The 42,419-nt window shown below is 39.3% G+C and carries 41 protein-coding genes and 1 other RNA gene; 6 read left to right on the top strand and 36 right to left on the bottom strand.

The features are described 5' to 3' along the window. Positions 1-37: 37 nt before the first annotated feature. The 18 genes from ssrA to cdaA all read right to left on the bottom strand — a co-directional run bounded on the left by ssrA (position 38) and on the right by cdaA (position 15,829). Positions 38-408, bottom strand: a transfer-messenger RNA (tmRNA) gene (gene ssrA / locus FC24_RS11395). 55 nt (positions 409-463) lie between these two features. Further along, positions 464-910 carry a nucleoside 2-deoxyribosyltransferase gene (locus FC24_RS10985; protein WP_057874886.1) on the bottom strand — a complete coding sequence of 149 codons (447 nt, stop codon included), beginning with the start codon at positions 908-910 and terminating at the stop codon, positions 464-466. Positions 911-998: 88 nt separating this feature from the next. Further along, complete coding sequence (locus FC24_RS10980) at positions 999-2,351, bottom strand: amino acid permease (protein WP_057874885.1); 1,353 nt, start codon at positions 2,349-2,351, stop codon at positions 999-1,001. Positions 2,352-2,532: 181 nt separating this feature from the next. Then, positions 2,533-3,729: an acetate/propionate family kinase gene (locus FC24_RS10975; protein WP_057874884.1), complete on the bottom strand. Its 1,197-nt coding sequence runs from the start codon at positions 3,727-3,729 to the stop codon at positions 2,533-2,535. 49 nt (positions 3,730-3,778) lie between these two features. Next, positions 3,779-4,789, bottom strand: a complete 1,011-nt coding sequence (locus FC24_RS10970; protein WP_057874883.1) for a class I SAM-dependent methyltransferase — start codon at positions 4,787-4,789, stop codon at positions 3,779-3,781. Positions 4,790-4,887: 98 nt separating this feature from the next. Next, positions 4,888-5,184 (bottom strand): hypothetical protein, encoded by a 297-nt coding sequence (locus FC24_RS10965; RefSeq protein ID WP_057874882.1) that lies wholly within the window; start codon positions 5,182-5,184, stop codon positions 4,888-4,890. Beyond that, positions 5,181-5,633: a competence type IV pilus minor pilin ComGF gene (gene comGF, locus FC24_RS10960; RefSeq protein WP_057874881.1), complete on the bottom strand. Its 453-nt coding sequence runs from the start codon at positions 5,631-5,633 to the stop codon at positions 5,181-5,183. Before comGF ends, FC24_RS10965 begins: the two co-directional genes overlap by 4 nt. Then, positions 5,614-5,901: a type II secretion system protein gene (locus FC24_RS10955; RefSeq protein WP_057874880.1), complete on the bottom strand. Its 288-nt coding sequence runs from the start codon at positions 5,899-5,901 to the stop codon at positions 5,614-5,616. The genes comGF and FC24_RS10955 overlap by 20 nt, the downstream gene beginning before the upstream one ends. Further along, on the bottom strand, positions 5,894-6,307 hold the full coding sequence (gene comGD, locus FC24_RS10950) for a competence type IV pilus minor pilin ComGD (protein WP_057874879.1): 414 nt from the start codon (positions 6,305-6,307) through the stop codon (positions 5,894-5,896). Before comGD ends, FC24_RS10955 begins: the two co-directional genes overlap by 8 nt. Further along, entirely contained in the window at positions 6,304-6,597 is a 294-nt protein-coding gene (gene comGC / locus FC24_RS10945) for a competence type IV pilus major pilin ComGC (RefSeq protein WP_057874878.1), read from the bottom strand. The genes comGD and comGC overlap by 4 nt, the downstream gene beginning before the upstream one ends. Continuing rightward, on the bottom strand, positions 6,597-7,676 hold the full coding sequence (gene comGB / locus FC24_RS10940) for a competence type IV pilus assembly protein ComGB (RefSeq protein WP_235807411.1): 1,080 nt from the start codon (positions 7,674-7,676) through the stop codon (positions 6,597-6,599). Before comGB ends, comGC begins: the two co-directional genes overlap by 1 nt. Next, the gene (gene comGA / locus FC24_RS10935) at positions 7,588-8,544 is read right to left on the bottom strand and encodes a competence type IV pilus ATPase ComGA (RefSeq protein ID WP_057874877.1); all 957 of its coding nucleotides are present in this window, start codon (positions 8,542-8,544) and stop codon (positions 7,588-7,590) included. Before comGA ends, comGB begins: the two co-directional genes overlap by 89 nt. A gap of 200 nt (positions 8,545-8,744) precedes the next feature. Further along, positions 8,745-9,485, bottom strand: a complete 741-nt coding sequence (locus FC24_RS10930; RefSeq protein WP_057874876.1) for a YebC/PmpR family DNA-binding transcriptional regulator — start codon at positions 9,483-9,485, stop codon at positions 8,745-8,747. A 94-nt stretch (positions 9,486-9,579) separates the two neighbouring features. After that, positions 9,580-10,152, bottom strand: coding sequence for a VanZ family protein (locus tag FC24_RS10925; RefSeq protein WP_083485699.1), 573 nt, complete (start codon positions 10,150-10,152; stop codon positions 9,580-9,582). A 77-nt stretch (positions 10,153-10,229) separates the two neighbouring features. Continuing rightward, the gene (gene glmS / locus FC24_RS10920) at positions 10,230-12,044 is read right to left on the bottom strand and encodes a glutamine--fructose-6-phosphate transaminase (isomerizing) (RefSeq protein WP_057874875.1); all 1,815 of its coding nucleotides are present in this window, start codon (positions 12,042-12,044) and stop codon (positions 10,230-10,232) included. A 455-nt stretch (positions 12,045-12,499) separates the two neighbouring features. Next, positions 12,500-13,855, bottom strand: a complete 1,356-nt coding sequence (glmM, locus tag FC24_RS10915; protein WP_057874874.1) for a phosphoglucosamine mutase — start codon at positions 13,853-13,855, stop codon at positions 12,500-12,502. 28 nt (positions 13,856-13,883) lie between these two features. Continuing rightward, positions 13,884-14,993, bottom strand: a complete 1,110-nt coding sequence (locus FC24_RS10910) for a CdaR family protein (protein WP_057874873.1) — start codon at positions 14,991-14,993, stop codon at positions 13,884-13,886. Further along, positions 14,990-15,829: a diadenylate cyclase CdaA gene (cdaA, locus tag FC24_RS10905; protein WP_057874872.1), complete on the bottom strand. Its 840-nt coding sequence runs from the start codon at positions 15,827-15,829 to the stop codon at positions 14,990-14,992. Before cdaA ends, FC24_RS10910 begins: the two co-directional genes overlap by 4 nt. Before the next feature lie 187 nt (positions 15,830-16,016). Here cdaA and FC24_RS10900 point away from each other — a divergent pair, with 187 nt between their 5' ends. Next, positions 16,017-16,700, top strand: coding sequence for a DUF1361 domain-containing protein (locus FC24_RS10900; RefSeq protein ID WP_057874871.1), 684 nt, complete (start codon positions 16,017-16,019; stop codon positions 16,698-16,700). 69 nt (positions 16,701-16,769) lie between these two features. On the opposite strand, the gene FC24_RS10895 is transcribed toward FC24_RS10900, so the two are convergent. From FC24_RS10895 to FC24_RS10865, 7 genes are all read right to left on the bottom strand, one after another. After that, complete coding sequence (locus FC24_RS10895) at positions 16,770-18,647, bottom strand: glycosyltransferase family protein (protein WP_057874870.1); 1,878 nt, start codon at positions 18,645-18,647, stop codon at positions 16,770-16,772. A gap of 44 nt (positions 18,648-18,691) precedes the next feature. After that, positions 18,692-20,668 carry a glycosyltransferase family 2 protein gene (locus FC24_RS10890; RefSeq protein WP_057874869.1) on the bottom strand — a complete coding sequence of 659 codons (1,977 nt, stop codon included), beginning with the start codon at positions 20,666-20,668 and terminating at the stop codon, positions 18,692-18,694. Further along, positions 20,655-21,734, bottom strand: coding sequence for a bifunctional glycosyltransferase family 2/GtrA family protein (locus FC24_RS10885; protein ID WP_057874868.1), 1,080 nt, complete (start codon positions 21,732-21,734; stop codon positions 20,655-20,657). The genes FC24_RS10890 and FC24_RS10885 overlap by 14 nt, the downstream gene beginning before the upstream one ends. A 156-nt stretch (positions 21,735-21,890) precedes the next feature. After that, on the bottom strand, positions 21,891-22,964 hold the full coding sequence (locus FC24_RS10880; RefSeq protein WP_057874867.1) for an ABC transporter substrate-binding protein: 1,074 nt from the start codon (positions 22,962-22,964) through the stop codon (positions 21,891-21,893). After that, positions 22,961-23,788 (bottom strand): ABC transporter permease, encoded by an 828-nt coding sequence (locus tag FC24_RS10875; protein ID WP_057874866.1) that lies wholly within the window; start codon positions 23,786-23,788, stop codon positions 22,961-22,963. Before FC24_RS10875 ends, FC24_RS10880 begins: the two co-directional genes overlap by 4 nt. Continuing rightward, the gene (locus tag FC24_RS10870; protein WP_057874865.1) at positions 23,788-24,597 is read right to left on the bottom strand and encodes an ABC transporter permease; all 810 of its coding nucleotides are present in this window, start codon (positions 24,595-24,597) and stop codon (positions 23,788-23,790) included. The genes FC24_RS10875 and FC24_RS10870 overlap by 1 nt, the downstream gene beginning before the upstream one ends. Beyond that, a complete protein-coding gene (locus FC24_RS10865) occupies positions 24,584-25,687 on the bottom strand; it encodes an ABC transporter ATP-binding protein (protein WP_057874864.1) in 1,104 nt (367 codons plus the stop codon). Before FC24_RS10865 ends, FC24_RS10870 begins: the two co-directional genes overlap by 14 nt. A 166-nt stretch (positions 25,688-25,853) precedes the next feature. On the opposite strand from FC24_RS10865, the gene FC24_RS10860 reads away from it, so the two are divergent. After that, positions 25,854-26,837 carry a YhdH/YhfP family quinone oxidoreductase gene (locus FC24_RS10860; RefSeq protein WP_057874863.1) on the top strand — a complete coding sequence of 328 codons (984 nt, stop codon included), beginning with the start codon at positions 25,854-25,856 and terminating at the stop codon, positions 26,835-26,837. A gap of 180 nt (positions 26,838-27,017) precedes the next feature. Here FC24_RS10860 and FC24_RS10855 read toward each other — a convergent pair whose 3' ends face one another. Then, positions 27,018-29,150, bottom strand: coding sequence for a cation:proton antiporter (locus tag FC24_RS10855; protein ID WP_057874862.1), 2,133 nt, complete (start codon positions 29,148-29,150; stop codon positions 27,018-27,020). 88 nt (positions 29,151-29,238) lie between these two features. Continuing rightward, positions 29,239-30,153, bottom strand: a complete 915-nt coding sequence (murB, locus tag FC24_RS10850; protein WP_057874861.1) for a UDP-N-acetylmuramate dehydrogenase — start codon at positions 30,151-30,153, stop codon at positions 29,239-29,241. A gap of 166 nt (positions 30,154-30,319) precedes the next feature. Between murB and FC24_RS10845 the strand changes: the two genes are divergently transcribed. Together FC24_RS10845 and FC24_RS10840 are read left to right on the top strand one after the other, a co-directional pair. After that, positions 30,320-31,084 (top strand): exodeoxyribonuclease III, encoded by a 765-nt coding sequence (locus tag FC24_RS10845; RefSeq protein ID WP_057874860.1) that lies wholly within the window; start codon positions 30,320-30,322, stop codon positions 31,082-31,084. Between the two features lie 65 nt (positions 31,085-31,149). Further along, positions 31,150-31,686, top strand: coding sequence for a 3'-5' exonuclease (locus FC24_RS10840; protein WP_057874859.1), 537 nt, complete (start codon positions 31,150-31,152; stop codon positions 31,684-31,686). A 277-nt stretch (positions 31,687-31,963) separates the two neighbouring features. Here the strand turns inward: FC24_RS10840 and FC24_RS10835 are convergent, their stop codons facing one another. From FC24_RS10835 to FC24_RS10820, 4 genes are all read right to left on the bottom strand, one after another. Then, positions 31,964-32,482, bottom strand: a complete 519-nt coding sequence (locus FC24_RS10835) for a GNAT family N-acetyltransferase (RefSeq protein ID WP_057874858.1) — start codon at positions 32,480-32,482, stop codon at positions 31,964-31,966. Continuing rightward, positions 32,479-32,946 carry a tRNA (adenosine(37)-N6)-threonylcarbamoyltransferase complex ATPase subunit type 1 TsaE gene (gene tsaE, locus FC24_RS10830; protein WP_057874857.1) on the bottom strand — a complete coding sequence of 156 codons (468 nt, stop codon included), beginning with the start codon at positions 32,944-32,946 and terminating at the stop codon, positions 32,479-32,481. The genes FC24_RS10835 and tsaE overlap by 4 nt, the downstream gene beginning before the upstream one ends. Before the next feature lie 151 nt (positions 32,947-33,097). Next, complete coding sequence (pta, locus tag FC24_RS10825) at positions 33,098-34,069, bottom strand: phosphate acetyltransferase (RefSeq protein ID WP_057874856.1); 972 nt, start codon at positions 34,067-34,069, stop codon at positions 33,098-33,100. A 68-nt stretch (positions 34,070-34,137) separates the two neighbouring features. Continuing rightward, the gene (locus FC24_RS10820; protein ID WP_057874918.1) at positions 34,138-34,836 is read right to left on the bottom strand and encodes a uracil-DNA glycosylase; all 699 of its coding nucleotides are present in this window, start codon (positions 34,834-34,836) and stop codon (positions 34,138-34,140) included. Between the two features lie 154 nt (positions 34,837-34,990). On the opposite strand from FC24_RS10820, the gene FC24_RS10815 reads away from it, so the two are divergent. Further along, positions 34,991-35,863, top strand: a complete 873-nt coding sequence (locus FC24_RS10815; protein ID WP_057874855.1) for a Cof-type HAD-IIB family hydrolase — start codon at positions 34,991-34,993, stop codon at positions 35,861-35,863. A 29-nt stretch (positions 35,864-35,892) separates the two neighbouring features. Continuing rightward, the gene (locus tag FC24_RS10810; protein ID WP_057874854.1) at positions 35,893-36,414 is read left to right on the top strand and encodes an LURP-one-related/scramblase family protein; all 522 of its coding nucleotides are present in this window, start codon (positions 35,893-35,895) and stop codon (positions 36,412-36,414) included. A 93-nt stretch (positions 36,415-36,507) separates the two neighbouring features. Here FC24_RS10810 and FC24_RS10805 read toward each other — a convergent pair whose 3' ends face one another. The 5 genes from FC24_RS10805 to FC24_RS10785 all read right to left on the bottom strand — a co-directional run bounded on the left by FC24_RS10805 (position 36,508) and on the right by FC24_RS10785 (position 42,297). Beyond that, complete coding sequence (locus FC24_RS10805) at positions 36,508-37,458, bottom strand: ABC transporter ATP-binding protein (protein ID WP_057874853.1); 951 nt, start codon at positions 37,456-37,458, stop codon at positions 36,508-36,510. 24 nt (positions 37,459-37,482) lie between these two features. Continuing rightward, positions 37,483-38,556, bottom strand: a complete 1,074-nt coding sequence (locus FC24_RS10800) for an ABC transporter ATP-binding protein (RefSeq protein WP_057874852.1) — start codon at positions 38,554-38,556, stop codon at positions 37,483-37,485. A 5-nt stretch (positions 38,557-38,561) separates the two neighbouring features. Beyond that, on the bottom strand, positions 38,562-39,584 hold the full coding sequence (gene opp3C / locus FC24_RS10795) for an oligopeptide ABC transporter permease (RefSeq protein ID WP_057874851.1): 1,023 nt from the start codon (positions 39,582-39,584) through the stop codon (positions 38,562-38,564). Beyond that, positions 39,584-40,519, bottom strand: a complete 936-nt coding sequence (gene opp3b, locus FC24_RS10790) for an oligopeptide ABC transporter permease (RefSeq protein ID WP_057874850.1) — start codon at positions 40,517-40,519, stop codon at positions 39,584-39,586. Before opp3b ends, opp3C begins: the two co-directional genes overlap by 1 nt. Positions 40,520-40,644: 125 nt before the next feature. Further along, positions 40,645-42,297 (bottom strand): peptide ABC transporter substrate-binding protein, encoded by a 1,653-nt coding sequence (locus tag FC24_RS10785; protein WP_057874849.1) that lies wholly within the window; start codon positions 42,295-42,297, stop codon positions 40,645-40,647. Between the last annotated feature and the right edge of the window lie 122 nt (positions 42,298-42,419).

Genomic DNA, 42,419 nt, shown 5'->3' with positions numbered 1-42,419 from the left:
AGAAGAACCCTTATCAGATAAGGGTTCTTCGGCCATTATATGGAAGCGGCGGGAGTCGAACCCGCGTCCAAGCATATCGCCACTGAAATCTCTACGCTCATAGTCATCCTATTTCAAAATTCGCTTAACACAAACGCCGGATCACATGGCAACCAGCATTAAGCTAACCTGATCATCTCTTTCAATCACTTCAGGTGGGAGTCATTGACGTAGCCCACTTCATTTAAGACCCGGATCTAACACATGGGCGATGCTAGGCGGATCTACGCAGCTACTGTTTAGGCAGCTAAAGCGTAAGAATTGTTATTATTTTTAGCAGTTATATTTAACTGTAACGTTTTAACGTAGACGTCACCTACGAAGCGCAATCTCAGTTCAAACTATACCTGTCGAATCCTGAACGCCCCCAAATTTCTACGCTATAAAGTATAGCATCCTTTTTGATTAACGCCAAGTTATTTGCTTACATAACTTTCCCAACATAACTTTTATGTGGCAACTGAGCAAAATCCAACTGCTGTAGTTGTTGAACATCTGTACAATAATAAGTCAAACTCTCTGCTATCATTAAATTTAAGTTAGGCTGTTGTTGATTATAAACCACAATTGGCATGTGATGTGCTGCAGCATAACCAATTTCAAACATCGTACCAGGATCACTCGCTGATGCACCATAATCATAGATTGCAACCAGCACATCTGCCTGCGTCAATCCCGTTAAATCTTCTTGATAAACCAATTTTCGCCAAGCTGCTGTTCCAAGTTCTAAATTAGCTTGGTTGGTTTCCTTCATTGGCACAAATAGTGATTCAACACTTTTGTTAAGGCGCAAGTTTTCTTCCACAGATTGTAAAATTTGTCGCTGCTCATCATCAAAAAAAGGACCTGCTAAATAAACCGCTGCTGCCATTTTATTAATTCCCCCATTTATAATCACAAAGTAGTTTTAGTATATTTGACTCACAATTAAAATGCAATTAGCTTTTAAGCACAAAGCGCTAACCGCGCCAAACTTGCCAGAAATACAATCCGCCAATGCAAACTAAAGCAATCATTAACGCATAAAAAGTTGCTTGGTTTAAACATAATACTAAAGTTGCAAAGCCCAAAAAAGCTAACACAAAATAATCACCCCAAGGAAAAAGAGGTGTCGCAAAATGTGTTGTTCGGGCCGCTGGCGTTTTTTTATATTTTAAATGCGCTAAAATAATTAATGCCCAAATAAATAAAAAGCAAGTAGTTGCAACGCTAGAAATAAAGGTGAAGACAATATCCGGTAACCACAAATTCAATAATACAGCTGATGCAATTACTAACGTAGAAAATAATAGTGCAAAAACAGGAACATGGTTTTTAGATAACCGGCTTAACCACCGCATATGCGGATGTTCAGCACTAGACATTAAAGAAAACAGCATCCGCCCTGTACTATATAACGCACTATTACAGGCAGAGGCGGCTGCTGTTAGAACAACAAAGTTTACAATACCAGCAGCAGCGCGAATACCAATATTTTCAAAAACTTGAACAAAGGGACTTTGCGCTGTTGATAACTGATGCCAAGGATAAATTGCCATCATGACCGTTAACGCACCAACATAAAATAAAATAATTCGTAAGGGGATATCATTAATTGCTTTAGGCAAAACTCGGTCAGGCTGTTGCGTTTCTGCAGCCGTTAAACCAACCATTTCAATTCCGACAAAACTAAATACCACCATTTGAAAAGATAAAATAAACCCCTTTATTCCTGTAGGAAACAGCCCACCAATCATTAAATTAGTCAACGTCGCATGTCCACTAGAAGTTTTAAAATGAACACTAAGCATAAAAATACCAGTTCCAATTAGCGCTAAAATAGCGATAATCTTAATCAGCGCAAACCAAAACTCAACTTCACCAAATGCCCCCACTGTAAATAAATTTAGGCCTAATAAAAGCACTAAAAATAGCAATCCGGGTAACCACTGCGGTAAGGCAGGAAACCAGAAGCGCATATACACCCCAATCGCCGTGATTTCTGTCATAGCAATCGTAATCCAGCAAAGCCAATAAATCCAACCTGCTACAGTTCCTAAACGTTGGCCTAAATAACGTGTGATAAAATCGACAAAAGATAAAGCCGACAAGTCAGATAACAATAACTCTCCTAACGCTCGCATCAATAAAAAGCACATCACGCCAGTTAATAAATAAGCCCAAATAATTGCCGGCCCTGCTAAGTGAATTGCTTTACCAGCGCCTAAAAATAGGCCAGTACCAATAGTGCCACCTAATGCAATCAATTGAACGTGTCGACTTTTTAAATGTCGTGCCAGTGATGGCGTTTGTTTCACTTTATGATTTGCCATAACAGCCTCCACTTACTTAATTAAATTGAAATAAGTTAATGAAAAATTCATTATAGCACTGAAAATCAATGGTTTGCAGATTTTAAAGCAAAATAGTTTTTAAAATTAGCATGTTATTAAATTAAAAAAGCAACTAAGTTTGCGCTATTCACAAACTTAGTTGCTTTTATTGACCTTACTTTTATTTACGTAAGCGTTCAACATCACGGACAATCATTAATTCCTCATCCGTCGGTACCAGCAAAACTTTCAACTTAGAATCTGGTGTACTAATAATTTGTTCTTTACCATGAACATCATTACGTTGATCATCCATATACGCACCAAAGTAGCTTAAACCATCAATGATCCGTTTGCGCATGATCACATCATTTTCACCAATTCCTGCTGTGAAAATTAGGGCATCAGCACCACCCATTTCAGCAATATAGCTACCAATGTATTTCTGGATTCGGTTTACAAAAATATCAATACCCAGTTGCGAACGCGGATTAGTGTCACGTGTTTTTTCTAATTCTCGCATATCTGGGGAAACACCAGAGATTCCTAAAATACCTGATTTATGATTTAAAATATCGATCATTTTCTCTGGATCTGAGATGTTTAACTTTTGCATTAAGAAAGCAACTAATGATGCATCAATGTCTCCTGAACGTGTTGCCATTGTTACACCTGCTAAAGGCGTAAAACCCATCGAAGTATCAATTGAACGTCCACCATCAATTGCTGTAATGGAAGCACCTGCACCTAAATGTAAGGTGATCAATTTCAAATCTTTTAGCGATTTGCCTAACATTTCAGCAGCACGTGTTGCAACATAACGGTGGCTAGTCCCATGTGCACCATATTTACGTGCGCCATATTTTTGATAATATTCATACGGAATACTATATAAATAATTAACTGCAGGCATAGTTTGGTGGAAAGAAGTGTCAAAAACCGCGACACTTAGCGCATTAGGTAACAATTTACGGAACGCCTTAATTCCTTTTAGTTCAGCCGGATTATGCAACGGTGCATATTCCGCTAAATCATCGATTTGCTGAATCACTTGATCATCAATCACTGTTGATTGTTTAAATGTTTCGCCGCCAGCAACAACCCGATGGCCCACACCAACAATTTCAGCAATATCATCAACGATTTTTAATTCCGTTAATTTTTTTAATAGCATGTCGACAGCCGCAGTTTGGTCGTCAATATCTAACACATCTTTAAAACGTTTTTGCTCATCTTGGCCGTATTTTGCCGTAAACACAGAATCTTTTAATCCTACCCGGTCGACCATTCCTTCAGCAATTACTGATTCAGCAGGCATTTCAAATAATTTCCACTTTAAACTGGAACTACCTGCGTTAATTGCAATTATCTTTGACATGACTTACACTCCCTGACTTCAAATTTCATTAAAAACAAGATTAGATTGCCTAATCTAAATTTTGCTTTTTCCACTGCATCAGTTCTGCTGCAAAGCGCTGAAAACCAGCTTGATCTTTTAGTGATGGAAATTCACCTAGCATTACTTTTTTAGCTTGCTTGGCATTGCCACCTTTATTTTGCAAAATCAAAATTGCTTTTTGCGCATCAGCACTGTGAAATAGCTCACGGGGAAGATTAAGCAGCCCCTGCATATACGTTGCAGATGTCATCCACTTAGTTAATGTTTTTGCCTCTGCCGATTTAAAAATTAGACTTGGGACAACAAAGAAACCAAAACCACCTGCAGCCGTATAACGCATACTTTGTTCAATCAATAAATGGTGAGCGTATGAATGTCCCTTTTCCGCATGAGTTGTGAATTTTTTTGCCCGCTGATCAATCGGATAGTAGCCAATAGGAAGATCCGCAACACTCGCCGTTACCTGTGGCACAACTAAATCACTAATCGCATCTTGATGAAATAATTCGACATTCAGCCCCTGCAAACGTGCGCTAACACTAGCTAAAGCCAACATGGTATCATCATTATCAACGCCATACGCTTTTAGCGCAGGCGCCCCTGCATCCTGCAAACGATTCAAAACTGTATACAATAAATTCCCAGTTCCTACCGTTAAATCAAGGATGGTTGCTTGATCAGGTAAATCAGCTAAGACCTCAAATAAGTAAGCAACTAAAAAACCAATTGAATCTGGTGTCATTTGATGATTAGCTTGCATGAGATCAGTCCGTTCTCCACGCAAAATAGCTAACTGAACAGCCTGCCGAATCTCATCGACAGATAGTGGCGCTAAATCAACTTGTGCATATTGTTGGCGCAATTGTTGCTGCACTTCTGGTCTTGGTAACCCATCTTCAACGTGAATGCGGCCACCATCTAAAATATTTTCACTAGTCTCAATTAAGGCATCCATATAGGACACATCTAAATTTTTCTTTAATAATGCGGCTGTTGTATCAAGTCGCTTATACAATTCACCGACATCTGATTGTCCCATTTTTTCACCTCAAATAAAAATCTTCACTCTATCATTCTAACGAATGCCCACTCCTATTTCAAGCGCTTCCTGTACGAATTGATTAGTGTCTTGCCGGTTTACTCAGGAAGAATTTTTTTAGTAATTTGTTTTTTCAAACCCTTTAATTCTACTGTGGCCGTTTTATCGGTTAAAATCACTCGGCCCAGATTAAATTGATATTCCGTTTGTTTTTCACCATGCTGCCGCCGCCATTGGGCTAAGTCAATTAAACAAGCCACTTGATAATTTTGTTGTGCTAATTGTAGCGTGCGCATTTGCCGCTCATAAACATGTAAATAACCACTTACTAGTAATAACAGTAAACTCAAAAACAAGCAAGCAGCCAAAAGCAGACTAGCCGAACGTTTTTTCATAATCTCGCCTCAGTAACAGGTAAATAAAAATTATTTTGGTAACATTGCCCACTTAAAGCTGTCACTGTTACCTGAATAAACGGCTTATGGTAAGTCACCGTCGCATGCTTAACACCTAATAATAACGGCATGTGACCTTGTTTTGTTCCTGCAAGCCTTATCATATTTTTGTAAGGCTCAATCCGATAGTGCTTTTGTCGATTTGGTTGATAAAAATAAATTTTATTGTTTTGCTGTCGTTCATAAACTGCACCAGCAATAAAATGATCTAACTGATGAACCGCTAAATGCCACCGGATATCTTCCTCAACAAAAGTAGCTTGGACAACCTGTTTAACTTGCTTCAACTCAGTTTGCATCAGATCCACCCCTAAAATAAAAACAAATAGTGCCACCAAAGTTTCTAATAAAGTAAAAGCTTTCTGAGTTTTACCAAGTAATCTCCGCATAATAATCTCCTTGGCCAACGCTTAATTTACCTGAATTTGCTTTAACTCGATAGGTGTGTTGATTAACCTGCAAAGATGTCAGGCTACTATCATGATGTAACTGACGCGCTGCAGTTTGTAAGACTTGCGCTTGATCCGTGGCCTGTCTTTGCCACTTTAACTTCAAAATGAATTGTTGAAACGTCAAATTAAAACTGAGAAAACCAATTGCAATAATCATTAAGGCACACAGACTTTCAGCTAAAATAAAAGCTTGGTGCTTACTCATAAATCCCCCATCCCATCTGCGGTTTAATTGTGGTAATCCGATTAAAATAATGTGAGCGAAAATGAATACTTCTGGGTCCTGTATGTCCGGAAGAATCGATCATGATCCCTTGTACATCAGCCTGCATTTCAGGTGGCAACCATAACTTTCGTTGAGAAACCACCGTTTTTCCAGCAATAATCCGGAAATTAACGTAATCTTTATAGATTCGAATTTGAACTTTTTCTTGTTTTAAAACAGCATGTGCTTGAACATAGCGCCATTCTTGATCAAAGTTATGAAAAAATAATTGCTCAACTTGGAATTGGTTTAACGGGCCAAATTGTGTAATGGGAATTAGCGCAAAGACAACAACCAGCGCTAAAACAATGATGGATTCTAGCAGTGTAAACGCCCGGTGTTTCATGGATTCAAGCTCGCAATTTGTTTTGCCCGTTTATATTGTCTTTGGGTTAAATAGCCCTCAGATTTAAGCTGATTTAATGTTGGCGTCCCTCCGCCATGCGCATTTTGATAAAGCTCCCGCTGTGTCTCTACGGTGCTGACAAACGCTTCATCACCAGTAGATTGTGCTTTCTTACGCTGTGCTCCCACATTTGGTAAAATAATTAAAATCAGTAGTGTAATGATAAACAAAACAACCACCATTTCAATTAAGGTAAAAGCATTTTTTGTTACTAGCTGTTTTTTTAACATTAATATAACCCCTCCATCATGTGGTACATCGGTAACAGCAAACTTAAGTAAACACCAATAATTAGCAATGCAATTAAACCAAACAAAACCGGCTGGATGTAAGTCGCTAGCTTTGCCAAAGCAGCTAACATTTTTTGATAGGTCATCCGGGCTGCCATCAATAATTCATCACTTAAGTGCTCCAAAGAACGGCCTTTACGAATAAAAAGTGTTAACTGTTTTGGCAATAAAGGCTGCTGTTCAATAATTTGTGCTAGTGATACTCCTGCTTCTAATTGCGGCTCAATTTGCCGCCCTAAACAATACAAAAGGCTATTTGGTGCCATTTCGCTAAGCAGACGACAAATTGCTTTCAAATCCAAGCCGCCTTTTAATAAAATTGCCAAATTAAATAAAAGATAATAATGGTAATAGGCGCTGTAAACGCCGCCAACAAAAGGTAGTTGACTACGTGCCTGTGCTTTTTTTAACGGATCACGTTTTAATGAAATTTGGACAAAACGGCTGAGCATCATGATCACTAAAACTAAAATGACAGCAACAAATAACAGCCAATAGACAATTACTTCCCGGTCCAGATTTAATTGCCATTGCCGCAGCTCAGGCCCAATCACATAGCGCAATGTGATTAGTAACCCCAAAATTAATCCCAAAAGTACTAATGGATAACGTAATAACTGTTTTAAACGCTGCTGTTGTGCCATCTTTTCAGCTAATAAGCGTCCAATTTGTGTTAAAGAATCTGTTAGATCACCATGTTCTTGCGTGATTTTAATTTGGTTTACGATATCCTGCTTCACACCTATGCGTTCAAAACCAGTCGCCAAGCTGGCACCAGCTGCTAATGTTTGATTCAATTTAATTAAATGATCGGCGTATTGCGGTAACAACACTTGCATAAATTGAATACTCTGCGAAATTGAAAAACCAGCTAACAATAGATCCGCTAACAAACTAAAAAAATCTGCTTGGAAAGTTAATTGTTGTTGCTTAGCCGTGCCAAAAAGCTTGCCGCGTTGTTGCGTCGATTTGACCCAATTTAGCGGCATCAGCCAAAGATTGTTGCCAGTTTTTTTCATTCGTTTTACCTCCTGCTTCTGGCTCATAAATATCAAGTAATGCCGCTGGACCGTTTGTTGTCGGTAACAGCCGCTGATAAGCAACTGCAGTTAAGCAATGCGTTAGCGTTGCAGTATCGACTCCTAATTCTACTAAACGCGTACTGACTTTACGTGCAGTGCGCGCATGAACCGTACTCAGCACCAGATGGCCACTTAACGCAGCATTAACAGCTGCTTCAGCCGTCTGAGCATCACGAATTTCACCAATAATCATAATATCCGGCCGGTGACGCAACGCGACCTTTAACAATGCTGAATAAGTCATGCCAGCTGCTTCATTTACTTGTAATTGTAAAAATTCTGCTTTAAATATCTCAATTGGATCTTCAATGGCCATCACCATCTTATTTTGGCCTAGTTTTGTTGCTAATTGGTACAATGTTGTGGTTTTTCCTGAACCAGTAGGCCCTGCTAACACCACCAAACCACGACGCTGACAAATTTGTATCAGTTGCGTCAATTGATCGGGCATTAAATACTGGACTGCTGTTGTATTAGGATAAATAAAACGAATGACCAATGATTCTTGATTTTGAAAAGAACCTACTGTCGACAGCCGCAAAAAGATAGTCTGTTTGCCAATAACGATACGCCGCGCCCCTAATTGTGGGCGACGCGTTTCGCTTAATGCCATTTTAGCCGTAAATTTAAGATGGTTGAGCCAAGCTTTTGCACAATCAGCAGTAATTGTCTGAAAAAAAGTCATCCCAGCTGATGTGCGTAAATATAAGCGGTAAGTCTGATAATACGGCAAAAAATATAGATCACTAGCTTGCTGTGCAATGCATTGTTCTAATAGTTGGGTTACAACCTTTGTCACCGACAAATCGCTCGCCTCCTTGTTAGTTCTATTTTTAATATACGTAAAAGTCATAGCAGTGATTTATTTAAAATACACCAGCGAAGTGTTTAGTTTCTGAATAATAAACAAAAAAGACTGAGTAAATCACTAATGTGATTTACTCAGTCTTTTAAAAATCTGCTAACACCCGCTTGATTCAACCGCGCAATGTCATTTTAAAGTCATTAAGCTTCTGTATTTTCTGGTAATTCGCCAGCATAATAAACTTCCGAAACATCATCATCATCTTCAAGGCGATCAATCATCCGCTCAAATTGTTCCACTTTATCTGCTGGAACTGGAACAGTAGTTTCTGGAATCATGGTCAGCTCAGCCGTTGCTAGCTTATAGTCTTTTGCTTCCAATGCATCGCGAACGGCCGCTAATTGTTTAGGGTCAGTGTAAATTTCAAAAGCATCATCACTGGTTTGCATATCGTCTGCACCAGCTTCTAATGCATCTTCTAGCATTTGATCTTCATCAACGTCTAAATCTTTACGTTCGATGACAATGTAGCCACGACGATCAAACATGTAAGAAACCGAACCCGCTGAACCCATTGAACCACCATTACGGGTAAATGCAACCCGAACGCTAGAAGAGGTTCGATTTTTATTGTCGGTTAACGCATGAACTAAGACAGCTACACCGCCAGGTCCATAACCTTCATAAGTGACTTCTTCATAATTTGTTGCATCAGAACCAGAGCCTTTATCCACTGCTCGTTTAACGTTTGTTTTTGGCATGTTTGCGGCACGTGCTTTATCCATGATCAAACGTAGTTGGGGGTTAGATGAAGGATCAGGGCCCCCAGCTTTTACAGCCATGTATAACTCGCGTGAGATCTTTTGGAATATTTTTCCGCGCTTAGCATCTTGGGCGTTTTTGCGGCCTTGGATGTTATGCCATTTTGAATGTCCTGACATGTTATGTCCCTCTTTCCTTTACCATCAAAATAGTGTGCCCAACTAAAAAGACACCTAATTTATATTAGCAGAAGCTGGCGCGTCAATCAAGGCTTTAAGCCGCTTTTTTACCATGATACTGTCGAAGTTGTGTGATTATCCAGGCTAGCAAAATTGCCAACAGCGCACCACTTGCATCCAAAATAACATCTTGGAAAAGAGGTGTACGGCCACCCGTCAAACTTTGGTGAAATTCATCTAAAGCTGCATAGCCAGTCGCTGCTAACCAGACAACAACCATCGTTAATTCAGTTTGTTGAATGCGCTGCTGATAACCCATATAACCGCCTAGCCCAATTAAAAAGTAGCTACCAAAATGTGCTGCTTTACGGATAAAAAATTCAATAAATTTAAAATAGCCACTATGACTAACGCTGATCGGCTGCCCTGCATAAGTAAAATGAATTGTTGCTAGTTGCGTCTTAAAAGGTTGATGTTGTAGCCAGCGTTGTAAAAATGGCACTGCAGTCTGTTGTTGATAAGTTTGGGCTGAACTAATAAATAATAAAAGCATCACACCAGCCGCTAACAGTAACCACCAATTTGCATGCTTCTGTTGCTTGATGTCATCATCTCCTAATAAAAATAGAATAACGCAAAAATAAAGCCTGTACCAGCCTTCAATCATTTTTACCACAAGCAATAAAGGCCGAACAGTCCAAATGAACTGCTCAGCCTTTTCAATTCATGATTCATGTTTACACATTATTCAACCGTTACTGCTTTAGCCAAATTACGCGGTTTATCAACGTCATAGCCCCGATTTAAACTAGTGTAATAAGCTAATAATTGAGCAGGAACAACGCTGAGTAAGGCTGACAACAACGGATTAACATCAGCCAAAACAACTTGATCTGATTGTTGTGCAACTGCGTGCATCGCAATTGTCAACACATGAGCACCCCGGGCCCGTACTTCTTGAACATTACTTCGTGTGTGACTAGCAACTCGTTTATCAGTTATGATTGCAATAACTGGTGTCCCCTTTTCAATTAATGAAATTGTCCCATGTTTTAATTCCGCACCTGCAAAGCCTTCAGCTTGGACGTAAGAAATTTCCTTCAGTTTTAAAGCTGCTTCTAAAGAGACAGGATAATCGTAGCCACGACCAATGTAAAAAGCATTACTAGTCGTTCCTAAATAAGTTTTGGCTAACTGATCAAAACGGTGGTGTTCATCAATCAATGTCTGCATCCCGTTTGCCACTAAACCCAGTTGCTTACGAATATCAAATTTTTGTGCTGTCACAAGTTGTCGTGTCTCACCTAAGGCTTTAGCTAAAATCGCTTGTAGTGCGATTTGAGCAGTATAAGCCTTAGTTGAAGCAACCGCAATTTCTGGCCCTGCTTTTAACAATAAAGTATAAGTCGCTTCTCGCGATAATGTAGAACCAGGCACGTTAGTCATCGTTAAACTAGGATAACCCCACTGCTTAACCTTAACTAATACTTGCCGACTATCTGCAGTTTCGCCACTTTGCGAAAGAAATAAGAAGAAAGGCTTTTTAGCTAACAAAGGCGTATTATAACCAAACTCACTGGCTAAGCTGACTTCTGTTGGTAACTGTGCTAATTTTTCAAACATTGATTTAGCGACTAGTCCAGCATGATAACTTGTTCCTGCGGCCAAAATATAAAGTCGGTCTGCTTGTTTAAGTGCCGCTAAAAGTTCAGGCGCAATTTGTGGTTGACCTTTTTCGTCCAAATAAGTTTGTGCTAGGCGGCGCATTACTGTCGGTTGTTCATTGATTTCTTTTAACATGTAAAAGGGATATGGCCCTTTTTCGGTATCGCTAACTGACATGTCAACGTGATAAGGTGCTCGCTGGACAGCTTTTCCAGCAATAGTTTCAATATTAATTTTATCTTGCGTTATGGTAACCATTTCCCCATCATGCAATTCAATAAAATCCTTGGTTTGATCGAGCATTGCCATTGCATCTGAGCAAACTACGTTAAACCCATCACCAACACCCACTAGCAAAGGACTTTTATTTTTAGCGACAAACAATTTATCTGGTTCTGTCCGGTCAACCAACAAAAAGGCGTACGAGCCATCCAGCAACGTCAAAGTTTTCCGAAAGGCTTCACGACCTGAAAGCTGATCTGTTTTTGCAAAGTACGCAATTAGTTGGACCACGACTTCTGTGTCCGTTTGACTCACTAACTGAACACCTTGTAAGTATTGGTCACGTAATTGTGCATAGTTATTAATGACACCATTGTGAACTAAATAGAAACGGCCATCTGCTGAAACATGCGGGTGTGCGTTAATATCACTGGGCTCCCCATGTGTTGCCCACCGGGTATGACCAATTCCCATCTCACCCTGCACCGCTGGTGTTAATTTTGCTTCAAGGTCAGCAATTCTACCTTGTGTTTTAACTAAACTATCATGACCGTTTTGGTCATTCACATAAATTCCAGCGGAATCATAGCCGCGGTACTCTAATTTTTTTAAACCATTCAATAAAACGTCCCGACTATTATCTTTTCCAATTATGCCAACAATTCCACACATTGTGCATCCTCTTCTCTACTAGTTTAACAGTTCGTTTCCACTGCTTGATCCCTGCTTTGTTGCAAGCTTACACTTGTTTTTAACATGAGATCTGTAGAGTGCAGACCCTAGAGTCACCCGCCGACAATCGATAAACTCTATCCTCGTCAACCAATCAAAATGGTCCTGGCGCTATTCCGATTTAATAATTGGTATAGTCCTCCTTTTTCATTGCTTTTCTGGAAACAGAAACTAATATAGCCCACTAATTAGCGCTTGTCAATTATTAACGAATTATTTTATTCAAATTGGTATTGTAACAATCAGGTTAACTTGTGCTGTCTCACTAACAGTTACAACAAAGTTACTGCGACAAAAAAACAGCGGTACCAAATGCACCACTGCTCAATTGCTTACTGACCCTTAAAATTATATTTTCGTGACTAAATTACATACTAAACTGATCAAAACAGCACTTAGATCCCCACACGCTCACGAACAACTGCGGCAATCCGTTCAACATATTGATCCACTTTTTCTTGAGTTGCAGCTTCTGCCATCACACGTAATAGTGGTTCCGTACCACTAGGGCGAACTAAGACACGGCCCTCACCATTCATTTCTTTTTCAACCGTATCGATCACCGTTTTAATTTCTGGATCAGCTAAAGCTTGTTTTTTATCTGCTACTTTAATGTTCACCAACCGTTGCGGATAAGTCGACACTGGTGCCGCCAATTCAGATAATTTTTTCCCGGTTTTTTTCATTACGTTAAGTAACTGGATCCCGGTTAATAAGCCATCACCAGTAGTATTGTAATCAAATAAAATAATGTGGCCGGACTGCTCGCCGCCTAAATTATAGCCTTGCTCACGCATTTCTTCTACGACGTAACGGTCACCAACTTTAGTCTGTTTTGAATTTAAGTTAGCAGCTGCTAATGCTTTATACAGACCTAGATTACTCATAACGGTAGTCACTACCGTATCCTGCTTCAACCGACCGCGATCTGAGAAGTACTGACCAAGAATAAACATAATTTTATCGCCATCGACGACTTGACCATTTTCATCAACTGCAATACACCGGTCACCATCACCATCAAAAGCTAAACCAACTTGTGCTTGTTTATCAACTACTGTCTGAGCTAATTTCTCAGGATGTGTTGAACCAACGTGATCATTGATATTGATACCGTTTGGCTTAGTGGCAATTGTCGAAAAATCAGTATCCAAATCAGCAAACAAACGCGTCACAATGCTAGAAGTTGCCCCATTTGCCGCATCTACTACCACATTGATGCCAGACAAATCATCAGGTAAAGTTTGTTTTAAAAATTGCGTATACTTCAGCATACCTTCTGGATAATCTGCTAAAGTGCCCAAACCATCCGTTGCTGGACGAGGTAACTTATCCTCATCAGCATCTAATAATTGCTCAATTTCAGCTTCTTGTTGATCCAATAGTTTAAAGCCATCTGGTCCGAAAAACTTAATACCATTGTATTCAGCCGGATTATGTGAAGCTGTGATCTGAACACCAGCAGCTGCACCTTGGATTCGAGTTAGATAAGCCACCGCTGGCGTTGAAATAATTCCTAAATTCAAAACTTCAATTCCCACGGAAAGCAGGCCAGAAATTAATGATTGTTGCAATAATTGTCCCGAAATTCGTGTGTCGCGCGAAACTAAAACCAATGGTTTTTTATCTTTATCTTCTTGGTATTTTGCCAAAACATAACCGCCGGTCCGTCCGACGCGAAAAGCAAGTTCTGGTGTTAATTCCTGATTTGCCACACCGCGAACGCCATCTGTTCCAAAATATTTATTCATGATTAAATTCCTCATTTCATATTAGCAATTAACGCTGACTTGACGAACCCGCTGAACTTTCGTCTGAATTAGTACTACTGGAACTAGCTACACTCGATTCAGAATTCTCAGATTCGCTACTGGAAGTCGCGCTGTTACTTTCACTACTAGATTCTGCCGTTTGCTGCGTACCATTATCTGAATTGTTCACCGTAATGGACACTTTGACAGTATTCGGACTAGCTTGCACGCCGTCCGGTGTTGGGACATCAATTGTCTTAGTGGTGCTATGTTTAATGTCAGATACTGAAACATTTAAAGAAAGTTGCGATACTTTATCTAAATCTGATTGCGAGCCCGTCAACGTTACATTTTTAACGTTGCTTGACAGCTGATAAGATTTGCCAGAAGCACCATTTCCTGTTTGCTTCAAGTTAAGCGGTACTTTCTTCGACGGTCGACTAACCGGAATGGTGACTTTAACCGTTTTCGGATCCAATAATGCGTTGACCGTATTACCACGTTGATCTAGTGGTTGTAATAAAGTTGCCTGACTAATGTCACTGGTAATATTATTTTCTGTGTTTACATTAGCAACAACTTGTTGAATCGCGTTCACTTCTGCTTTAGAACCAGAAACAACCGTCGTTGCTTGGCTTAATCGCGGTTCTCCACTAGTATATCCCTGTGCTAAATTAGCTTTGTTAAACTTCACTTGAATTGGGAAACGTTTCACCGCTTTAACCTGAATATCTACCTTAATCTTACTCGGGATGATCCGATAACCTAGCTCCTTATTCAAACCAGACTGCCGTAAACGTACAACATGTTTGCCAACGCCTAATTTTTCCAAATCAGCAATCACTTTGAAATTTTGCGTGTTCGCCGTTGCTGTTACCAAAGCACTTGGGCCTTCAATGTTGACTTTAACCTTTTCAGGATAGCCGGTGATAAAATATTTATCCGTATCCGCATTGATTTGCAGTGGTATTTTTAACGTTCGACTTTTATTAGCCAACATGGTAGTGCTACTATTAGTCGCTTGACTAGTCGAATTGATCTGGTCAATGTTCACATATGTAAACAACATCCCTGCAAAAATTAGCGCTAAAATACGGTAAACCCAAGGACTATTGAAAAACTTGTTAAAGTTGATCATTTACGGGTCCCTCCTTTAACAATGCCATCAATAAATTCTTGAAAAGCATTACGCTGTGGTTCCTCAGGCTGAACCAACGCTCGGCGTAAGTATTTTAAATAATCTTCTTGGCTAAGTTCCTGCAGCATTTCACTGTTACGGGTAATCATTACACCGCCGGTTTCTTCAGAAACAACAATAGTGAGCGCATCAGTCACCTCACTAATCCCCACTGCAGCCCGGTGCCGGGTGCCATATTCTTTAGGAATTAAATTACTCTCCGAAAGCGGCAAATAAGCAGCAGCGACAGCAATTTTGCCATTTTGAATGATCACAGCCCCGTCATGCAACGGGGTGTTGGGGATGAAGATATTAATCAACAGCTCTCCGGTCACATCCGCATTCAAATCAATTCCCGTTTCGATATAATCTTCTAAACCGGTATTCATTTGGATGGTGATTAACGCGCCAATCCGCCGCTTTGACATGTACTGAATGGCTTTATCCAGTGCAGCTACCATTTGGTTTTCTTGCTCATTTTGATTACGACCACGCATGAATAAAGAACCTCGGCCTAAATGTTCTAAGCCGCGCCGAATTTCGGGTTGAAAAATGATCACAATCGCGATGACACCCCAATTGATCACTTGGTCCATAATGTAAGACACTGTGCGCAAACCGATACCCCAACTGATCAGTTTAACTAATACAATGACCACAATGCCCTTAAGTAATTGGACAGCTTTAGTGCCGCGCACTAACATAATCAGTTTATAGACAAAGTACCAAACTACTAGAATATCTAGTACGTTGATAAAATTGCCCCAGGTTAGCAAGTCACTCCAGTTAAAAGACATGCAGCTACCTCCATTTTTGTAAACTCGCGTATTATTATAGCACGAACAGCAATTATATGCTGTGACATTCTTAAGCTAGCTTTAGGAAAGTTACCAATATCTTAACGATAATTACTGTCAATTTGTTTTATAATGGAAAGCAGACCCACCTTCAATTTAAATTATCCATCGTCAGGAGATGACCATCATGGCACCACGTTACCGCTGGTTAGTACGCGGCGCATTTTTAGGCTTTTTTATTTACTTGCACTTTTTTGCATTGGCGCCGTTTCGCTTTATTCTACTGAATACATTTTTAGGCTACATTCCCATTGAAATTGCCTTTCATTATGATCAAAAGCAGCCGCCGGCAATTATTTTCTGGTTGTTAGTAATTTTATGGCTATTATTTTATCCAAATGCGCCTTATTTATTAACCGATCTATTTCATTTATCCATGTTACATCCTTATGATCCAACCACTGGCCTGATCCGCTTTAACCTGCACATGTGGTTAGCTTATACTAACTTGATCGTCGCAGCATTAAGTTGTACAGTACTGGGTTTTTGGAGTATGGAACATACTATTCAAGCAGTCATTGTCCGCTTGCAATTGTCAGAAACAGCCATTACTAAAAGTATTTTTGTGATCTTGCTAACCTTTTTAACCTCCGTTGGTATTTTTATCGGACGTTTTTTAAGATTACATTCCATTTATTTACTACTCAAACCCACTCAGTTCATCCAACCGTTATTAGCGATGTGGCATCCAAGAATGCTGATTTTTGTTTTTCTGATGACATTAATTCAGTTAGTCATTTATGTTTGCTTGCAATTGTTTAAACAAACGACGCCCAATGCCAAAACGCTGACGAAACACACACAACAGTGAGCTAAAAATCATTCGGATTAAAAATACCTGTCATCCGCTTCTACCAAATTAGGCGCTGACAGGTATTTTTTATTGCTGAACATTAGCATTAAATTGTGTTTCAGTGGGTTTTATTCGCTGCAAACCATGTTTAGTCACTTTAAAAAAGCCAATTCGAACGCCTTTTTGCCGGTAAGCATGTCGCATCATGACTGTAAAAGTATGGTGGTACTCTGGAATTGCAACATACTGATAGCGTTGAATTTGTCTACGAAATTGACGTGGTGACTCATGGAAATTTTCTTGTGCAGTCGCTTTATCACTAAAAAAATAATATTTAGAAACAAAGCCTGCATAATAATCTGCTACATCCCCAATATGGGGATCCACCACTAAAATTTTGGTTTGATTGTAATGTCGCCAAGGTTGGGCAATCCGCTTTAATTGCAACGGAATGGTATTACGGTTATAGTGATTTGAAAAATTAGTTCCATTAATCTCTGAAAGCATCATAATAATTGAAAAGATCAGCAAAATAAACGTTGCAATTTGATAAAACTTTTTAGTGAAAATTGAATGGAATGTACGTAAATCACGTCTAGCAAATTGTTGCTCATATAATGCAAAATCCATGCTACGAACTAACATCATCGCACCGATAAACAGACATAAAATCACAACACTGGACATATAACGTTCATAACCATCCAAAACAATTGCTTCTTTATAAGGCATTGATAAGACATACATGCCGTATAAACTGCCAAAATATAGTAACATCATGACGTCCAATAATAGTAAATGACGCAATAAATGATTTTTAGTGTGGAAACCATGACGAATTAATATTGCAGCAATAATTAAAGTTAAATTGATAAGAATGATTCCCTGCACCGAAAGCGAATTTGGATTGAGCAACTGCAACACCATTTTATGCCCAATTTTAAGTGCTTTGCCGATCCCTTCTGTTGCCAGCCGGTGACTATAAGCCTGTGTACTAATTTCATGTTTTGATACTGTAAAAGTTTGATGAACATGATGCTGCCACCAAATGAATGGTCCGACACTGATCGCTAAAGCACTAGTGAAACGGTAAAGTACGCGCCAACTCCGACGTACCCAATGACCACGGGTGTATTTACACAAAATAAACAAAAAATAAATGGCAATAACAGCTACGAAAAAAGCTGCCGAATTTTTTACCAATAATAATACAGCGCTGAATAGCACCGTATGTAACCAAAGCAATAACGGTTTTTTACGGTACACAAAAATTCCCACTAAAGCAGCAACCGTTAAAATCGGCAACACATAATCAACTAACAAATTATTTAAACGAATCGCAATGTTAAAAACATAAGAAATTGTGATGGTAAAACACAGTACTAAAGACATTAAACCACGTGTACGGTCCCGTAGCACTGCAAAAATACTGTAAGACGCCGCCCAGATTAAAATAAACTGGGCAACTAACATAGTGCCATCACTAAAACCAACTAAACTAACAAATTGATTGATAAATAGCGCTGTTGCAGGCGGGTAAGAAGAAAATGAAATAATCGTATCCGTTGCACCTGGTAAATGCCCAGTAAAGTTTAAAAACTTAACAATTAGCGCCCAATGAGAAAAATTATCATAATGAACTAACGGACTTTGGTACAAGACAATTATCATGGCAAGGCCTAAACCAGCCAACCACACATCAAATAAATGTAAGCCTTCAAACTTCAAACGCGCTTTACCACGAGAAATTAGCATTAAGCGACTGCCATACAGAATCAAACCCAAACCAACAACAAACCAAATACCCCAGCGCAATAAATTTAACATTGCAAATACATACAAGGTTAAAATTTGCAATAAAATTGCTGTAATCCACGCTAAATAGGCATTAATTCCTAAGTAGCGCAAAGTACCACTATAACCAATTAGAGATAAGGCAAAAATCACCAGCCCTACTATCGCCATACCAAAGCCTCCGTCACTTTAATAAACATCACTGTTAAATTGCTTTAATCCCGCGTTAATCGGCTAATTTGCCGTTCAAATTTCTTAACCCGAACCATTAAGTTAGTGTAAAGTTCATCAAATGGTGTAATCCACGCATCTTGATTCAACGGCAGTGTTTTATTAAAGCCATTATAGATTAACTCTAAATAATAATTACGATTAACATCACTGGGTTCTAAAAGTTGTACACTATAAACTTGCTCAGCTTGCCTGCCACTTAAACGCATGATTTTGCCTTTTAAAGTGACAAAACGAAATTTAGTCTGTAATCGTAATTTTACCGTAGTCCCACGTTGCAACTGTTTTGCAATCTTTTTGTCTGCTGGCAAAATCAATGAAAACGATAGTCCACCCTCAGAAATATCATGGGTGCGTAATGGCAGCCAACGGTTTTCAGCCCAAACATCTCCCGCTACTAACCGCAAAAATCGCTCACTTTTACGGTAAACTGGACTCCCCATGGCAATAAATAAGCAAAAGCTTAAATTAACAAAATGCATTAGCAACCAAAATGTAATCACACTACCCACTAAAATTTCGGAACCAAATTTACCATAATTAAAATGAATGATGGCTATCAAAGTCAGTAGCCACAATAAAAGGTAGGGCAAACTGTACAATTTATCCAAAAGGGAGAAATTAACATTCTTTTCAGTTACTTTGAATTTTTTAGCCTTGATTCCTAACGTTTCTAAAATAACTGGCAAAAACAAATACGGCGCAAAAAATGTTTCTTGGATTTCACCCCAGCGTTCACTGCGAATCGAGCCCGAGGAATCTTTTAAAACATAATGCAATAAAAAATAGCCTGGTGCCCAAACAATCATTAAAATCCAAAAATTGGCCATCACGACTTGAATTTTAAACAGTGCATACAAAATGGGCGCAATAATATAAATAATTCGCCGGGAAAAGGACCACCAATATAAATAAGTATTGATTAAAATTAGCCGATTAGACCATGACAGTTGCCGGTTAAAAAAGATGTGTAAATTACGGCAACTTTGAATAACACCCCGTGCCCAACGCACTCGCTGTTTAATGACACCTTTTAAATCAATTGGTGTAATGCCACTTGACTGTGGTTTAGTGGTTGCTAAACTCATATAACCAGCCATATTAATTCTGGTCCCCAATTCAAAATCTTCCGTTAAAGTATCGGTTGGAAAGCCACCAACTTGATCCACAATTTTGCGCAAAAATAAGGCGTTAGAACCAGTGAACAAAGCGGTATTATTACGTCCGTTCAAAACATTAACATCTCGTGAGAAGAAATCTTGTTCGTTGGGAACAATTTTTTCTGAAAATAAATTAAATTGAAAAATATCAGCATTGTAAAAACTTTGCGGCGTCTGCACAAAGCCTAATGGTTGTACTGACTGCTCACCAGCGGCTAATTGTTTGAAATTTTGCATAAAAAGCGGGACAGTATCGTTTAAAAAACCCGAAAAAGGAATCATATCCGTATCAAAAACTGCAAATAATGGCGCATGTAAAAAAGTCAATGTATGGTTAAGGTTACCTGCTTTAGCATTCTGATTATGCGTCATACCAACATATTGAACATGATACTCAGCTGCTAAAGCTTTTACCTCAGCGCGATTGCTGTCATCAGAGATAACAATATTGAGTTTACTTTTATTTGGATAATCGATAAAAGTAGCCGCATTGACGGTTTTGCGCAATAATTCGACATCTTCATTATGGGTCACAATGATAATATCAACTGCGGGTAAAGGTTGACTGAAATCATAATCAGGAATTTTTAATTTAGCTTGATTTTTAACGGCTAGCATCCGAAAAAAGATCAAAATGAAAGCGGTTAAATTTGACATGACTTCACTGCCGACTAATAGCAAAGCAAAAATTAACGTAAATAATGGGGCGTGCCAAGGAATGGTAAATCCTAAGCGCCAAATTAGATAAATAACCGATAAAGCTACGGCTAAAAGATAAATAAACTTTTTAGTTATCGACATGTCGTCCCTCTTTAAAAATAACATCACGTTGAACCCAGTAGCTTAAGATAAATAACGTCAAATCAACTATAATTTTAGCAATTGTCGGCGTTAAACTACCGGCACTATCGGGTAAAATGCCTGTTACAACACTAGTAAAATAACCTGAAGCAAGCATTTGAACGACCAATAAGCACCCATATTTTAACAATGTCCGTTGCCCTGCATGACCAAAAACCAAATGATGGTTAATCAAATAATTAACTACTGCTGACAACGACCGAGCAATGATAGTTGCTACTAAAATATTACGCAACGAATGCACTTCAACTAGCATCATAATTAAACTAAATAAGCCAATGTCAATAAAAAATGAAATTAAACTACTGGCAGAAAATTTTAGGAAGCGCGAATAGATTGCAAGCGAGTCGCGAACCACGCGAAAATGCGAAGCACGGTTGCCATTTAAATAAATTGTTGGAATGGGTGTTTCTGTCACCGTTACACCGGCTGCTTTTGCTTTTAATAACATATCAAATTCAAATTCATAATGGTTCCCGGGAAAGTGAACCAATTGTTGCGCGTAAGCTACAGGAATGACACGCAAGCCAGTCTGTGTATCCGAAATATTTTGGTGCGTAAAAGTGCGCACTAAACCACTGGTTAATAAATTGCCAAAACGGCTGCGAAATGGAATTTTTTGGTTGAATTGGCGGGTACCAATGACTAAATGTTGGGGATTTTTTTGAAACTGCTGCAAACAGCTTTGCAATGCTGTCACTGTATGTTGACCATCACTATCCATAGTGGCAATACCGCGTATTTGCGGAAAATGTTGAAGACAATAATTCAGGCCCGTTTTTAAAGCGGCCCCTTTCCCTTGATTTTGCACGTGATGTAAAATATGTAGTTTAGGCTCATGGAACTGGGCCAATTTGTGAAAAATAGGTTGGTGAGAGTTATCACTGCCATCATCCACCACAACAAAGGCCAACAAATCACTTTGCACTTGCTGTAATTTCCGAATCAACTGAACTAATTGTTGATCCGGATTCAGCGCCGGAATTAACACCGCTACTTGAACCATTACCATAACCCTCCAAAAAACGACAACAGTACTAGACCAATTTATTTTAAAAATAAAACCAAGCAATTACAAGCAATGCGGTGCAAAATAGCAGGCCATTCGCATCGCGGATAGCCTGCTATAGGCATACATGCTTTTTATTACAATAAACTTAGTTTAACGTGGATACATCTTAAATTCCAGAAATTTATCATTGTAAACACCAATCATTTTCTGACCTAAATCAGCATAAACTTGCAGGCGGGCTAGCACTTTATCATTGGGATAAAATTGATGATCATTGCTAATTGACGCTGGTAATAAGTGTTGTGCACCTTGATTAGGTGTGGCATAACCGACGTAAGCCGCATTTTGCGCTGCATTTTCTGGCTTTAACATGAAATTTAAAAACGCATAAATGGCTTGATAATGTTTAGCCGTTTTAGGAATCACAAAATTATCAAACCATAAATTGCTTCCCTCACTAGGCACAACATAGTGTAAATGTTTATTATTGGCCATCATCTCAGCTGCCTCACCAGACCAAGTGACCGCCGCGGCCGCCTCATTTTGTGCCATGTACATTTTGATTTCATCAGCGACAATTGCTTTAACATTGGGCATTAACCGCTGCAACTTTTTCTTTGCCTGTTCTAAATCTGCTTGGTTAGTCGTATTGACTGATTTACCCTGAGTGATTAACGCCATTCCCATGATGTCACGGGCACTATCCACCAGCATCAGTTGATTACGTAATTTAGGCGACCATAAATCCTGCCAATGCTGAATTGCCTGGGAAGCGATCATTTGATCATTATATACAATGCCTAAAGTTCCCCAAAAATAAGGCAATGAATAGTGATTCCCACGATCAAAGCTTTGGTTTAAAAAGCGAGGATTCAATTGTTGCAGACCTTGAAGGCGCTTGTGATCAATTGGTTTTAATAAGTGAGCACGCCGCATTTTTTGAATCATGTAATCAGATGGCACTGCTAAATCATAATTAGTTCCACCTTGCTTAATTTTAGTAAACATAGCTTCATTACTATCAAAAGTTTCAATTTGAACTTGATAGCCAGTTTCTTTTTGAAACTTTTTTAATAATGCGGGGTCAATATAATCGCCCCAGTTGTACAATGTCAATTTGTGGTCAGCTTTCACCCCATTAGCAGCCCGTAATTGGCTACTGCCAAGTACTAATAATGCACAAACTGCTAAAATAGCTAGCGCAAAACTTATCAGTCGTTTCATGGTTTTATTTTCGCCTCCAACTGGTACCGCCTTTGCCTGCGTTTGGTCGTTGTATAGCGCGTCAATAAATAATAGCCAGCAATTAAAATTAAGGCAAAAAGAAACATTAAGGTAGATAACGCATTTACTTCTAAACTAATTCCCTGCCGTGCGCGCGCATAAATCTCTACTGACAACGTTTCGAATCCATTACCAGTTACAAAAAATGTTACGGCAAAATCGTCTAACGAATAGGTAAACGCCATAAAATAGCCAGCTAAAATACCGGGAGAAATAAACGGAAAAACCACTCGGGACAGTACTTGCCAATTTGTTGCTCCTAGATCCATTGCAGCATCCACCAATGATTGCCGCATTTCGTTTAACCGCGGCAAAATCATTAATACAACAATTGGAATTGAAAATGCAATGTGACTGAGTAAAACTGAATTGAACCCTAATTTAAATCCAAAAAAGGTAAAGAAAATTAGGAAACTCGCCCCAATAATGACATCCGGCGATACCATTAAGATATTGTTCAATGATAAAAGTGAATTTTTGAGCCAAATTCGCTTAACTTGATAAATCACGAGTGCTCCCAAAGTGCCAATAATTGTCGCTAATAAAGATGCCAATAATGCAATCAGCAACGTATCTAAAACAATTTGGATCATCCGTGTATCCGCAAATAATTCCGCATAATGTCGCCAAGAAAAACCGATGAAATGGGTCATGGTAGTTCCCTGGTTAAAGGAGTAAAATAACAAATAAAAAATGGGTGCATAAAGTAACGCAAAAACAAAAATTAAATATAAATGCCGCCAATGCCAGCCATGCATTTTCATTACTTATCGCCTCCCCGCTTACGCCGCTCACCGGTAACAAACATAATTAGAACCATTGCTAAAATCAGCACTACACCAATGGTTGACCCCATACCCCAGTTTTGGGTAACTAAAAAATGCTGCTCAATGGCCGTACCTAAAGTAATTACCTTATTTCCTCCAATTAACCGCGTTAGCATGAAAAGTGATAATGAAGGAATAAACACAGTCTGAATCCCCGTCTTAACACCATTTAACGTTAAGGGGAAAATTACTTTACTAAACGTTTGCCAATTAGTCGCCCCTAGATCACGACTAGCATTAATTAGCGATGGATTAAGTTCAGCAATAGCATTAAAAATTGGCAAAATCATAAAAGGGATTTCAATATATGCTGCCACCAACACAAAACTAGTATTAGTAAACAATAACTGTTGTGGACCAATACCAATAAAACGCAAAAAATGGTTGATCGCGCCATTTTGACTAAAGATACCAATAAATGCATAGGCTTTTAAGAGTAAATTAATCCACGTTGGTAAAATGATAAGTAACAGCCATAACTGTTTATGCCGCGTTTGATTTAATATATAAGCAGTGGGATAACTGATCACTAGTGTGAGTAAAGTAATCACAAAGGCGTACCAGATTGAGTTTAACGTCATTCGTAAATAAGTCCCAGAATGAAAATAAGTCTGGTAATTAGCCCAACTCATCTGACCACCGATAGTAAAAAATGACTGGTAAGCAATTAACACTAACGGTGCAATGACAAATAAAATAAGCCATATAATATAAGGCACTCCGTAAAAAGCACTATATTTTTTCATCGGCTTCCCCTTCATATTGCTCTAAGCGCGCATCAAATTCAGCCTCAGATTCGCCATAGCGCATCACGTGAATGTCTTCTGGCTCAAAATAAATACCGACTTGACGGCCTACTGTAGATTGATGAACTGAATGAATTAACCAATGATTACCAGCATGGTCATGACTCATGATCCCATAAATACTACCGCGGAAGACTTGTGTATCCACGGTCACGACTAAATTGCCTTGATCAACGCTGGTTAAATCTAAATCTTCAGGTCGTAAGACCACTTCAACTGGCTCATTGGGACGCATTCCTGCATCAACGCATTCAAAACATTGATGAACAAACTCAACCTGATGATCAGCGACCATTTTGCCTTTAACAATGTTGCTTTCACCAATAAAATTGGCCACAAAATGATTAATTGGTTCATCATAAATCGCTACTGGGCTACCTTGTTGCAAAATTTCACCGTTATTCATAACAAAAATCTCGTCGCTCATAGCTAAAGCCTCACCTTGATCATGCGTGACAAATAAAAAAGTAATTCCCAAGCGCTGTTGTAACTGCCGCAATTCAACCTGCATTGCCGTTCTTAATTTTGCATCCAATGCAGACAGTGGTTCATCCAGCAATAAAACCTCCGGCTCATTGACAATGGCCCGCGCAATCGCGACACGCTGTTGCTGGCCACCAGACAATTCATTAATTTCACGCTCAGCATAACCAGACAAACGTACTAATCGCAAAGCTTCCGACACTTTTTGTTTGATCACCGTTTTGGTTGTTTTTTTTAAAACTAATCCAAAAGCAACATTATCATAAACATTTAAATGAGGAAATAATGCATAATCCTGAAAAACCGTATTAATTTTGCGTTGATTTGCTGGAAGATCATTAATTCTTTTTCCTTTAAATGTGACAGTACCGGCACTCGCGTCAGTAAAGCCTGCTAAAATCCGTAGAATTGTGGTTTTACCGCAACCAGATGGGCCAAGCAGCGTATAAAATTTACCTTGCTCCAATTCAAAATCAATTTTCTTTAGAGAAACGGTATCCCCGTAACGTTTTTCGACCCCGTTAAATTTAATAATCGTATTAGCCACTATACCGTCACACTCCTTTTAATGACACAACTATTTTATTGTGCTAAACACAGTAATTTTAATTATAGACGAAGCAAAGTAATTTTCAAACCCTTGTGCCGCTTGTTTTGTCACCATGAAAAGGATTACAATGTGAGATAAACACAACGATCCAGGAGGCTTTAAAATGAAATACCGTGCACTCGAATTGCAGTTAAACGCTGGAAAAGTAACACCAACTTTTATTACACAAGAACAACCTAAACTACAAACTGACCAAGTTACCATCAAAGTGGCCTATTCTGATATTAATCATAAAGACTTCTTAGCACTAAATCCTAAAAGTGGTGTTTTAAGACACTACCCGCAAATTCCAGGTATTGATGCTGCTGGTGTTGTTGTTGCAAGTAATCAAGCCCATTTACCGTTGGGCCAAAAAGTTTTGATAACAGGTTTTGATTTGGGAATTAGTTGGCCAGGTGGTTACGCTGAATACATCACCGTCCCTGCCAAATGGGTAGTGAAACTGCCAACAAATCTAAGTCTCGCAATGGCAATGCAATACGGTACTGCTGGCTTCACCGCAGCTTTATCCGTACAAGCGTTATTAGCACAAACTTTATCTAAGCAGACACCACTTTTAATCACTGGCGCAACTGGTGGCGTTGGTGGATGGGCATTAGCTATTTTAAAACATTTGGGTTATCATCACTTAACTGCGGTGAGTCGACAAGCAGCAGCAACACCTTATTTGACCCATTTAGGTGCTGAACAAGTAATTACACCGGATGCATTGAAAACAATTCCAGCCAAACCACTGCAAAAACAGCGGTTTGGTGGTGTGATTGATGCTGTCGGTGGTGATTTATTGGCAGCCATCTTACCACAAGTTGCCTATGGTGGGCGCATCGCATTATCTGGCAATACCGGTGGCAATCAACTTAATACGACCACATTGCCGTTTATCCTGCGCCATGTACAATTAATCGGTATTGATTCTGTTTACTACCCTGCTAGTCAGCGCCAAGCCGTTTGGCAAAAACTAGCAACCTCATTCAAGCCCACGACGACTACATTAGCTTGTACAAAAATAGATTTTCAAGATTTAGCGACAACACTGCCAACTTTTACCACTAACAAGCCAACTGGTCGTTATTTAATTCGATTTTAACCTTGGTTAGATTCGATCCCACTTGCCAGTGACACAGATCAACTTGTGCCAACACCAAGCTTTGCCCTTAATTTGTTGTTAACACAACAAAACTGAGCAACTCAATATAATGAGTTGCTCAGTTTTTTAACTCTCATTCAGAATGAATCGATTTAGCTAGCTCACCGTACACGCGCAAAACTAATCTACATCTTCTCCCAATAAAAGTGCGTTTTCTGAGTAATTAACGTATTGACGTAATTTTGCAGCCAACGACCAAGTGATATAGCCCTGATCCACTAAAGTATGAATCCCCCGTCGTTCCGCAGCCAGCGCTTTAAAACGAATTTGACGCATCTGTTGGTCATAATCTGCACGTGGTGAGCGCCGCCCGGTTTGTTGGCGATTTAAATGCTTAATCTGTTCAATCCGGTTACGGTACCCAACAATAATTTGATAAATCACTTGCCGATTATAATGGGCAGCCTTAACTTCTGGACGCTTTAAATACTTCGACAAGGCTTTAATACCACCCTTTGCTGTTTCCTTTTCAATGTAGAGTCGTTCATTATAGTAAGGACCATTATATTGTGCGTGAACTAAATGTAAGCGTAAATGGCTTAAACGCGTTCCCAAACGATGCAACCTGGCAAAAAAATGCGGGCGCTGTAACTTATGGGGTAACGTCTCAACCAATCTTTGCCGAGATAAAATTTTCCTTTGAAATTTTTGGTAACTACGTTCTTGAATTTTACCAGAACGCCACAATTGTTCTAAAATATCTCCTTCGCCCTGCAGTGCAACCCGGCGCAGAGTTAATTCTTCATTTAAAAACGGGACTAATTGTTCTTCAGAACGATAAGCGACTTGTAACCGATGAATCATGCCTTGGTATTCATTGATTAAATCATAAACTACCCGTTGATTTTCTGGTCGCCGTTGACTTTCCAAATGATTAATTGCCACACGCATCGTATAGATTCGGGCTTGTGTTTCAGTTAACTGCTGTTTGTCTGCCGCAGCAACATCACGTTGCTCGTCTAAGTCTTCATCTGCTTTTGGCTCCGTCCCCCGCGTTGCAATCGCAACGTGTTGGCGCATTAATAGCGGGATAAAAATTACAGCCATCAAAAGACTTAAAATAATGACGCCAGCCGCAATAAACAGCATTAATGACCGTTCTGGAAAGGCAGCGCCCGATGCTAAAACATACGGAACCGACAAGACACCAGCCATCGTGATCGCACCCCGCACACCGGATAAGCCAGACAAAAGTGCAATTCGAAAATAGGGCCGCTGTTGTTTTTCCTTACCTTTTAAATGTTTAATGGTTAAATTAATCAACGTCCAAAAAACACGGATCAAAAATACGGCTAACCAAATTAAAACAACATCAAAAATCGCAATTGTTGTGCTATCACTAGGATTACGAATCGTTTGGTTCATCGCAATCGGTAATTCAATTCCCAAAATCAAAAAGACAATGCCATTTAACAAATAAATTGCGATATCCCAAGTCCGCTCAGTAACAATTTTTAATTCCGGTAAATAATCCATCAGTACTGGTTTAGAAAAATTGTAAACAATCCCGGCGCTGACAACCGCGATGACACCAGACGCGTGAAATAACTCTTCCACTAATAAATAAACAACAAACGGCGTAATGATCTGTAGAACTGTATGTAACACCACATCATTAATTCCTTGCTGCAATAAAAAAGTACGCAATAATTGCAACAAAGCCATAATGACCATACCTAGCAAAGCGCCGACGATCGAAATGTATAAAAAATCCCCTGTTGCTTGTTGCCAAGAAAAAAAGCCCGTTACAGTCGCCGCAATCCCGTATTTAAAACCAATCAGCCCACTAGCATCATTGATTAAGCTTTCTCCGCTAACCAAATGTAACACACTGTTAGGCAGGTCAGCCTGTTTTGAAATAGATTGCACTGCGATTGGATCAGTAGGTGAAATGATTGCTGCTAATGCAATGCTAGCAGCTAACGGTAAATCTGGAACTAAAAAATGAATGAACCAACCACCTAAAAAGGTAGTGACAAAAACTAGGACAATCGCGTTCATAATGATCGGTCCACGCAATGCCCACAACTCTTGTTTTGGAAAATGCCGCCCGTCATTAAATAACAATGGCGCAATAAATAATAACATAAACCAATCTGTTTTAAGTGGAATGGTCACTTTAAATAAAACTGCAAGCAATAAGCCAGCAGCAATTTGAATCAAACTAACGGGTAAAAAATTTAAGTAATGGCTGACAATGTTTGATAACAAAACAACGGCAACCAACATAATAACGGCCTCAATCAAGGTCATCGCAATCCCACCTTGCCTTAACGATTCAAAACCATACGTTAAAAAAGAATAGGATTATGACAGAAATTGTTTGCCATAATCCCCCAAATTAATCAATTAAATCTTCACCTAAAATCCGAACTTCTGGCTGTAAAGCAACGCCAAATTGATCAAAGACGACAGCTTGTACATCCCGAATTAAATGAATATAATCTGTCGCCGTTCCGTGGCCTAAATTAACCATAAAGCCAGCGTGTTTTAAGGAAACTTGAACATCACCACAAGTGTGTCCTTGCAGACCAGCCTCATGAATTAATTTACCAGTGAAATAGCCATGCGGCCGTTTAAAAACACTCCCGCAAGATGGATATTCCAGGGGCTGCTTTGCAGCTCGGCGTTGATTAAGAGCTGCCATTTTTGCTTTAATCACTTTTTGCTCACCGGGCTGTAACCGATAAGTCGCCGCTAAAACAATACTATTATCGTCTTGGATTTGACTATGCCGATAAGAAAAATGTAAAGCAGTCTGATCAAATTCACTAATTTTACCATTAGGTAATAAAACCGTAGCGCTTTGAATGGCGTCTTTCATTTCACCACCGTAGGCACCGGCGTTCATGAAAACCGCGCCGCCAACACTACCGGGAATACCAGCTGCAAATTCTAAACCAGTTAAACCTGCATCTGCAGCAGCAACAGTAGCATCAATCAGCTTAGCACCTGCTTGTGCATAAACTAAATTACCTTGAACACTAATTTGTGCCATTTTGGTTAAAATTAATACCATTCCCCGGATGCCACCATCTTTAACAATCAAGTTACTGGCATTACCAATAATAGTTAGGGGCAAATGTTGCTTTTGCGCATACTGCATTAAAGTCTGAACTTCTACCGCTGTCTTCGGAAAGGCTAGAATATCCGCCTTTCCACCGGTTTTTGTATAAGTATAATGACTCAGCGCTTCAGCTTCACGAATATCAATTTGCGGAAATAATTCTTTTATCGTTGGGTTTACTTGCGACATACCGCCACAGTCCTTTCCGAATTTAGTCCAACAATTTATTTTAGCATGAAAAAAATAGTTTTAATAGTCCTGCTCAAACCCAAGTCCATGATGACAGCTTTTGTTTCGGCTAGAACTCTTGTAAAATAAAGGGGTAGATAAAAACTTAAATAAAGGAGTTACCAACATGAAGTTTATTTCATGGAACGTCAATGGCTTACGTGCAATTGTTAAGAAAAATTTTATGGATGTTTTTAAACAACAAGATGCAGACTTCTTTTGCGTTCAGGAAACCAAATTACAAGCTGGGCAAATCGACTTAACTTTACCTGGTTACCATCAATATTGGAATTATGCTGAACGTAAAGGCTATTCTGGTACAGCAATTTTCACTAAACACGAACCGTTAAACGTGACTTATGGTATGGGCATAGCCGAACATGATCAAGAAGGTCGGCTAATCACCTTGGAATACCCGAATTTTTATTTAATTACCTGCTACACGCCTAATTCACAAACCAAACTTAAGCGCTTAGATTACCGAATGTCTTGGGAAGATGCTTTTCGCAGCTATTTGAACACATTGGCACAACAAAAACCAATTATCTTTTGTGGCGATCTCAATGTTGCACACCAACCGATTGATTTAAAAAATGATCGCACAAATCATCATAATGCTGGCTTTTCTGATGAAGAACGTGCCAAATTCACGCGACTTCTAGAAAATGGCTTCACTGATACCTTCCGCTATTTTTACCCGGATCAAATCACTTATTCATGGTGGAGCTATCGCTTTAATGCCCGTAAAAATAATGCAGGTTGGCGAATTGATTATTTCATCACTTCCAATCAGTTACAACCACAATTGGAAGACGCTGCAATTTTAACAGATATTATGGGGTCCGACCATTGTCCAGTAGAACTGCTTACCAAACCAACTTTTAAGCTTTAGTGCTTTACAAATAGACGTTTTATTTTTATAATGACGGCAATTCTTTTACGAAATAGGTGAAATAAATGAACTTCGTCGCAATGGATTTTGAAACCGCAAATGGCAAACGTTACAGCGCTTGTTCAGTTGCTTTAACCGTTGTGCGCAATGACCAAATTGTTGATGAATTTTATTCTTTAATCAAACCAGATACACCGTTTTTTTGGCGGAATACCAAAATTCACGGCATTCATACGCAAGACGTTGCAGATGCGCCTGATTTCCCAACGCTTTGGCCACACATTGCCCCATTATTCCAGCGTGATCGCTTAATTGTCGCACACAACGCGATGTTTGATATCAGTGTCTTACGCCAAAGTTTACAGCACTACAATTTACAGACACCACAATATCTTGCCTTAGATACTGTACGTACTAGTCGTAAATTTTATCCAGAATTTACTAACCATAAATTGAATACCATCTGTGAAAAATTAAATATTCAGTTACAACATCACCATAACGCGCTGGATGACAGTCGCGCTTGTGCTAACATCCTATTATCCGAGGCAAAAAAATTTGGGATTGAACAACTAAAACCATTTGTTAAAGTTGTTGCATAAAGTTCATGTTTTAGTGCGTTGGCGCTTTTCATTACGTTTAGCTGTCCTAATTAAACAAATCAAAATCGGGCTGTACTATAAGCAACTTATAGTGCAGTCCGATTTTTAATCACAAATATACTATATAAATCGTGTGCTATCAGTTGGTACACGTGCTCAACGCTAGTTTTGCCCTTTCATACTTGATTATCTTAAATTAAACAAAAAGTACCGTTAGTGTTGACGTGATACCATACCTTAGCTTGATGTACGATTCTGTTTTTCGAATTATTCCTACTTAATTTTGCACCATGGCCAAATGTAAAACCGTCTGAAAACCTGCTTTTTGATCAAAATAACCTAACTCGGCTTTACCCTCTACTTTAAAACCTAAGCTACGATACAAATGATAAGCACGTTGATTGCGTTCTTGGACAGTCAATTCTAAACGTCTGATCAATGAATTTTGTTGCGCCCAAGTTAAAATATTTCTGAGCAAGACAGTCCCTAAACCCTGTCCCCAAAAAGCGCGCAAAACAGCTACTCCCACTTCACCAATATGTGCAATTTCTGGCGTCTGACTTGCCGTAACACGAATAAAGCCAACTAATTGACCGTCAAATTCAGCAACAAATAATTGATTATTATTAGTGGCTAAGAGTAGACGTAATTGTTGGGCTTCTTCAGTAACGGATAATTGTAAGCTGGATGACTCTACTAATAAAAATGGCGTCTCTTGATTAAGCTGTTTTAAAAGTGTCAATAGTGCTGCTGCGTCAGTTGGCTTAACTTGGCGAATTGTCACTTCTTCACTCATAATTTCGCCTGTAACTGTGTTACTAACTGTACATAACGCTTACCATGAGGGCTAAAAGTCAACTCGCGCAACTGTGGATTGTCAGTTGATTTAGTAAAACTGATTTCAAGGTAAGTCTCTGGCCATTCATCCTGAATAAATTGTGGCCATTCAACAACAGAAACACCATCGCCACCGAAGTATTCTTCCAAACCTAATTCATCACCGCCACCATTTTCCAACCGATAAACGTCCATGTGATATAACGGCAGTCGGCCAGAAGAATACTCACGAATTAACGTAAAGGTAGGGCTTTTAACATATTGTTGAATGCCCAAACCGCTTGCCAATCCTTTAGTAAAAGTAGTTTTGCCAGCGCCTAAATCACCTTGTAATAAGATAACATCACTAGGCTTTACCATTTGCCCTAATTGCTTGCCCACCTGTTGTGTAGCAGCTGCACTAGCGACTTGATAACGGAACATAATGTCACGTCCTCATTTAATTTTTCTTCATTATAACAAACAATCATCTGCAGCAAAAATCACATGATGGTTAATCTGATATACGCCCAAAGTCAAAACTAAAAAATGGTACCAAACGTTATTAACGTGTTGGTACCACAGTAAAATGCAATTAAACTAACGTTTGTGCTGCCGTAATGATCGCTAATTTATAGACGTCTTCTTGACTAGCACCACGTGACAGATCAGAAACAGGCTGATTTAGTCCTTGTAAAACCGGCCCAATGGCTTCAAAACCGCCAAACCTCTGAGCAATTTTATAGCCGATATTGCCGGATTGTAACTCTGGGAAAACAAATACGGTGGCTTGACCGGCAACCTTAGAATCTGGTGCTTTTTGTTTGGCAACTTTAGGGACAAAAGCAGCATCAAATTGCAATTCACCATCAATAGCATAATCTGGAGCCGCCTGTTGTGCTAACTTTGTAGCCTCTTGAACTTTAGTAACCATTTCCCCTTTAGCTGAGCCTTTGGTAGAAAAACTTAGCATGGCAACATGTGGTTCAATATCGAATAAAGCTGCCGTTTTGGCAGAAGTCACTGCAATTTCTGCCAATTCTTGTGCGTTAGGGTCCAAGTTAATGGCACAATCAGCAAACAAATAACGTTGATCACCTTTTTGCATGATAAATGCGCCACTGGTCCGACTGATACCAGGCTTTGTCTTAATGATTTGTAAAGCTGGGCGCACCGTATCACCAGTTGCATGTACGGCACCAGAAACCATACCGTCCGCTAAACCTGTATAAACCAACATCGTACCAAAATAATTTTCGTCTAATAACATTTTTTGTGCTTGTTCTGCTGTATTTTTACCTTTGCGCCGTTTAACAAAAGCTGCTACTAAATCATCAAAGTTAGTTGCAGTTGCAGGATTGATCAATTCAAGCCCAGTTAAATCAAATTGATTTTTTGCCGCAACTTGTTTAATTTTGGCAGGATCACCTAACACAATTGCGTGCAACAAATTTTCTTTTTGTAAACGGGCAGCAGCACCTAACACCCGGGCCTCAGTACCTTCTGGAAAAACAATTTTAATCTGTTTACCACTAATTTTCTGAGTCAAACTATCAAATAAATTCACAATAAACCCTCCATTTAGTTACTACTACGATGATACAACGCTTACATTAAAAATAACAGCCTAAATTTTTAGGCTGATGGTTGATCCGGCGCCACATGCGTTGGCAAACGCCAATCAATCGGCTTTTCACTAAATTTTTCCAATGCTGCATTTGTTTTTGAAAATGGCCGCGAACCAAAGAAACCATAGCGCGCAGCAAAGGGACTAGGATGAGAAGCAGTCAACACGACATTTTTACTTTCATCGATTAAAGTACGTTTTGATTTAGCCGCTTTGCCCCATAAAATAAAGACCACTTTACCCCGTTCTGACAATTTTTCAATTGCTTTATCTGTTAGGCGCTCCCAACCTTTCCCTTTATGTGAAAATGCTTGACCACGCCGGACGGTTAATACTGAATTCAACAATAAAACCCCTTGATCCGCCCAAGGCTTTAAATAACCATGATTTACTGGTGGAATACCTAAATCATCCTGTAACTCTTTATAAATATTTTGTAAAGAAGGTGGCAAGTGTACCCCTGGCCGAACCGCAAAACTAACACCCATACCTTGATTGGGATTATGGTATGGATCTTGCCCTAAAATCACGACTTTAACTTTAGAAAACGGCGTCCATTCAAAAGCCGTAAAAATATGGTACATATCCGGATAAATGGTTTGTGTTGCATATTCGTGTTTTAAAAATTGATGTAGTTGTGCATAATAAGCTTGTGCAAATTCTGGCTCTAAAACCTTTTGCCAGTCATTATGGATAATCGTTTTCACTATTAACACCTCACTAATTAGTTTAACGATTTTTGACATTAATTACCACTTTCTTTAGTTTTTCAGTTGTTAAATTGGCAATAACCCTTCACAGTCATTTCGTCTCTACCTAAAAATATGCTAAACTAAGATGAATAGAAACGGAGGAATCACTGTGATCGCTCTTATCGCCTCTGATATGGATGGCACATTACTAAACGAAAAAATGACAGTCCCACCAGAAAACGCAGCAGCCATCAAAACTGCTGCGCAACACGGCGTTAAATTTATTGTTGCAACCGGGCGCAGCTACAATGAAGCTAAACCTTTAATTGAAAAAGTAGGCATTCATACCCCAATTATTGCAATGAATGGCGCTCAAGTTTTTGACGAAGACGGGCAAATTTTAAATACTGTTCCCATTCCTAAAACAACCGTTAAACAAATTTTCCTGCGCTTAAAAGCGAACGGGTTATATTTTGAAGTGATGACTGATCATGGGACAGTTTCAGATAGTAAAGTGAACCGGATCGAAAATGTCGCCGCGTTATTAGTCGATCTGAAAACAACAGATAGCTTTAAAATAGCGGTTTCTCTTGCTTCTGCTAGGTTAGAACTCATGAATATCAACTATGTTGACTCTTATCAAACCTTGTTAACAGATAGTGCTGTTAATATTTTAAAAGTGATCGCCTTTAGTCCTAAAAAACAAGCTGTATTAGCACCAATTGCCACTGAATTAGAGCAAATCGGCAACCTGGCAATCACAGCTAGTTCTGCCAGTAATATCGAAATTAATCACATTAACGCTCAAAAAGGGGCAGCTTTGGCAAGTTATGCTAAAAGTTTAAACATCCCCTTAACGCAAGTCATGGCAATTGGAGACAATTTAAACGACGCATCAATGTTACAAACAGCACACATTAGTTTCGCAATGGGTAATGCAACTCCTGAAATTAAACAGTGTGCACGTTACTTAACTGACACTAATGTCAATCATGGTGTCGCAAAAGCTATTCAACGCGTGTTGCAGACTAAATTAAGTTAAAGTTCAGGTATTAAAAGAGGTGGCACGACTTGCTGCGGTTATATATCAAAGAACAATTAATGGCAACAAAGGGTGTGCCAATTATTGTCCGTGATGAAAAAAATGTCCCCGTCTACTTAATTACTGGGCGTTGGGGCCTACGTCAAGACGCTTTTACCTTATATAAAATCGATGGTAGCTACGTTGCGGAAATCAAACAGACTACGCTAGGTTTGTTCCCTCGGTTCGACCTTTATCTAGGTAAACAAAAAGTCGGTTCTGTCAAAAAAATGTATGGTGTTTGGCACCAATTTCAATTCGTCAGTGATTTAAATTGGATTATTATGGGTGACTTAATGAACCACCACTACAAGATTTATCACCGCACCAAAACGCTATTAACTATGGATAAAGCAATTTTATCTGATGGTGACTACTATGAACTGGCGATTACTTATGAACAAGATGCACCAATTTGTTTATTACTCAGTCTAATTCTTGATCATTGGTCTGTGCGCCGTGATAAATCACCAATTAAGCGTGGCTTTGCCAACCCAATGTATAACACTTAAGCACCCCCTTGCTGTCTTTCTAATACAAAAAGCACGTGAGCCAACTGATAGCTGTTTGTTTTCACAGTTATCACGCTTTGACTCACGTGTTTTTTAAACAACTTGATAATGCATTGCCTGTTGCTGATAAGTCGGTAATTCGTCGGCACTTGCACGAATAAAATGCCCAGGTACAACTTCAACTAACTGGCGTTTCTTATCGTCTCCTTCGTATAATGTAGCGTCGTAGGCAATCGCCTGGCGTTTTCTTTCATATTCTGGATCAGGTACTGGTACTGCAGACAGTAAACTCTTAGTATAAGGATGCAACGGATTGGCATAGATTTCGTCCGCTGGCGCAATTTCCATTAAACGCCCGTAGTGAATGACACCGATCCGATCTGAAATGTACTTAACCATTGACAAATCATGCGCAATAAATAAATAAGTCAGTTCATGTTGTGCTTGTAGATCCTGCAGTAAATTCACAACCTGTGCTTGAATTGAGACGTCTAACGCTGAAATTGGCTCATCTGCAATAATAAATTCTGGTTCCACCGCCAACGCTCGGGCAATCCCAATCCGCTGTCGCTGGCCGCCTGAAAATTCATAAGGATACCGTGTTGCATGATCAGGATTTAATCCGACTACCTCTAACAAATGAGCCACACGATCATCACGATCTTGATTGCTTGTTGCTAAATGGTGGACGTCAATTCCTTCTGCAATGATATCTTTAACTTTCATCCGCGGATTCAAAGATGCATAAGGATCTTGAAAAATCATCTGCATCTGCTGGCGAAACTGTAAACGCGTTGCGGCAGATTTTAATTGGCTGATATCTTGCCCATGAAACAAAATTTTCCCCGCAGTCGGTTCATAAAGGTGAATGATGCTGCGGCCCACTGTTGTTTTACCTGATCCCGATTCGCCCACCAAACCAAAAGTTTCTCCTTGATAAATCGCAAAAGAAATGTCATCAACTGCTTTCACTTCATCTGGTTTACCTACATTAAAATATTGTTTTAAATTTTTAACTTGTAATATCTGCTCACGCTCAGCCAAGATAATTCCTCCCTGAATTCAACGTTACTTCGCAGCGCTAAATGGATCTAGCTGCTGTACTTTAGTGGCGAAATGTTTTTGGTAAAATTGTTGTCGCCGCAAAATTTCTGGTGGTGGTGTTACCTGGGGTGCGTTAGGGTGTAGTAACCAAGTGGCTGCAGCATGAGTAGCTGTCACTGCAAAAAAAGGCGGTTCTTGTTGGCAATCTATTTTTAATGCATAGGGATTACGTGGTGCAAACGCATCACCCTTGGGTGGATCGAGCAAATCTGGCGGTGTGCCTGCAATGGCAGCCAAGCGGTGCGATTTAGTGTCTAGTGTCGGCATTGAGTTGATCAAGCCCCAAGTATAGGGATGTTTAGGATCATAAAAAATCTCATCCACTAACCCAATTTCAACAATTTTACCTGCATACATCACCGCAACACGATCTGCCATCCCGGCAACCACCCCTAAATCATGCGTTATAAATATAATTGATGTATCGATTCTCTTTTGCAGCTCTTTCATTAACTTTAAAATTTGTGCTTGAATCGTCACATCTAACGCTGTTGTCGGCTCATCTGCAATTAAAATCTTGGGATTGTTAACCAATGCCATTGCAATGACAATCCGTTGCCGCTGTCCACCTGAAAATTGATGAGGATAATCTTTCATCCGAGCACTAGCGTTTTGAATGCCGACTAATTCCAAAACTTCTTTAGTCCGTACCATCGCCTGTTTGCGTGACATTTCTTTATGGATACGCAGTGGTTCTGACACTTGCTTGCCAATTGTCATGGTAGGATCTAGTGATGTCATCGGATCTTGGATAATTTCTGCAATGTCATTGCCATTAATCTGTGCCATTTCTTTAGGCGTTGCCTTTAACAAGTCCTGACCAGCAAACTTAATCGTGCCACTTTTAATTTTGGCATTATTAGCCAGCAACCCCATAATCGCCTTGGTGGTGACACTTTTACCTGAACCAGTTTCACCAACAATTGCTAGGATCTCACCTTTGTGCAAATCAAAACTGACACCACGTACGGCTTGCACATCACCGGCAAAAGTCGTAAAACTAACTGCTAGATCATTCACTTCTAAAATATTAGTCATCAGCTTTACCCCCTTGCTTGTGGATCAAATGCATCTCGCAACCCATCAGCGAGTAAATTAAAAGCAATCATGATGATGGATAAAATAATCGCTGGATACCACATTTGATAAGGTAAAAAGCGGAATGTTTTGTAGCCATCATTTAACAAAGTCCCCAGTGACGCATTTGGCGCACTGATTCCAATACCGATAAAGCTTAAGAAAGCTTCAAAGAAAATCGCAGTTGGAATTGTGAACATCAATTGAATAATAATGGTGCTGGATAAGTTAGGCAATAAGTGTTTCAAAGCAATTTTTCTTGTCGGTTCACCTAGTGTTCGCGCAGCTAAAATAAATTCTTGTTCTTTTAGTTTCAAAGTTTGGGCACGGACCAACCTTGCCATAGTAATCCAACCTGTAATAGCGATCGCCATACTAATCGAAAAAATACCGGGTTTAAAGACCACAATCATTAAAATCACCACAACTAAATTAGGTACAGAGGAAATAATTTCTAAAATCCGCTGCATCACGTTATCGACTTGTCCGCCGTACCATCCGGAAAACATCCCGTAGGCAACCCCGATAACTAAATCTACAAACGTGGCAACAAACGCTACTAACAAGGAAATCCGCGTGCCAAATAAAATCCGAGATAGCAAATCACGTCCAAGGTAATCTGTTCCTAAAATGTAATAAGTTCCTTTAGGCACACCAGCTTGTTGATAAGCATCCACCATTGTCCCGGCAACTTTTGCTTTACCATCAAACCCCCAAAAGCCATTGCCAATTTTAGGCGGCAAATTGGCATAAGCCGCATTTTGCGCGTTAGGACTGTGGGGTGAAAACCAAATCGATCCCACTGCCAGGGCGATGATTAATAATAAAACCGCTAAGGAAAACACCGCTGCTTTATTCTTTTTTAATCGGCGCCAAGCATCCTGTAAAAAGGTCAATGCTGGTGTGGCAATTCGTTCTTTATTAAGCTGATCGCGGGCTTTTAATGGCTCAAAAACATCTTTTGTTAAATTTAATTTTTCTTCTACCATTAAGCATTAACCTCATTTCCACTCAATCTAATTCTTGGATCAATAATGCCGTATAGAATATCGACGATCAAAATGACAACCACTAGCATTAAGGAATACAGCATGGTTACACCCATGATTGTTGGATAATCATTGGTTGTAATCGACTTAACAAATTGCTCACCAATTCCCGGAATGGAAAAAATGTTTTCTACCACCATGGAACCAGTCATTAGGTTGACAACTAACGGTCCGGCTAGCGTAATGACAGGAATTAAACTGTTACGTAGTGCATGCCGCCAAACGACACCAGCTTGGGTTAAGCCTTTGGCTCGGGCTAACATGACATAATCACTATTCAGAACATCAATCATCTCTGTTCGCATGAACCGAGCAGTTTCAGCTAAAGGCATCATCGCCAAAGCAATGGTTGGTAAAATGCTGGCACTAAAATTATTCCATAACGCGATGGGAAATAATTTTAATTTAAAACCTAAAACATACTGCAGTAACACAGCAAAAATGAAGTTAGGAATTGACATCCCTAAAATAGCCAACAAAGTCGTTAAAGTATCCACCCAAGTATTTTTACGAATTGCCGCAATGGCCCCTAAAAGAATCCCTAACAGCGACCCGACAATCATCGCTTGAATTCCTAACTGTAGTGACGGCCCAATCCGAGTAGCAATTAAATAAGCCACTGGCTGGTCGGAAAACTGAAATGAAATGCCTAAGTTGCCTTTAAACATTCCGGCAATGTAAAGGATATATTGCAACCAAACTGGCCGATTTAAACCGTACTGTTTGTTCATCATCTGAATTTGCGAAGGCGACATTTTAGCTTGGTTTTGATAAGGTGTTCCCGGTAGCAACTTCATCAAGAAAAAGGTAATCGTCGCAATTAAAAATAACGTTAATACCATATAAAGTATTCGCTTAATAATGTATTTACGCATCGGCAAAACTCCTATTCTAGCCAGTGATTTAACTGACACTAATAACCACTCAATAATCTAATATAATATGAAGAAACAGGGTGAGATTCAGCAAGCTGAGCTACCCTGCTTCATGGCACGACCATTTATTTAGCAATGTATGTGGTCTTGTAATCGTAGCTGGCACCTGTTTGATGGTAAATAATTCCTTTTACTTTTGGATTCAATAAGTGGAATTCATTCTTCTGATAAATTGGCGCAATCCCTTGATCATCTAACAATGTCGTCTCAGCGCTTAATAAATTTTGCCAACGTGCCTGCGCATTCGCAGCGTTTTTGTTCTTTGAATCAGAAATGGCTCGATCATAGCTTGCATTATGCCATTTACCATTATTGTAAGAATTTTTACTGGTCATTAAATCTAGAAATGTGATCGGATCACCAAAATCACCATTCCAAGCTGTCATGACTAAATCAAATTTGCCACTTTCAGAACGTGATAACCGTGTTTTAAAAGGTAAATTTTGATTAGACACTTTTAACCCAGGTAATTTTTCCATACTATTTTGCATGTATTCAAGTATTTTTTTAGAACCATCGGTATCGTCACCCATTAAATTAACGCTTAGTTTCTTAATACCAACTTCCTTTTTACCTTGTGCCCAAAGTTTCTTGGCCTTTTTTAAATTATCGTTAACTGCCGACTGTTTTGTTTTAGCTTTAGCTTGAGCAGAAAAATCTTTGCCTGATTCAGGATCACTGGCTAATCCTTGTGGGACAAAGCTCTTAGCTGCAGTTGAACCATCAGATAACACGTTTTTAGCTAATTTATTGCGATCAATGGTTAGTGAAATGGCTTGCCGAATCTTTTTATTCTTAAACGCTGGTATTTTCTTTTGGTTATATTCCAAATAAAAAGTCGATGCTTGCTTACGGATCACTTTGTCTTTATTATTAGCTGATTGCTTTGCCATTTCACTAGAAAGTGTGACATCGTCTAGATCATTGCTCTGGTATAAATTAAGTGCGGTAGAAGGATCTTTAATGGCCTGGTATTGAATTTTATGGAGCTTAACCTTGTTTTTATCCCAATAAGTTTTGTTTTTGACCAACGTCCATTTCAAACCAGTACCATTCCATTTAGTCAGCCGAAATGGGCCATTATAAACTTGCTTGGCTGAAGTGGTTCCGTATTTAGAGCCGTACTTTTTAACGATTTTCTCATTTTGTGGATAGAATGTAGGGTTAGCCATTAGCAAATTAAAGTATGGAATTGGCTTTTCTAATGTGACTTGCAAGGTGTAATCGTTCAACGCCTTAACCCCTAATTCACTAGGTGCCTTTTTCCCATTTGCGACTGCCGTTGCGTTTTTAATTCCCTCAAATAAAAATGCATATTGCGAAGCAGTTTTAGGATTAACCGTTCGTTGCCAAGAATAGACAAAATCTTTGGCAGTTACCGGATCACCGTTACTCCATTTCGAATGGCGCAAATGAAAGGTATACTGCAAACCATTATTTTTAGCCTTCACAACTGAAGTTGCAACCGCTGGAATTGGCTTATTTTTACTGGTTAACCGGTATAAGCCTTCGTTGGTGTTGTTTAAAACAGTCGCTGCATAAAGGTCGGTCATTTTTGAATTGTCCATTGTTGTCAATTCAGTAGAAATCATGGTCCGAAACGTCTGGTTTTTTGCCAATTTAGCTGCTTGTACTTGACCACTATTACCAATAAAAGGTCCAATTAATAATCCTGCAGCTGCAACTAACCCAAGCTGCTTTGTCTTTTTCAACTTCATCTGAACACCCACCTTGTATTATTAGAAATACTTTCCTAAAAACTTATCAATCTTTAATGTTTACTATTCTATATGGCAGATTGCAAGAAATAACTTGAACAAATTTAGTAACGCAGATTACG

Source organism: Loigolactobacillus rennini DSM 20253 (assembly GCF_001436505.1).
In the GTDB taxonomy this organism is placed as follows: Bacteria; Bacillota; Bacilli; order Lactobacillales; family Lactobacillaceae; genus Loigolactobacillus; species Loigolactobacillus rennini.
This window is presented reverse-complemented; position numbering and strand designations above follow the sequence as displayed.

Coding starts and splice junctions, on each gene's coding strand:
- FC24_RS10900 (WP_057874871.1), top strand. CDS start 16,017: ATGGCACCACGTTACCGCTGGTTAGTACGCGGCGCATTTTTAGGCTTT.
- FC24_RS10885 (WP_057874868.1), bottom strand. CDS start 21,734: ATGGTTCAAGTAGCGGTGTTAATTCCGGCGCTGAATCCGGATCAACAA.
- glmS (WP_057874875.1), bottom strand. CDS start 12,044: ATGTGTGGAATTGTTGGCATAATTGGAAAAGATAATAGTCGGGACGTT.
- FC24_RS10910 (WP_057874873.1), bottom strand. CDS start 14,993: ATGATCAACTTTAACAAGTTTTTCAATAGTCCTTGGGTTTACCGTATT.
- FC24_RS10870 (WP_057874865.1), bottom strand. CDS start 24,597: ATGAAAAAATATAGTGCTTTTTACGGAGTGCCTTATATTATATGGCTT.
- FC24_RS10955 (WP_057874880.1), bottom strand. CDS start 5,901: ATGAGTAAGCACCAAGCTTTTATTTTAGCTGAAAGTCTGTGTGCCTTA.
- FC24_RS10855 (WP_057874862.1), bottom strand. CDS start 29,150: ATGACCTTGATTGAGGCCGTTATTATGTTGGTTGCCGTTGTTTTGTTA.
- FC24_RS10875 (WP_057874866.1), bottom strand. CDS start 23,788: ATGAAAATGCATGGCTGGCATTGGCGGCATTTATATTTAATTTTTGTT.
- FC24_RS10840 (WP_057874859.1), top strand. CDS start 31,150: ATGAACTTCGTCGCAATGGATTTTGAAACCGCAAATGGCAAACGTTAC.
- FC24_RS10980 (WP_057874885.1), bottom strand. CDS start 2,351: ATGGCAAATCATAAAGTGAAACAAACGCCATCACTGGCACGACATTTA.
- cdaA (WP_057874872.1), bottom strand. CDS start 15,829: ATGTCTTTTAACTGGAGTGACTTGCTAACCTGGGGCAATTTTATCAAC.
- murB (WP_057874861.1), bottom strand. CDS start 30,153: ATGTCGCAAGTAAACCCAACGATAAAAGAATTATTTCCGCAAATTGAT.
- FC24_RS10860 (WP_057874863.1), top strand. CDS start 25,854: ATGAAATACCGTGCACTCGAATTGCAGTTAAACGCTGGAAAAGTAACA.
- FC24_RS10880 (WP_057874867.1), bottom strand. CDS start 22,964: ATGAAACGACTGATAAGTTTTGCGCTAGCTATTTTAGCAGTTTGTGCA.
- FC24_RS10975 (WP_057874884.1), bottom strand. CDS start 3,729: ATGTCAAAGATAATTGCAATTAACGCAGGTAGTTCCAGTTTAAAGTGG.
- tsaE (WP_057874857.1), bottom strand. CDS start 32,946: ATGTTCCGTTATCAAGTCGCTAGTGCAGCTGCTACACAACAGGTGGGC.
- comGF (WP_057874881.1), bottom strand. CDS start 5,633: ATGCGGAGATTACTTGGTAAAACTCAGAAAGCTTTTACTTTATTAGAA.
- comGB (WP_235807411.1), bottom strand. CDS start 7,676: ATGAAAAAAACTGGCAACAATCTTTGGCTGATGCCGCTAAATTGGGTC.
- FC24_RS10970 (WP_057874883.1), bottom strand. CDS start 4,789: ATGGGACAATCAGATGTCGGTGAATTGTATAAGCGACTTGATACAACA.
- FC24_RS10985 (WP_057874886.1), bottom strand. CDS start 910: ATGGCAGCAGCGGTTTATTTAGCAGGTCCTTTTTTTGATGATGAGCAG.
- FC24_RS10965 (WP_057874882.1), bottom strand. CDS start 5,184: ATGAAAAAACGTTCGGCTAGTCTGCTTTTGGCTGCTTGCTTGTTTTTG.
- FC24_RS10845 (WP_057874860.1), top strand. CDS start 30,320: ATGAAGTTTATTTCATGGAACGTCAATGGCTTACGTGCAATTGTTAAG.
- comGC (WP_057874878.1), bottom strand. CDS start 6,597: ATGTTAAAAAAACAGCTAGTAACAAAAAATGCTTTTACCTTAATTGAA.
- FC24_RS10930 (WP_057874876.1), bottom strand. CDS start 9,485: ATGTCAGGACATTCAAAATGGCATAACATCCAAGGCCGCAAAAACGCC.
- FC24_RS10835 (WP_057874858.1), bottom strand. CDS start 32,482: ATGAGTGAAGAAGTGACAATTCGCCAAGTTAAGCCAACTGACGCAGCA.
- opp3b (WP_057874850.1), bottom strand. CDS start 40,519: ATGCGTAAATACATTATTAAGCGAATACTTTATATGGTATTAACGTTA.
- FC24_RS10925 (WP_083485699.1), bottom strand. CDS start 10,152: ATGATTGAAGGCTGGTACAGGCTTTATTTTTGCGTTATTCTATTTTTA.
- opp3C (WP_057874851.1), bottom strand. CDS start 39,584: ATGGTAGAAGAAAAATTAAATTTAACAAAAGATGTTTTTGAGCCATTA.
- FC24_RS10895 (WP_057874870.1), bottom strand. CDS start 18,647: ATGGCGATAGTAGGGCTGGTGATTTTTGCCTTATCTCTAATTGGTTAT.
- glmM (WP_057874874.1), bottom strand. CDS start 13,855: ATGAATAAATATTTTGGAACAGATGGCGTTCGCGGTGTGGCAAATCAG.
- FC24_RS10785 (WP_057874849.1), bottom strand. CDS start 42,297: ATGAAGTTGAAAAAGACAAAGCAGCTTGGGTTAGTTGCAGCTGCAGGA.
- comGD (WP_057874879.1), bottom strand. CDS start 6,307: ATGAAACACCGGGCGTTTACACTGCTAGAATCCATCATTGTTTTAGCG.
- FC24_RS10890 (WP_057874869.1), bottom strand. CDS start 20,668: ATGTCGATAACTAAAAAGTTTATTTATCTTTTAGCCGTAGCTTTATCG.
- FC24_RS10800 (WP_057874852.1), bottom strand. CDS start 38,556: ATGACTAATATTTTAGAAGTGAATGATCTAGCAGTTAGTTTTACGACT.